The organism is Corallococcus terminator (assembly GCF_049194865.1).
Classification (GTDB): Bacteria; Myxococcota; Myxococcia; order Myxococcales; family Myxococcaceae; genus Myxococcus; species Myxococcus terminator_A.
The window spans coordinates 1-57,671 of record NZ_JBLZWL010000105.1; the positions used below are offsets into that span (position 1 = coordinate 1).

Annotated in this window: 42 protein-coding genes (1 of these 42 running past the window's edge); 27 read left to right on the forward strand and 15 right to left on the reverse strand. The window is 68.8% G+C overall.

Annotation, left to right across the window (positions count from 1 at the left end; genetic code table 11):
• The first annotated feature begins 220 nt into the window (after positions 1–220).
• On the forward strand, positions 221–1,321 hold the full coding sequence (locus tag ACN469_RS32145) for a helix-turn-helix transcriptional regulator (protein ID WP_498774150.1): 1,101 nt from the start codon (positions 221–223) through the stop codon (positions 1,319–1,321).
• Positions 1,322–1,350: 29 nt separating this feature from the next.
• Here the strand turns inward: ACN469_RS32145 and ACN469_RS32150 are convergent, their stop codons facing one another.
• Entirely contained in the window at positions 1,351–2,850 is a 1,500-nt protein-coding gene (locus tag ACN469_RS32150; protein ID WP_498774152.1) for a sigma-54-dependent transcriptional regulator, read from the reverse strand.
• Between the two features lie 220 nt (positions 2,851–3,070).
• Between ACN469_RS32150 and ACN469_RS32155 the strand changes: the two genes are divergently transcribed.
• The 13 genes from ACN469_RS32155 (at position 3,071) to ACN469_RS32215 (ending at position 17,142) form a co-directional block, all read left to right on the forward strand.
• Positions 3,071–3,823, forward strand: a complete 753-nt coding sequence (locus ACN469_RS32155; protein WP_498774227.1) for an OmpA family protein — start codon at positions 3,071–3,073, stop codon at positions 3,821–3,823.
• Between the two features lie 27 nt (positions 3,824–3,850).
• The gene (locus ACN469_RS32160; RefSeq protein WP_498774154.1) at positions 3,851–4,285 is read left to right on the forward strand and encodes a chemotaxis protein CheW; all 435 of its coding nucleotides are present in this window, start codon (positions 3,851–3,853) and stop codon (positions 4,283–4,285) included.
• A 2-nt stretch (positions 4,286–4,287) separates the two neighbouring features.
• Positions 4,288–4,662 (forward strand): protein CrdC, encoded by a 375-nt coding sequence (locus ACN469_RS32165; RefSeq protein ID WP_498774156.1) that lies wholly within the window; start codon positions 4,288–4,290, stop codon positions 4,660–4,662.
• Positions 4,659–6,449 (forward strand): methyl-accepting chemotaxis protein, encoded by a 1,791-nt coding sequence (locus ACN469_RS32170; RefSeq protein ID WP_498774158.1) that lies wholly within the window; start codon positions 4,659–4,661, stop codon positions 6,447–6,449. Before ACN469_RS32165 ends, ACN469_RS32170 begins: the two co-directional genes overlap by 4 nt.
• Positions 6,446–8,263 carry a methyl-accepting chemotaxis protein gene (locus tag ACN469_RS32175; RefSeq protein ID WP_498774160.1) on the forward strand — a complete coding sequence of 606 codons (1,818 nt, stop codon included), beginning with the start codon at positions 6,446–6,448 and terminating at the stop codon, positions 8,261–8,263. The genes ACN469_RS32170 and ACN469_RS32175 overlap by 4 nt, the downstream gene beginning before the upstream one ends.
• On the forward strand, positions 8,260–10,875 hold the full coding sequence (locus tag ACN469_RS32180; RefSeq protein ID WP_498774162.1) for a hybrid sensor histidine kinase/response regulator: 2,616 nt from the start codon (positions 8,260–8,262) through the stop codon (positions 10,873–10,875). Before ACN469_RS32175 ends, ACN469_RS32180 begins: the two co-directional genes overlap by 4 nt.
• Before the next feature lie 81 nt (positions 10,876–10,956).
• Complete coding sequence (gene cheB, locus ACN469_RS32185; protein WP_498774164.1) at positions 10,957–12,015, forward strand: chemotaxis-specific protein-glutamate methyltransferase CheB; 1,059 nt, start codon at positions 10,957–10,959, stop codon at positions 12,013–12,015.
• Positions 12,016–12,082: 67 nt separating this feature from the next.
• Positions 12,083–13,588 carry a CheR family methyltransferase gene (locus ACN469_RS32190; protein WP_498774229.1) on the forward strand — a complete coding sequence of 502 codons (1,506 nt, stop codon included), beginning with the start codon at positions 12,083–12,085 and terminating at the stop codon, positions 13,586–13,588.
• Between the two features lie 82 nt (positions 13,589–13,670).
• Positions 13,671–14,519: a tetratricopeptide repeat protein gene (locus ACN469_RS32195; RefSeq protein WP_498774166.1), complete on the forward strand. Its 849-nt coding sequence runs from the start codon at positions 13,671–13,673 to the stop codon at positions 14,517–14,519.
• Entirely contained in the window at positions 14,516–14,647 is a 132-nt protein-coding gene (locus tag ACN469_RS32200) for a hypothetical protein (protein ID WP_255203447.1), read from the forward strand. Before ACN469_RS32195 ends, ACN469_RS32200 begins: the two co-directional genes overlap by 4 nt.
• A gap of 78 nt (positions 14,648–14,725) precedes the next feature.
• On the forward strand, positions 14,726–15,661 hold the full coding sequence (locus ACN469_RS32205; RefSeq protein ID WP_498774168.1) for a metallophosphoesterase family protein: 936 nt from the start codon (positions 14,726–14,728) through the stop codon (positions 15,659–15,661).
• 109 nt (positions 15,662–15,770) lie between these two features.
• Entirely contained in the window at positions 15,771–16,049 is a 279-nt protein-coding gene (gene rpmE / locus ACN469_RS32210; RefSeq protein WP_174453441.1) for a 50S ribosomal protein L31, read from the forward strand.
• Between the two features lie 211 nt (positions 16,050–16,260).
• On the forward strand, positions 16,261–17,142 hold the full coding sequence (locus tag ACN469_RS32215; RefSeq protein ID WP_253999451.1) for a DNA-methyltransferase: 882 nt from the start codon (positions 16,261–16,263) through the stop codon (positions 17,140–17,142).
• Between the two features lie 31 nt (positions 17,143–17,173).
• Here ACN469_RS32215 and ACN469_RS32220 read toward each other — a convergent pair whose 3' ends face one another.
• Entirely contained in the window at positions 17,174–18,928 is a 1,755-nt protein-coding gene (locus ACN469_RS32220; RefSeq protein ID WP_498774171.1) for a M1 family metallopeptidase, read from the reverse strand.
• 125 nt (positions 18,929–19,053) lie between these two features.
• Between ACN469_RS32220 and ACN469_RS32225 the strand changes: the two genes are divergently transcribed.
• On the forward strand, positions 19,054–21,444 hold the full coding sequence (locus tag ACN469_RS32225; RefSeq protein ID WP_498774173.1) for a 3-hydroxyacyl-CoA dehydrogenase/enoyl-CoA hydratase family protein: 2,391 nt from the start codon (positions 19,054–19,056) through the stop codon (positions 21,442–21,444).
• Between the two features lie 77 nt (positions 21,445–21,521).
• Positions 21,522–22,694 (forward strand): thiolase family protein, encoded by a 1,173-nt coding sequence (locus ACN469_RS32230; protein WP_498774175.1) that lies wholly within the window; start codon positions 21,522–21,524, stop codon positions 22,692–22,694.
• A 107-nt stretch (positions 22,695–22,801) separates the two neighbouring features.
• Here the strand turns inward: ACN469_RS32230 and ACN469_RS32235 are convergent, their stop codons facing one another.
• The 3 genes from ACN469_RS32235 to dgcN form a co-directional block, all read right to left on the reverse strand.
• Entirely contained in the window at positions 22,802–24,643 is a 1,842-nt protein-coding gene (locus ACN469_RS32235) for a MutS-related protein (protein ID WP_498774177.1), read from the reverse strand.
• A 173-nt stretch (positions 24,644–24,816) separates the two neighbouring features.
• Positions 24,817–25,803, reverse strand: a complete 987-nt coding sequence (dgcA, locus tag ACN469_RS32240; protein WP_498774179.1) for an N-acetyl-D-Glu racemase DgcA — start codon at positions 25,801–25,803, stop codon at positions 24,817–24,819.
• Positions 25,804–25,810: 7 nt separating this feature from the next.
• On the reverse strand, positions 25,811–26,827 hold the full coding sequence (gene dgcN / locus ACN469_RS32245; protein WP_498774181.1) for an N-acetyltransferase DgcN: 1,017 nt from the start codon (positions 26,825–26,827) through the stop codon (positions 25,811–25,813).
• Positions 26,828–27,035: 208 nt separating this feature from the next.
• On the opposite strand from dgcN, the gene ACN469_RS32250 reads away from it, so the two are divergent.
• From ACN469_RS32250 to ACN469_RS32260, 3 genes are all read left to right on the forward strand, one after another.
• On the forward strand, positions 27,036–28,130 hold the full coding sequence (locus ACN469_RS32250; RefSeq protein WP_498774183.1) for a vWA domain-containing protein: 1,095 nt from the start codon (positions 27,036–27,038) through the stop codon (positions 28,128–28,130).
• A gap of 132 nt (positions 28,131–28,262) precedes the next feature.
• On the forward strand, positions 28,263–29,036 hold the full coding sequence (locus ACN469_RS32255) for a metallophosphoesterase family protein (RefSeq protein ID WP_498774185.1): 774 nt from the start codon (positions 28,263–28,265) through the stop codon (positions 29,034–29,036).
• Positions 29,036–29,632 (forward strand): hypothetical protein, encoded by a 597-nt coding sequence (locus tag ACN469_RS32260; protein ID WP_498774186.1) that lies wholly within the window; start codon positions 29,036–29,038, stop codon positions 29,630–29,632. The genes ACN469_RS32255 and ACN469_RS32260 overlap by 1 nt, the downstream gene beginning before the upstream one ends.
• 19 nt (positions 29,633–29,651) lie before the next feature.
• Here ACN469_RS32260 and ACN469_RS32265 read toward each other — a convergent pair whose 3' ends face one another.
• Positions 29,652–31,568 (reverse strand): sulfatase-like hydrolase/transferase, encoded by a 1,917-nt coding sequence (locus ACN469_RS32265; protein WP_498774188.1) that lies wholly within the window; start codon positions 31,566–31,568, stop codon positions 29,652–29,654.
• 167 nt (positions 31,569–31,735) lie between these two features.
• On the opposite strand from ACN469_RS32265, the gene ACN469_RS32270 reads away from it, so the two are divergent.
• A complete protein-coding gene (locus ACN469_RS32270) occupies positions 31,736–32,644 on the forward strand; it encodes a LysR family transcriptional regulator (RefSeq protein ID WP_498774190.1) in 909 nt (302 codons plus the stop codon).
• 106 nt (positions 32,645–32,750) lie between these two features.
• Positions 32,751–34,322, forward strand: coding sequence for an aromatic amino acid hydroxylase (locus ACN469_RS32275; RefSeq protein ID WP_498774192.1), 1,572 nt, complete (start codon positions 32,751–32,753; stop codon positions 34,320–34,322).
• 91 nt (positions 34,323–34,413) lie between these two features.
• Here ACN469_RS32275 and mrpC read toward each other — a convergent pair whose 3' ends face one another.
• The 3 genes from mrpC to ACN469_RS32290 form a co-directional block, all read right to left on the reverse strand.
• Positions 34,414–35,160 (reverse strand): Crp/Fnr family transcriptional regulator MrpC, encoded by a 747-nt coding sequence (mrpC, locus tag ACN469_RS32280; protein WP_163861913.1) that lies wholly within the window; start codon positions 35,158–35,160, stop codon positions 34,414–34,416.
• 264 nt (positions 35,161–35,424) lie between these two features.
• Positions 35,425–36,876 carry a sigma-54-dependent transcriptional regulator gene (locus tag ACN469_RS32285; RefSeq protein WP_498774231.1) on the reverse strand — a complete coding sequence of 484 codons (1,452 nt, stop codon included), beginning with the start codon at positions 36,874–36,876 and terminating at the stop codon, positions 35,425–35,427.
• A gap of 13 nt (positions 36,877–36,889) precedes the next feature.
• Positions 36,890–37,864: a sensor histidine kinase gene (locus ACN469_RS32290; RefSeq protein ID WP_498774194.1), complete on the reverse strand. Its 975-nt coding sequence runs from the start codon at positions 37,862–37,864 to the stop codon at positions 36,890–36,892.
• Positions 37,865–37,942: 78 nt separating this feature from the next.
• Here ACN469_RS32290 and ACN469_RS32295 point away from each other — a divergent pair, with 78 nt between their 5' ends.
• The 4 genes from ACN469_RS32295 to ACN469_RS32310 all read left to right on the forward strand — a co-directional run bounded on the left by ACN469_RS32295 (position 37,943) and on the right by ACN469_RS32310 (position 43,118).
• The gene (locus ACN469_RS32295) at positions 37,943–40,780 is read left to right on the forward strand and encodes a fused MFS/spermidine synthase (RefSeq protein WP_498774196.1); all 2,838 of its coding nucleotides are present in this window, start codon (positions 37,943–37,945) and stop codon (positions 40,778–40,780) included.
• A gap of 165 nt (positions 40,781–40,945) precedes the next feature.
• Positions 40,946–41,203, forward strand: coding sequence for a hypothetical protein (locus ACN469_RS32300; protein WP_498774198.1), 258 nt, complete (start codon positions 40,946–40,948; stop codon positions 41,201–41,203).
• A gap of 156 nt (positions 41,204–41,359) precedes the next feature.
• On the forward strand, positions 41,360–42,253 hold the full coding sequence (locus ACN469_RS32305; protein ID WP_498774200.1) for a hypothetical protein: 894 nt from the start codon (positions 41,360–41,362) through the stop codon (positions 42,251–42,253).
• Positions 42,254–42,350: 97 nt separating this feature from the next.
• Positions 42,351–43,118: a MerR family transcriptional regulator gene (locus ACN469_RS32310; protein WP_498774202.1), complete on the forward strand. Its 768-nt coding sequence runs from the start codon at positions 42,351–42,353 to the stop codon at positions 43,116–43,118.
• A gap of 6 nt (positions 43,119–43,124) precedes the next feature.
• On the opposite strand, the gene ACN469_RS32315 is transcribed toward ACN469_RS32310, so the two are convergent.
• The 6 genes from ACN469_RS32315 to ACN469_RS32340 all read right to left on the reverse strand — a co-directional run bounded on the left by ACN469_RS32315 (position 43,125) and on the right by ACN469_RS32340 (position 55,017).
• Positions 43,125–45,623 carry a YfhO family protein gene (locus ACN469_RS32315; RefSeq protein ID WP_498774204.1) on the reverse strand — a complete coding sequence of 833 codons (2,499 nt, stop codon included), beginning with the start codon at positions 45,621–45,623 and terminating at the stop codon, positions 43,125–43,127.
• Positions 45,620–47,128: a hypothetical protein gene (locus tag ACN469_RS32320; RefSeq protein WP_498774206.1), complete on the reverse strand. Its 1,509-nt coding sequence runs from the start codon at positions 47,126–47,128 to the stop codon at positions 45,620–45,622. The genes ACN469_RS32315 and ACN469_RS32320 overlap by 4 nt, the downstream gene beginning before the upstream one ends.
• Positions 47,129–47,221: 93 nt before the next feature.
• Positions 47,222–47,632, reverse strand: coding sequence for a methylglyoxal synthase (locus ACN469_RS32325; RefSeq protein ID WP_498774208.1), 411 nt, complete (start codon positions 47,630–47,632; stop codon positions 47,222–47,224).
• A gap of 532 nt (positions 47,633–48,164) precedes the next feature.
• Positions 48,165–48,383, reverse strand: a complete 219-nt coding sequence (locus ACN469_RS32330) for a hypothetical protein (protein ID WP_498774210.1) — start codon at positions 48,381–48,383, stop codon at positions 48,165–48,167.
• A gap of 206 nt (positions 48,384–48,589) precedes the next feature.
• Entirely contained in the window at positions 48,590–53,899 is a 5,310-nt protein-coding gene (locus ACN469_RS32335; RefSeq protein ID WP_498774212.1) for an RHS repeat-associated core domain-containing protein, read from the reverse strand.
• 236 nt (positions 53,900–54,135) lie between these two features.
• A complete protein-coding gene (locus ACN469_RS32340; protein WP_498774214.1) occupies positions 54,136–55,017 on the reverse strand; it encodes a TolB family protein in 882 nt (293 codons plus the stop codon).
• A gap of 928 nt (positions 55,018–55,945) precedes the next feature.
• Between ACN469_RS32340 and ACN469_RS32345 the strand changes: the two genes are divergently transcribed.
• Complete coding sequence (locus ACN469_RS32345; RefSeq protein WP_498774216.1) at positions 55,946–57,271, forward strand: amidohydrolase family protein; 1,326 nt, start codon at positions 55,946–55,948, stop codon at positions 57,269–57,271.
• 14 nt (positions 57,272–57,285) lie between these two features.
• Positions 57,286–57,671 carry the start of a class I SAM-dependent rRNA methyltransferase gene (locus ACN469_RS32350; protein ID WP_498774218.1) on the forward strand. Its footprint extends 589 nt past the window's final position, so the window shows 386 of its 975 coding nt (coding positions 1–386); it begins with the start codon at positions 57,286–57,288; its stop codon lies beyond the right edge, outside the window.

The window sequence follows — 57,671 nt, forward strand, 5'->3', positions numbered from 1 at the left end:
GGCTCCCTCCTCGAAGTGGGCGCCGTTGCATGCGCTCATCAGGAGTCCAGACATGCAAGCCATGGCGCGGTGCTTCCAGGTTCGAGTCTCCAAGCTTCCTCCCCACGGTCCTGGGCGGTGCCGAACGCGGACAGGGTGGTGGGCGGGAGCCGGGCAGGTCCATCCCAGGAAAATGGGATTCTCAGGATTGAAGGCCAGCCAGAATGGGTAGACTCCCGGCATGGTGACCCGTTCTCGGATGGAGCGTGAGTTGCTGGGGGTGCTGCGCAGTCTGGCGGAGGCCGAGCTGCCGTTGGACAAGCTGTTCACCCAGCTCAATGTGTTGCTGAAGGAGCCATTGGGGGTCGATGCGAGTTGTTGGCATGGGACGGACCCCGCGTCTGGGATGGTGACGTCCACGGTGATGGAGAACCTGGACCCGAGAGGCTTTGCGCGCGCGGCCTATCTGGAGTTGTGGGCGCCGGAGCCGCTGACGTTCGCCGGGCTGCGGGCGTTGGGGAAGCGGGTGGACTCGCTGAGTCACGCGGCGAAGGGGAAGCTCGATGAGAGCGCGCGCTACCGGGAGCTGATGGCGCCGTTTGGCTTTGGCGACGAGCTGCGCGTCAACTTCGACTTGCCGTCGGGGTGCTGGGGCGCGGCGACGTTCATGCGCGCCAAGGACCGGGGCCCCTATACGGAGCGCGAGGTCGGGATGATGGACCGGTTCTCCTCGCACATCGGCCAGATGTTGTGGCGCTCCTATCGAGGCACCGTGCCCCAGGGGGAAGGGCAGCCGCTCCCGGGCATCGCGGTGTTGGGGCCGCGAGGTCAGTTGATGTCCGCGGACCTGCGCGCCGAGGCCGTCCTGGCCGCGCTCGCCGAGTCGTCACCTTCATCGACAGGTGTTCCCTCGGGAATGATTACACTCGCCGAGCATGCGCGGGGCCTGGGCGCAGCGGGACGCAAGGATGTGCCGTCGCGCTCCCGGGTGCGCACGAGCACGGGGCAGTGGCTCACGTTGCATGCGTCGTTGCTCGAAGGTCGCCCGGACGGTCAGGTGGCCATCGTGGTGACGCCCGCCACTCCGGCGGAGGTGCTGCCCATGGCGCTCATGAGCCTGGGGCTCACGGCCCGGGAGCAGGATGTCGCCCTCCTCGTCGCCCGGGGGCACAACACCAGCACCATCGCGCGGACCCTGTTCATCACCCCGGCGACCGTGCAGGACCACTTGAAGTCCATCTTCACCAAGGCCGGAGTCCGCAGCCGGCGGGAGTTCATCGCCCGGCTCGTGGGGACCTCGGCGGCGCTGGCCCCCGGCGCCATCACGGCGCGAGGGGCCTGAGGTGAATCAATCCCATATCAGGCGGGCGGCTACGTCTCGGATTGGCCGCGCCGCAAGCCCAATGCCTTCATCTTCTTGTAAAAATGTCCACGCTCCAGGTCCAGCAGTCGCGCCGCCTCCGTCACGTTGTCGTGGGTGTGGGCCAGCACATAAAGAATGATCTCCCGCTCGGCGTCCTCTACCTGCTCGCGAAAGGTCTTGTCGGCCCGGGGCTGGAAGCCCGCTTGAGCTGGCGCTGACACGGGGGGAAGGGGCGCCACCAGGGCCGGAGCCGGCGTGCTGGCCGCCACGACCACCGCGGAGTCCACGGTGGGCGGAGGAGGCATCAGCGAGACAGGCGCCTCCGTCGGCGGGGGAACACCCCCGCGCCCTCGGGGCAGCAGCTCCAGCGCGTCCGTCCGGGTGACGATGGGGCCCTCGCAGAGAATGGCCAGTCGCTCGACCAGGTTGCGCAGCTCGCGCACGTTGCCGGGATAGTCATACGCGCTCATCACCGACACCGCGTCCGGAGACAGCGTCAGCGGACGGCGCCCGTTCTTCGCGCACGCCTCGCGAAGGAAGGTGCCGATGAGGTCCGGCAGGTCCTCGCGCCGCTCACGCAGGGGCGGCGAGTGAATCTGGACGACGTTGATGCGGTAATACAAATCCTCGCGGAAGCGCCCCGCGGAGATCTCCTTCTCCAGATTCTTGTTCGTGGCCGCGATGACCCGCACGTCCACCTTGAGGGTCTCCGCGCCGCCCACCCGCTCCAGCTCGCCTTCCTGCAACACGCGCAGGAGCTTGGACTGCATCGCCGGAGGCATGTCCCCAATCTCGTCGAGGAACAACGTGCCCTCGTGGGCCAGCTCGAACTTGCCCCGCCGCACGCTCACCGCGCCGGTGAAGGCGCCCTTCTCGTGGCCGAACAGTTCGCTTTCAATCAAATCGTGCGGCACCGCCGCGCAGTTGAGCTTCACGAACGGGTTGGCCTTGCGCCGCGAGTGCTGGTGCAGCGCCCGGGCGATGAGCTCCTTGCCCGTGCCGTTCTCACCTGTAATCAGCACCCGTCCTTCCGAGGGCGCCGTGCGCTGGATGAGCGAGAAGATGCGCTGCATGGCCGGGCCGCTGCCCACCATGTCGTAGCGCCCGAGCTGCTCGCGCAGCTCCCTCAACTCCTCTATCGCCGCCTGGTGCTTGAGCACGTTGCGCAGCGCCACCAGCATCCGCTCCCGGGCGATGGGCTTCTCCAGGAAGTCCCGCGCGCCCAGCTGGGTCGCCTTCACCGCAGTGTCGATGGTGCCGTGCCCCGACATCATGATGACGGGCAGCTCCGGCTTGAGCTCCGTGAGCCGGGCCAGCGCCGTCAGCCCATCCATGTCCGGCATCTTCACGTCCATCAACACCGCGTCCACCGGACGCGCGCTCACCACATCGAGCGCCACCTGTCCGCTGGCGGCCAGGTGTGTCTGATACCCCGCCAGCTGCAACGACTGGCTCAGTGTCAGCAGAATGTTCTTCTCGTCATCGACGATGAGGACGGATGCGGGCATGTGGGGCGCTCCCGGCCGAGGGCCACGTCACGCGGCCACTTCACGGGCAACGGTGACAATCTCACGGAAAATATTTGGACATTCAAGGGTTTCGGGGCGCGGAGGGGTGTCTCGAAAGGGACAAAAGCTTTGACTCACCCTGGCGACTACGACTACACGCGACCCGAATACCCGCCCCCTGCGGGTGCTTCTTTCGTTTTCAAGATTTTCGGGAGGAATGATGCGTCGGATCTCTCTTTGGGCGGGTCTCGGCCTCGCCATGGCCGTGCTGACCGGCTGCCCCCCCAGCTACCCCAACTGTAACGACGACTCGACCTGCTCCGAGAAGGGCGAGGTCTGCGTCCAGGGCCAGTGCCAGGAGTGCGCCACCGAGGCGAACTGCAAGGAAGGCTTCACGTGCCAGAACAACAAGTGCGCGCCCAAGCCCCCTGAGTGCACGGTGGACAACCAGTGCGGTGATGGCCGCATCTGCGAGGCCGGCAAGTGCGCCGAGGCCCAGTGCAAGGACGACTCCTCCTGCCCCTCCGGCGGCAAGTGCCAGGCGGGCCGCTGCCAGGTCCCCTCGGACACCTGCGCGTCCAACTCCGACTGCGGTGAGGGTCAGGAGTGCAGCTCCGGCCGCTGCGTGACGGCCTCCGCCGACAAGTGCGACTGGAGCCCGGTGCGCTTCGGCTTCAACGAGTCCTCCCTGGACTCCGCGGCCCAGCAGCGCCTGTCCGACCTGGCCACGTGCCTGAAGACCGGCCAGCAGGGCAAGCTGACCCTCGCGGGCCACGCCGACGAGCGCGGCACGGAGGAGTACAACCTCCAGCTGTCCAACCGCCGCGCGCAGTCCGTCAAGCGCTACCTGACGGACCTGGGCGTGAAGTCCAACTCGGTGACGACGGTGGGTTACGGTGAGACCCGGCCGGCGAGCAACGCCTCGTCCGAGGACGCCTGGTCCGAGAACCGCCGCGTCGAGTTCCAGCGCTAGTTGAGGCTGGGGTAGGCTGTGCGCCACATGGCCGTCCACGAGCCGGAAGCGCGGCAGTCCTATCTTGTTTTCGCCTGCGGTAGCAGTTGGTACGCGGTACCCGCGGAGTGCGCGGCGGAGGTGGTTACCTTCCCCGAGCTGACGCGGGTACCGGGCTCCCCTGCCCACCTGCTGGGCGTGTTCGCCCACCGAGGAGAGGTCATCCCGGTGGTGGACATGGGCCTGCTGGTGGCGGGGGCCAGCCAATCCTCGCGGCGGGCCGTGCTGGTGCGGCTGTCGCGTGGCACCCTGGGCCTCACGGCGTCCACGGTGGCCGGTGTGTCCCCGGTGACGGGCGCGCTGGAGCCCCTGGGTTCCGCCGGCGTCCAGGTCCACCTGCGGGGCCCCGCCAAGAGCGGTCCCCGGGATGTGGCCGTCATCGACCCCGAAGGGCTCTTCGACCATCTCAGCCAGGGGGCTTGACCATGGCCCCAGCCAGTCCCGTCCGGGGCATGCTGTTCTGCCATGCGGGCCCGCATCGGCTCGCCTTCGCCGCGCACGAGGTGCTCGCCATCTCTTCTCCCGGTGAGGAGGCGGATGCGGCCTCCGCCCGGCTGGCGTTCCAGGCACCCGCGGGCGCCATGCGGGTGCTGGTGGCGGCCTCGGGAGGCGCGGTGGGGGTGGACACGCTCGAAATCGACGCGGAGTCGCATCCGGTGCTGCCCGCTCCCTGTGTGACGGTGCACGCCTCGGGCGGCAGTCTGCGGGGCTTCGTGCTGGCGCGCGGGGTGCTCTGGCCGCTGCTGGGCCTGGCGGACTTCGAGCGCTTCCTACGGGGCCTGTCCCGGGGGGCGGCATGACGGCGCCCCAGGATGTGCGGGGCCTGGCCCGGTGGCTGGCGCGTCCGGTGGCGCCGGCCAGCACGGTGGGCATCTCCCTGGCGCTGTTGCATGGCCTGCTGACGGAGGCGCTCCCCGTCGAGTCGTGGATGCGCTTCCTGGTCCTCGTCGTCGTCGTCACGGCGCTGTCGCTGTGGCTCATCCAACTGCATGCGAGGCGCTCGCTGCGGGTGCTGCATGCGGTGGGGGCCGGGCGGCTGACGGCCTCGGCGGAGAACCTCAAGGCGGCGCTGCTGGAGGCCCGAGGCTTTCCCGAGCGGTGCTTCTCCTTCGCGCTCCAGAGCTGGCTGGTGGGCGCGCTGGTGGTGGCCTTCATCTTCATCCCCTGGGCGGACGCGCCGCTGTCGCTGGGGCCGCGCATCCTCCTGGTCAGCGCGTCGCTGGGCTCGCTGACGGCGCTGCTCATCTACCTGCTGGTGGTGCGTCGCTGCCGCGAAGCGGTGGAACTCATCGCGGCCCGAGGCCTGTCTCCGATGGAGGTGGTGGCCACGGCGCCTCCCCAGCGGCTGCACATCCGCCGTCGCATGGTGCTCTTCACCGCCATCGCGGTGCTCACGCCATCGCTGTTCATCCTCGACGCCACCGTCTCCCGCACCCTTCGCGCCATGGATGACGTGGTGCTGGCCCGCTCGCCGTTGGAGCAGGACGAGGCGCTGCGGCGGGCGGATGACGGGCGGGGACTGGCGGTGGCGGGGCTCGTCGCCATCCTCGTGCTGCTGACGGCGCACCTGGGCGGCACCGTCATCGCGGCGCCGCTGCGCGCCATCACCGAGGATGCCACCCGAATCGCCCAGGGCGACCTGCGCCCTCCGCGCGTCATCGCCGCCGAGGACGAGGTGTGGGCCACGTCCGCCGCGTTCGCGCAGATGCAGGCGCAGCTCGGCCAGGCGCTCACCCAGCTGCGGCGCGCGGGTCTGCAGATCTCCACCACGACGGAGCAGCTGGTGGCCACGTCCGGGGAGCAGGAGTCGGGCGCGGACGAGCAGGCCAGCTCGCTCAACGTGACGAGCGCGACGACGGAGGAGCTGGCGCGCTCGGCGCAGCAAATCGCGGGCAACGCGGAGTCGGTGTCCACCATCGCCGAGTCGACGTTCGCCGCCGCGCAGACGGGCCAGCGGGGCGCCGCGGCCTTCCTGGGCGCCATGCAGCGCATGAAGCAGGACAACCAGGCCATCGCGGACGCGGTGGTGCGGTTGAACAAGCGCGTGCAGCAGATTGGCAAGGTGGTGGAGTTCATCAACGAGATCGCCGACAAGTCGGACCTGCTGGCGCTCAACGCGGAGCTGGAGGGCACCAAGGCGGGCGAGGTGGGGCGGGGCTTCTCGCTGGTGGCCGCGGAGATGCGGCGGCTGGCGGAGAACGTCATCCGGTCCACGAAGGCGATTGAGCAGCTCATCGCGGAGATTCGCGACGCCACGCACGCGGCGGTGATGGCCACGGAGGCGGGGTTGAAGGCGATGGACGCGGGCACGGTGCTGGCGGCCGAGGTGGACGAGAGCCTGAGCCTCATCCTGGAGCTGGCGCGGCAGACGTCGCACGCGGTGCGCAGCATCTCGCTGGCCACGCAGCAGCAGCAGACGGGCACGGACCAGCTCGCCGCCGCCATGGGGGACATCCTGCGCGTCACCGAGCAGAACTCGGCGGCCACCAAGCAGATGGCGGTGGCCAACGCGGACCTGTCCACCCTGTCGAGGGACCTCAAGCGCGTGGTGGAGCGCTTCCACGTCGTGGCCAGGGAGGACGCATGAGCGAGCGCGGTGGCCCTCGGCGGGCCTCGTTCAGCCGGCACCTGATGCTTCCGGTTCCCCTGGCCAACCTGATGGGCGCGGCGCTGGGGCTGCACTACGCCCGGCTCACGCTCTCCGACGCGCTGGCCGTGGACGGGCGACTGTCGCTGCTGCTCCGGCTGGGAGCGCTGCTGTGCGGCGTGGCGATGGTGGTGGGCGCGGCGGCGGCGCTCGGGCGGCTGCGCACGCTGCGCGGACTGGAGCGGGGCGATATCTCTCCGACGCCGGAGTCCCTGAAGGCGGCGGTGATGGAGGCGACGCGCGCGCCGGATGAGTCCTTCCTGGGCTCGCTGGGGCTGTGGCTGCTCACCACCGTGGCGCTGGGGGCCTCGCTGTGGGGGTTTGGCGGCGCGGACATCGACATGTCCCGTCGCATCGCCGGGCTGGGGCTGTTGTTCGGCCCGCTCACGGCGCTGCTCGTGCACTGCCTGGTCATCTTGCGCTCGCGCAAGGTGGTGCTGTGGCTGGCCGAGCTGGGCATGACGCACTCGCAGCTCATCGCGGCCATGCCCCGGCGGGCGGAGATTCGCGCGCGGCTGGTGGCCTTCGCCTTCATCTCCGTGGTGACGCCCGCGGTGTTGTCGGTGCAGCTCTCGTCGGCGCTGGGAGAGCGGGCCCTGGCCCAGCTGGTGGAGTACGGCACCCCGAGCGCGGAGCTGGCCTCGGCGCTGCGCCTGGAGGCGCTGGCGTCGGGAGGGCCGCTGGTGTTGCTCGTCTTCGGGCTGGCGCTCACCACGGCGTACCTGGGAGGCACGTTGCTGGGGCGTCCGCTGCGGGAGCTGTCGAGCGAGGCGCGGCGCATCGCCGAGGGCGACCTGGCCAGTCCGCGCGTGGTGCCGGCGGAGGATGAAATCTGGGATGTGTCCGCCGCCTTCACCACGATGCGCGCGCACCTGGCGGATGTGATGTCGCAGCTGCAGCGCGCCGGGGCGCAGATTTCGGCCACCACGGAGGAGATTCTCACCACCTCCGGGCGCTACGAGATGGGGGCCTCGGAGCAGGCCAGCTCGCTGGACCAGACGAGCGCGACGACGGAGGAGCTGGCGCGGTCGGCGCGGCAGATCGCCGAGAACGCGGGCTCGGTGGCGCAGATTGCCCAGCGCACGCTGGGGGCGGCGCAGCAGGGGCAGCGCAGCGCGGAGTCGTTCCTGGGCTCCATGGAGCGCATGAAGCAGGACAACGCCGCCATTGCCTCGGCGGTGGTGCGGCTCAACAAGCGCGTCCAGCAGATTGGAAAGATTGTCGAGTTCATCAACGGCGTGGCCGACAAGTCGGACCTGCTGGCGCTGAACGCGGAGCTGGAGGGGACGAAGGCGGCGGAGGTGGGCCGGGGCTTCTCGCTGGTGGCCGCGGAGATGCGGCGCCTGGCGGAGAACGTGCTGGAGTCGACCAAGGAAATCGAGGGGCTCATCGAGGAGGTCCGCGAGGCCTCGGCCGCGGCGGTGTCCGCCACGGAGGGCGGCGTGCGCGCGGTGGAGACGGGGACGACGCTGGCACAGCAGGTGTCGGAGTCGCTGCGGCAGATTACGAAGCTGGCGGGCAAGACTTCGGACGCGGTGCGCAGCATCTCCCTGGCCACGCAGCAGCAGCAGACGGGCACGGACCAGCTCGCGGAGACGATGGCGGACATCCTCCGAATCACCCAGCAGAGCCTCAACGCCACCAAGCAGGTGAGCACGGCGAACACGGATCTGCTCGTGCTGGCGCGTGACTTGCGGGAAGTGGTGGAGCGGTTCCAGATTGGCCAGGAGACGCTGCGGGAGGAGGGCGGGTGAACCCGAGCGAGCGCCTCCTCAGGCAGTTCCGGGACCTGGTGACGGTGCGCTTGGAGCGCATCAACCGGGCGCTCATGGAGCTGGAGGCGGGGGCGAGCGCGGAGGCCGGAAGGGGTGCGCTGCGCGAGCTGCACGGGCTCAAGGGCGAGGCCCGGATGATGGGCTTCGACGACATCAACGTGCTCGTGCACGAGATGGAGGAGCTGGTCCGCTGCACGGAGCCTCGGCGGTATGCGCTGTCGGCGGACTCCACGGACGCCCTGCTCAGCGCCGCCGACGTGGTGCTGCTGCTGTCGGGAGCCCAGCCGTCGACGGAGGTTTCGCCCGAGGTGGGGCGGCTCGTGGTCTGGCTCCAGTCGTGTACTCGGGCGGAGGCGGGGGGGCCGCCGACCGGGGCAGGCACGCCGGGGGCCGTGGGGCAGGAATCAGCGGTGCCCCGCAAGGCCGACGTGGGCGAGTCGCTGGCCGCGCTCGCTCGAGCCGCCGCCGTGGCATCCGAGTTGGCCACCGCGAGCACCGCGACGTCGAGGGGTGGCGGCGCTCCTTTCGAGGAGCCGGCCCGGAGTGAGCCGGGCTCCGGGATGGGACGCGTCGGAGACAGTGCTTCCTCCGAGGGGGCGCCTCGCCGCGGCTCGGGCACGGGGATGTGGCGGGTCAGCAGCGGCACTCCCGTGGAGAGTCCTCCTCGGAGCCCGGTGGGGAGTCCTCTGGCGACAGGCGGCACGCCCGCTTCGTCGCGGGCCCGCAATTGGCCCTCCGCGCCTCGCCCGGAAGGGACTCCGGCCGCGAGCACCCCTCGGGCCGGTACTGGTGCTTCCAGCGCGGGGACCTCTCCGGCGACTTCAGCCAGCACGGCGCCTCGCGCTCAAGGGCCGGGTGGGGTGCGGCAAGCAGGAGCCACAGCGGCGCCCCGTCAGGCCGAGCTGCGCATGGACGCGGTGCGCATCGACGTGGCCAGCCTGGACCTGTTGACGAGCGCGGTGACCAACCTGGCCCAGGTGGCTCGGCGGCGAGAGCGCGCCAACGCGCGGCGGCTGGCCCTGGCCCGGGAGCTCGGTCAACTGGCCCGCGAGGCGGAGGACCTGGGGCCCGCCGCGGCGGCCCTGGTGGCCCGCTTGGGAACAGCCAAGGAGCTGGCCGCCGACCTTCATCGCGAGTCCAAGCTCCTGTCCAACGAGGAGCTCCGAGACCTCGGCCTCGTGGTGGAGGAGGTGCAGGGCCTGCGGATGCTGCCCTTGTCCGTCCTCTTCGAGCCCTACCCGCGAATGGTCCGCGATTTGTCGCGCTCCCTCGGCAAGGAAGTGGAGCTGGTCGTCGACGGAGAGGACACCCGCGCGGACCGGGCCGTGGTGGAGGCGCTGCGCGAACCGCTGATGCACCTGGTGCGCAACGCCCTGGACCACGGCCTGGAGACACGGGTGGACCGGGTGACGTCGGGCAAGCACCCTCGGGGCTGCCTCACGCTGCGCGCCGCACGAGAGGGCAGTCGCATCATCCTCCGCGTCGAGGACGACGGCCTGGGCCTGGACCCCGCCGAGCTGCGCCGGGTCGCCGTGCGCCGAGGCACCCTGGACGAGAACGCGGCCAACGCCCTCTCTGACGCCGCGGCCCGAGAGCTCATCTTCCTGTCCGGCTTCACCTCGCGCGAGGTCGCCACCGACTTGTCGGGGCGGGGCGTGGGGCTCGACGCCGTGCGCGCCTCCATCCAGGGCCTGGGCGGCGACGTTGGGGTGGAGTCCGCGCCCGGCTGGGGCACCATCTTCGAGCTGCGCGTCCCCGTCTCCCTCACCGTGGCGCCGTTGCTCTTCGTCCAGGTGGGCCAGGAGACGCTCGCCTTGAGCGCCACCCACGTCTCGCGGGCGCTCAAGGTGGAGCCCTTGCACCTGTGCGAGGTGGCCGGCCGTCCCTCGCTGCTCGTGGAAGGGCGGGTGCTGCCGCTGGCGTCGCTGGGAGCGCTCCTGGGCCTGGCTCAGGAGCGGGAGGTTCGCGAGGGAGAGCTCGTCCTGGTGGTGCGCAGCCAGAGCGGCGCCGCCGCCGTCGTGGTGGACAGGGTCCTGGAGGAGCGGGTCCAGGCCATCCTCCCCCTGCGAGGGGTGATGGCCCGCTTCGGCCACCTCGCCGGGGCCACCTCCCTGGCCGACGGCCGGCTGGCGATGGTCCTCTCCGCCGCCTGGCTCACCGCCAGCGCCCACGGGACGTCCCCGCTGAGGCTCCCCCGCTCGGCCTCCCCCGGAGCCGAGTCTCGCCGCCGCCGCATCCTCGTCGTGGACGACTCGCCGCTGACCCGGGAGCTCATCTCCAACCTCCTGGAAGCCGTGGGGTACGACACCGTCATGGCCGCCGACGGGGCCGACGCGCTGGACGCCCTGGAGGGTGCGCCGGTGGACCTGGTCGTGACGGACCTGGAGATGCCCGGGATGGACGGCCTGGAGCTGACCCGGCGCCTGAAGGGGCATCCCACCCAGGCCCGGATGCCCGTCGTCATCCTCACCACCCGTGGTGGCGAGGAGGACCGGCGGCGTGGGTTGGCGGCCGGGGCGAACGGCTACATCACCAAGGGAGATCTGGTGCGCCAGGACCTGGTGGATGTGGTGGGCCGTCTCCTGTCCTGAAGGGCCCCCCGCTCAACCTGCTGAGGACACGGCGGAGCATTGGCTATACTCGCGACCTCGCGTACGGGGTATGGACAGGGCATGGGCAAGAAAGTGTCGGTGCTGGTGGTCGATGACTCACTCATCTGCCGACAGCTCATCTGCGAGGCGCTGAGCAAGGACCCCGACATCGAGGTCGTGGGTTCCTGCGCGGACGGCAAGCAGGCCGTGGAGATGACCAAGGAGCTGCGTCCCCACGTCATCACCATGGACGTGGACATGCCCGTCATGGACGGGCTGACGGCCACCGAGCACATCATGGCCGAGTGCCCCACGCCCATCCTGGTGCTGACGGCGGACCCGCGCTCGCAGGCCCCGGAGCTGACGTATCGCGCGCTGGAGCTGGGCGCGCTCGCGCTTCAAATCAAGCCCTCCATCGACGCCGGTCCCGAGGCGTGGAACCTGGTGCGGGAGATCAGGCTGCTCTCCTCGGTGCGCGTCATCCGCCACCTGCGCCGCTCCCAGAAGGGCACCATCACCCCTCCCCGGGTGACGACGTCGGTGCTGCCCGCGGTGTCCATGGGCGTGGTGGTGGTGGCCGCCAGCACGGGCGGGCCGCAGGTGCTGAACCGGATGCTCTCCGAGCTGCCGCCCGACTTCCCGGCGCCCATCGTCATCGTCCAGCACATCAACGCGGCCTTCGCGGAGTCGCTGGCGGGGTGGCTGGGAAACACGAGCCGGCTGAAGGTGCGGCTGGCGCAGGACGGCGAGCCGCTGATGCCGGGGCACGTGCTCATCGCTCCGCCGGGGATGCACACCGTGATTCCCTTCCGGGGGCGGGTGGCGCTCAAGGCGGGAGTGGAGCGGGACGGGCATATGCCGTCCGGGACGACGTTGCTGGAGAGCGCGGCCAGGACGTACGGCCGCCGGGCGGTGGGGCTGGTGCTGACGGGCATGGGCGCGGACGGCGCGGAGGGGTTGCTGGCCATCCGTCAGGCGGGTGGGCTGACGCTCGCGCAGAACGAGGAGTCCTGCGTGGTGTTCGGCATGCCCGGCACGGCGGTGGAGCGCAAGGCGGTGGACCACCTCATCCACGGAGACGAGGTCGCCGCCACGCTGGCGCGACTGGCCCGGGGTGAGTCGCTCGCAGTGGGGCGCTGAGCCGCCGGTGCGCGCTCCGGGTGCGCCATGGGCTTCCGTGCGCGCCTTCCTCACGGCGCGCACGGGCATGGCCTTGAGCGGGCCCCAGATTCGCCGCCTGGATGATCGGCTGGCGGAGCGGTGTCGTGGGCTGACACCGCACCAGTACCTGGCCTTCCTCAAGTCGCCGTCGGGCGCGGCGGAGCTGGAGGGCCTCATCTCCGCGGTGGTGGTGAACAAGACGGACCTCTTCCGCGACGAGGTGCAGCTCACCGACTTCCGGGAGCGGGTGTTGTCGCCGCTGGTGGCGCGGGCGGGGGGACGGCCGCTCCGAATCTGGAGCGCGGGCTGCTCCACGGGCGAGGAGGTGGCCACGCTGCTCATCCTCCTGGCCGAGTCGGGCGCGAGCCCTGGCAGCACGGTGCTGGGCACGGACATCTCCGAGGCGGCGCTGCGGCGGGCGTCGGCGCTCTCCTTCACGACGGATCAACTGCGCCGGGTGCCCGTGGGGCCGCGTGAGCGCTACTTCGTGCCCAGGGGTTCGCGGCTGACGCTGGTGTCGGCGCTGCGTGAGCGCGCGCGCTTCCAGGTCCACAACCTGATGGACGTGCCCTATCCCCGGTCCGTGGGAGAGGGGCACTTCGACGTCATCTTCTGCCGCAACGTCCTCATCTACTTCACGGTGGAGTCCTTCCACCGGACGGTGGCGACGCTGGCCGACAGCCTGGTGGCCGGAGGCACGCTGGTGCTGTCCGCCTCGGAACCGCTGCTCCAGGTGCCACCGACACTCCGGGTGGCGCGCACGGAGGCGGCCTTCTTTCACGTCCGTGTCGACGTGTCCGAGGCAGGGCAGGGGACGCCGCGCCTCGGCAAGGAAGGTCCAGCGAGCATCGTCGGAACAGGCATCGCGTCGAGTGCTCCAGTCCGGTCCACCGAGGCGAGGTCCACCTCGCGGGAGTCCAGCGCGGGAGCGAGCCGCGAGCCACCGATTCCTATCGGCGCGAGGCGGTCCGCGGCGCTGGGAGCGAACCGTGAGCCATTGGCGCCCATCGGAGTGGACCGGACGTTGTCGGTTGGCGTGAACCGCGAGCCTCCGACACCCATCAGCGCGGGCCGGGCGTCCATGCCAGGAGCGAACAGGGAGCCGCCGACGCCCCTCGGAGCGGCCCGCGAGCAGTCGAGTCCCCTCGATGCAGGCCGGGCGTCCGCGTCGGGAACGGGCCGCGCGCCGCCAGGTCCCATCGACACGGATCGGGGCTCGGCGCTGCCCTCACCGTCCTCCGCCGAAGCGGACCTGCTCTTCGCCTGCGTCCTCGACGGCGCCGCCTCGGGAGCCTCCGACGCGGTGGCGGAGCGTGACCTCCGCCGCTGCCTCTCTCTCGACCCGGACCATGCGGCCGCGCGCTACCTCCTCGGGCTGTTGCTGGAGCAGTGCCGTCGTCCCCTCGAAGCCGCCGCCGAGTACCGCCGGGCCCTGGTGTCCCTGGAGGAGGGGAGGGCCCGCCCGGTCCCCTTCTTCCTCAACCCCGGCCGGCTCCGTGTCGCCTGCGCACACGCCGCTGGACGCCTGTCCCCCTCGAGCAGCAGCCGCTGAAGGAGCAGGCGGGCGGGCCTGGGACAGGGGACCTGCGAGAAGTCCGGACGGCCTGTCGATTTGGCCGTAAGATGCCCGCCCCATGCGAAGGCTCGTCCTGTTCGCGCTGCTGGTGGCGCTCCCTGGTTGCTTCTATCCCGCTGACCGTGGCCGCGCCCTCGAGGCGAAGGTCGACCGGCTCGGTGCCGACTCCGCGCAGATGCAGACGGAGTTGAAGGAGGCGCGCGACCAGCTCGCCGCCACCCTGCCGAAAATCGACGAGAAGGTCGCCGAGGTCACCAAGGCCCTGGATGGCCTGGACAGCGCCGCGCGCCGCAAGGACGCGGACATCGGCATCCAGCTCCAGAAGACGATGGAGGACCTGTCCCAGCTGCGCGGCCAGGTGGAGACCTACCTCCACAAAATCACCGAGCTGGAGACCGCGCTCGGTGCCCAGGACCAGAAGCTGCTCGCGATGCAGGGCACGGCCGCCGTGAAGGAGGCCGAGGCCAAGAAGAAGGCCGAGGAGCTCCAGCGTCCCACCAACCCCAAGGACTTCCTCGCGCTCGCCCAGGAGCGGGCGAAGGCCGGCGAGGTGCTCGTGGCCCGTCAGCTCTTCACCGAGCTGATGAAGAAGTGGGCCAAGGATCCGCTGGTGGGCGAGGCCCACTACGGCCTGGGTGAGACGTACTTCACCGAGTCCAAGTGCCGCGAGGCCCTCTTCGAGTACGGCAAGGTGGTGCAGGACCACCCGAAGACGCCCTCCGCGCCGGACGCCTACCTGCGCTCCTCCGAGTGCTTCGCCCAGCTCAAGATGAAGGACGAGTCGCGGATGGCGCTCGAGGAGCTCGTGAAGAGCTACCCCAAGGCCTCCGCCGCGAAGACGGCCAAGGAGCGCATCGCCGAGCTGGACAAGGCGAAGGCCCCCGCCAAGAAGGGCGGCAAGAAGTGAGCTTCCGTCCGCTGCGGCTCGCCGCGCTGGCGCTCCTGCTCCTGCCCCTGGTCGCGGGCGCGGCGCCCAAGCAGTTGGTGCTGCTCTTCACCGGAGACAACGGGGGCGAAATCGCCCCCTGTGGTTGACGACACAACCCGTCTGGCGGTCTGGCCAGAAGAAAAATCGCGATAGAGCAGGAGCGCGCCAAGGGCGTACCGGTCCTCGTGTTGGACGCGGGCAACGCGCTCTTCAGGAGCCGGGACAGCGGTGGCGCTCCGGATGCGCGCGCACGCGCGGAGCTGTTGCTCGCGCAGATGGACGCGCAGGGCACCACCGCCATGGCCGTGGGCACGCGAGACCTCAACCTGGGCGTGGACTTCCTGCGCAAGCAGACGCGCAAGTCGAAGCTGAAGCTGCTGTCGGCGAACCTCGTGGACGCGAAGGGCAAGCTGCTGTTCCCCGCCTCCACGGTGGTGGACGTCGGCGGGCTCAAGGTCGGCGTGGTGGGCGCCTCCCCGGCGACGACCCAGCCCGAGCCCATGGAGCCGTTGGCCCAGGGCAAGGCGGCCGGGGTGATGCGGCAGGGCCTGCCGGTGGCTCCCGCCGTGGCCGCCGAGGCCAGGCGGCTGCGCAAGCAGGAGCAAGTGGACCTGGTCGTGCTGCTCGCCGCCGTGCCCTACGACGAGGTGCTCAAGCTGGCCAACGAGGTGGAGGGTGTGGACTTCGTGATGCCGTCCCACGAAGGCCGGGGCTCCGGCATCCCCCAGCGCATGGCGATGACCACCATCGTCCCGCCGGGAGACCGGGGGCGCCAGCTGGCGAAGCTGGAGCTGTCCATCAACGGCCCCGGCCGGTTCGTGGACAACTCCGAGGTGGCGCGCACCCGCGACGGGCTGCGAATCGTGGAGACCAACCTGGCCAAGGCCCGGGAGCGGCTCGCCAAATCCACCGATGAGACGCAGAAGCGCTCGCTCGAGGCAGCGGTCGCCAGCCTGGACGCCCGGCGCGTTGCCCTGGAGAAGACGGCGGCGGGGGGCGCAACGCCTGCGGCCCGGACGCATCTATTGTCGTACATCCAGCTTGGGAGCGACGTGCCGGCGGACCCGGCCGTTCAGAAAGCGGTGGAACGCATCGAGCCTCCCGGCTCGGCATCCCACTAGCCCGGGCGGATCTTGTGCCCCGGTCGGCGCGCCGTTATAAGCGCCGGCCATTACAGTGTCGGACCTCCCAGCCGTTGGCGGTTGGGGGCAAGGCACCTTGGAGAGCGTCATGAAGCCGGAACTGCACCCTGTCTATCCGCCGTCCCGCATCACCTGTGCCTGCGGCAACATCGTCGAGACCCACTCCACCCGCGGCTCGTTCTCGGTGGAAATCTGCTCGAACTGCCACCCCTTCTTCACGGGCAAGTACAAGCTCATCGACACGGCCGGCCGCATCGACCGCTTCAAGAAGAAGTACGCCGCGAACCCCACGAAGGGCGCCGACGCTGCTCCTGTCGAGGGCAACATCGCGGTCCCCGTCGCCAAGGCCAAGAAGGCCAAGGCCTGAGTCGGGCCGTCGCGCTTCGTAGCCACTGAAGCAGCACCACGAGCAGGGTGTCGGAGGGCCTCACGCGAGAGGCGCTCCCGCCCTGCTCGCGGTGTTTCTACGGCTTGAGCACCTCGTCAAGTTTCAGGGTGCTACAGGTCAGAAAATTGCTGTAGCAGCCTGTTGAGGCACATTCCGTCGCGTCCCAGACGAAGAGTCCGACGGAGGCGTGATGTTCGCGGAAGCTGCTGCCCCAAACCTGAAGGTTGTCCGGCGCTCCCTCAACGAGAGCGTGCACGCGAAGGGCGACGCCTGGACGCTCCTGCGAGGGGACAGCCTGGAGCTCCTGCAGCAGTTCGAGCCCCAGACGTTCGACATGATTTTCGCGGACCCGCCGTACTTCCTCTCCAACGGCGGCACCACCTGCAAGGGTGGCAAGCGCGTGTCGGTGGCGAAGGGCGGCTGGGATGTGTCACGCGGGGTGGAAGAGGACCACGCCTTCACCACCGCGTGGCTCGCGGCCTGCCAGCGGCTGCTCAAGCCCACCGGCACCCTCTGGGTGAGCGGCACGCAGCACGTCATCTTCAACGCCGGCTTCGCCATGCAGAAGCTCGGCTACAAGCTGCTCAACACCGTCACCTGGTTCAAGCCCAACGCCAGCCCCAACCTGGCGTGCCGCTACTTCACCCACTCGACGGAGCTGCTCATCTGGGCCTCGCCGAAGTCGGGCGGCAAGCTCCAGCACGTCTTCAACTACTCGAAGATGAAGGCGGACAACGGCGGCAAGCAGATGCGTGACGCCTGGGCTCTTCCTCCCTCTGGCGACGCGGAAGTCACGGCCGACGGCGAGGGCCGCCTGTGGACGCTCACCGTCCCGCGCGGCGGCGAGGAGAAGGCCTTCGGCAGCCACCCCACGCAGAAGCCCGTGGCCCTGCTGGAGCGCATCATCGAGGCGAGCACCCCCGAGGACGCGCTGATTCTGGACCCCTTCAACGGCAGCGGCACCACGGGCGTGGCGGCCCTCAAGCTGGGCCGCCGCTACGTGGGCATCGACATGGACGAGAAGTACCTGGACCTCGCCGAGAAGCGCCTCGTGGCGCAGTCGGCGAAGTAGTCCCCGCGCCCCCAGGTCCCCGCGCCGCTTCTCAGGCGCGGGACAGGATGAGCTCCACGCCCTGTCGGGCGATGGGGTGGTAGCGCTCCCCGTACTGCTTGAAGAGCGAGCGCGCCAGGGCGCGGTGCTCCCGGGACGCGGCGAGCACGCCGTACAGGGGCTTGAGGTACTTCATGCGCCCCACCTCGCCCAGGAACGCCTCGGTGCGACCCACCGCCGGCTCCCAGCCCGCGCGCAGCGCCGCCACCAGCCACGCCACCAGCACCTCCGAGTTGCGGCTGCGCGTGAAGGCGAAGCGCTCGTCGAGCTGACGGAACAAGTCCCTGGGCGCGTCCGCGGGCATCCACTCCAGGAAGAGCTGCCACTCCGCGGGCGTCCAGTCCTTGGTCGCCTCCACTGACGGCACCGTGCCTCGGGCGCGCTGCAAGGCCTCCAGCCGGCTGGAGCGCGGTGAAGGCGCGCTCGCGGGCACGCCGGGGCGTTGCAGGTATGCCTCCGCGTCGACCTTCGCCAGCACCCCGGGCAGCTCCCGCTCGGTGAAGGCGATGAACTCCTCGGTGGTGAGGGCGCGGAAGCGGTACGTGGCCAGGTAGCGGCGCAGGAACCCGTCGAAGGCCTCGCGCCCCACGGCGTCCTCCATGGCCCGGAGGAACAGGTAGCCCTTCTCGTACGGAATCTGGGAGAAGGCCTCGTCCGGGTCCACGCCCGTCAGGTGCGTGCGCAGCGCCGTCAGGTGCGGGTGCTCGCGGAAGTGGTGCAGCGCCTCGTCCAGCGCCCGCCGCCCCAGGGCCGCGTTCAGCGCGGCGACCTCCGGCCCGGCCAGTGCCTCCAGGATGCGGCGCTCGGCGAAGACGGTGAAGCCCTCGTTGAGCCAGAAGTGCTCCGCGGACGCATTCGTCACGAGATTTCCCGTCCACGAGTGCGCCAGCTCATGCGCCACCACGTTGACGAGGCTCTTGTCCCCGGCAATCAGCGTGGGCGTGAGGAACGTCAGCCTCGGGTTCTCCATGCCGCCGTACGGGAAGGACGGAGGCATGGTGAGCAAATCGAACCGCTCCCAATCATACGGCCCGAAGAGGGACTCGGCGGCGCGCAGCATGTCGTCCACGCCGGAGAACTCCTCGGCCGCGTCCTCCAGCAGCTCCGGCTCCGCCCACACGCGCGAGCGGGGGCCCAGCTCCTTGGGCGCCAGGCTGCCCACCGCGAAGGCCAGGAGGTACGGAGGCACCGGCTGCGGCATCTCGTAGTGCTCCTCCGCCTCCACGCCGTGCTCCTCGCGGCGCACGAAGCTGGCCGCCATGACGGCCTTGAGCGCCTTGGGCACTCGCAGCGACGCGCGGTAGCGGATGCGGATGCGCGGCGTGTCCTGCAGCGGCACCACGCTGCGCGCGTGGATGGCCTGGCATTGGCTGTACAGGAACGGGTGCTGCCCGCCCGCCGTCTGCGAGGGCGTCAGCCACTGCAGCGCGCTCGCCGTGGGCGAGGTGCGGTAGTGCACCGTGAGCTGTCGCACCCCCGAGGGCAGCTCCACCCTCAGCCGGCTGCCCAGAATCGGCTCCGGTGGGGCGAGCATGTAGGGCAAGGGGCGACCATTGCCGTCTACGACTCTGAGAATCTCCAAGTCCCTCGTGTCCAGGTCCAGCGGGCCGGCGGACGCCTCCTTCAGCGTCAGGGTTGCCTCCGCGTGCAGGCGGCGGGTCCGGAAGTCGACGCGCGCCTTCCAGTCCAGGGTTTCCGTCTCAGGCTGCGTGCTGTCGTTGTAGGAGTGCGGGTCGGGGCGAGCCATGGAGGTCCGGTTTGTAGTCCTTGGGACGACCCATGGCGAGTGCTCCCACCTTCCGAACAGATTGACTTTCGGGTCAATCGCCTACATTTGTGCAGTCCCTTCTTCCCTCAAGGGAGCCTCTTCCAATGACGACGCGGATCCGCAAGGTAGCTGTGCTGGGCGCCGGAGTGATGGGCAGCGGCATCGCCGCCCATCTGGCCAACTCGGGCGTGCGCGCGCTCCTCCTGGACATCGTTCCGCCGAAGGCCGCACCGGGCGAAGACACTTCGACCAAGGCCTTCCGCAACAAGTTCGCCCTCGGGGCGCTGGCCAACATGCGCAAGCAGAAGCCCAGCCCCATCATGTCCGAGCAGGTGTTCACCGCCATCGAGGTGGGCAACTTCGACGACGACATGGCGAAGATCGCCGACTGCGATTGGGTCATCGAAGTGGTGAAGGAGGACCTGAGCGTCAAGCAGGCCCTCTTCGAGAAGGTGGAGAAGCACGCCCGCAAGGACGCCATCATCTCCTCCAACACCTCCGGCATGTCGATTGTCGGGATGACGCAGGGCCGTGGCGCGGCGTTCAAGAAGAACTTCCTCGTCACGCACTTCTTCAACCCCGTCCGCTACATGAAGCTGCTGGAGCTGGTCGCCGGCACGGAGACGGACCCGGCGGTGATGAAGACCCTCCACCGCTTTGGCGAAGAGGTGCTCGGCAAGGGCATCGTCTACGGCAAGGACACCACCAACTTCATCGCGAACCGCATCGGCGTGTACGGGATGATGCGGACCATCGCCGCCATGGGCCCCGCGGAGCTGTCCATCGAAGAGGTGGACAAGATCTTTGGCCCGGCCATGGGCCGCCCCAAGTCGGCCGTGTTCCGCACCGCGGACATCGTCGGTCTGGACACCTTCGTCCACGTGTCGAAGAACTGTTACGACACGCTGACGCAGGACGAGGAGCGAGAGGTCTTCGCCATCCCCGGCTTCCTCCAGAAGATGGTGGAGAAGGGCATGCTCGGCGACAAGAGCGGCGGCGGCTTCTACAAGAAGGACAAGAGCAGCGGCGGGAAGGAAATCCTCGCGCTCGACCTGAAGACGCTGGAGTACCGCGCGCAGGGCAAGGTGCGCTTCGAGTCGCTGGGCGCCGCCCGCGAGGTGGAGAACGTCAAGGAGCGCGTCGCCGTCGTGATGAACGGCACGGACAAGGCCGCGAAGTTCGCCGAGCAGGTGACGCTGGACGTGCTGGCGTACACCAGCCGCCGTATCCCGGAGATCGCCGACGACGTGGTCAACGTGGACCGCGGCGTGCGCTGGGGCTTCGGGTGGGATTTGGGTCCCTTCGAGGTCTGGGACGCGTACGGTGTGAAGAAGGGCCTGGCGCGGATGAAGGAGCTGGGCCTCAAGCCGGCGAAGTGGGTGGAGGACATGGTGGCCACGGGCCGCGAGTCCTTCTACGGCGTGGAGGGCGGCAAGGACACGTACTGGGACATCCCCACGAAGTCCGTGAAGGTGGTGCCGGAGAACGTCCGCACGCAGCGCGTGGAGTACCTCAAGCGCGGCAACAAGAAGGTGGCCGGCAACGACTCCGCCACCCTGTGGGACCTGGGCGACGGCGCCACGCTGCTGGAGTTCCACACGAAGATGAACTCCATCGATGACCAGATCATCGAGATGATGAACACCGCGCTGGACGAGACGGAGAAGAACTTCAAGGGCCTGGTCATCGGCAATGACGGCTCCAACTTCTCCGCAGGCGCCAACATCGTCGCGCTGGTGTGGGCGGCGAAGAGCGGCGAGTACGAGTCCATCCGCAAGCTCGTCACCGGCTTCCAGGCGGTGAACCAGCGCATGCGCTACAGCCCGGTGCCGGTGGTGACGGCGCCCTTCAACCTCACCCTGGGCGGCGGCTCCGAGGTGACGATGGGCGGCAACGCGGTGCAGGCGAGCGCGGAGCTGTACATGGGCCTCGTCGAGGTCGGCGTGGGCCTCATCCCCGGCGGCGGCGGCAACATGCAGCTGCTGCGCAACGTCTACGGCGCGTACTCCACGGACAAGGACTTCGATCCGCTGCCCTTCCTCAAGAAGGTGTTCCTGGCCATCGGCACGGCGAAGGTCGCCACCAGCGCCGAGGAGGCGCGGGAGCTGGGCTTCCTGTCCCTGACGGACGGCATCAGCGCCAACCGGGACTTCCTGCTGTCGGACGCGAAGGCTCGGGTGCTGGGCATGGCGGACGCGGGCTTCCGCGCGCCGCGTCCCACGCGCTTCCGCCTGGGCGGCCCCAGCGGCTACGCCACCATCGACATGATGCTGTACGACATGGAGATGAACGGGCAGGTCAGCGCGCACGACCGCAAGATTGGTCAGAAGCTCGCGCGCGTGCTCACCGGCGGCGACACCAGCACCTCGGCGCTCGTCACCGAGGAGAAGCTGCTGGAGCTGGAGGCCGAGGCCTTCCTGAGCCTGTGCGGCGAGGAGAAGACCCAGGACCGTCTGACTCACATGATCGAGAAGGGCAAGCCGCTGCGGAATTGACGGCCGGCCGGTATCCATTGGCTACGACATAAATTTCGCTGCATGCCCGGGTACTCCCCGGGCAAGGAGACATCAAGATGCCTGGTCGAGTCGTGATTGCCAGCGCGGTCCGCACGCCGTTCACCCGCGCGCACAAGGGAGAGTTCAAGGACACCCGGCCGGATACGTTGGCCGCCATCGCCATCAAGGAAGCCGTTGCCCAGGTCCCCGGCCTCAAGCCGTCGGACGTGGAAGACGTCGTCCTGGGCTGTGCCATGCCGGAGGCCGAGCAGGGGATGAACGTGGCCCGTCAGGCCACGCTCCTGGCGGGGCTGCCGGTGGAAGTACCGGCGATGACCATCAACCGCTTCTGTTCCTCCGGGACGCAGGCGATTGCCCAGATTGCCGCGGCCATCCAGGCGGGGCACATCCAGGTCGGCATCGGCGGTGGTACCGAGTCGATGACGATGGTGCCCATGGGCGGCAACAAGGTCAGCGCCAACCCGGACATCATGGCGAACCATCCGGAGATCTACTCGTCCATGGGTGTGACGGCGGAGAACATCGCCTCCCGTCACAACGTGTCGCGTGAGGACTCCGACAAGTTCGCCGCGGAGAGCCAGCGCCGCGCTGCTTCCGCGCGGGAGACGGGCAAGTTCAGCGAGGAGATCGTCCCCGTCACCACCACCGTCTACGACGAGGATGGCAAGGCGCAGACGGTGACGGTGTCCGTGGACACCATCCTGCGTCCGGAGACGACGGCCGAGGGCCTGGGCAAGCTGCGCCCGGCGTTCAACGCCAAGGGCGTGGTGACGGCCGGCAACGCGTCGCCGCTGACGGACGGCGCGGCGGCGGCGGTGGTGATGAGCGAGGAGAAGGCGAAGGAGCTGGGCGTCAAGCCGCTGGGCTACTTCGTGGACTTCGCCGTCGCGGGTGTGGCGCCGGAAGTCATGGGCATCGGCCCGGTCCCGGCGGTCCGCAAGCTGCTGGCGAAGAACAAGCTCGAGGTGAAGGACATCGACGTCTTCGAGCTGAACGAGGCCTTCGCTCCGCAGGCGCTGTACTGCATCCGTGAGCTGGGCATCCCCATGGACAAGGTGAACCCGAACGGCGGCGCCATCGCCCTGGGCCACCCGCTGGGCGTGTCCGGTGCGCGTCTGGTCGCGACGATTCTGCGCGAGCTGAAGCGCCGCAATGGCCGCTACGGCGTCGTCACCATGTGCATCGGTGGCGGCATGGGCGCCGCGGCGCTCATCGAGCTGGCGAAGTAGTCAGCCGCCCGCTTCACCGACTGAAAGTTCGCGGGCCCCGGGGATGTGCTTCCCGGGGCCCGTGTCGTTGCGGGGGGCGACGCCGCGCCGGCCCTCCAGGCCCGACGTCAGGAGACCGGGGCCTCGGGGTCGTCCACGGGGACACCGGCGAGGCGCAGGACTCGCAGCGCGTTGGTGGTGTCCACCACGCCCTCGCGCAGCTTGTAGTCGAACACCATCTCCCCTGCCTCCAGGTGGTCCCTGAAGTGGACGTTGCGGACGTGCGCGTCACGCGTCTCTTCCGCCAGCGACGTCAGCGACAAGTCATGCGTCGTCACCGCGCCGGAGGCTCCGGTGGACAGCAGCAGACGGAGCACCTCGCGCGAGGCGAGCTGCCGCTCTCGCGTATTCGTGCCCAGGAGGATTTCGTCGAGCAGGAACAGTGCCTGCCCGTTCGCCGCGCGCGCCGCGTCCAGCACGGCCTTGATGCGCTGCACCTCCGCGTAGAAGTACGACACGCCGCGCTCCAGCGAGTCCTTCACGCGCATGCTGGTGAGCACATGCAGCGGTGACAGTCGGAACGACGCGGCGGACACCGGTGCACCGGCGAGTGCCAACACCGCGTTGGTGCCCAGGGCCCGCATCAGCGTCGTCTTGCCGCTCATGTTGGAGCCGGTGATGAGCAGGGCTTGCCGGGGACCCGGCAGGGACACGTCATTGGGCACGGGGGCGTCCAGCAGCGGATGGCCCATGACCTTCGCCTCGACGAGCGGCCCCGTGGCCTCCAGCGTGGGCCAGGCGAAGGCGGGCCGGTCATGCGCGAGCCCCGCCACGCAGGAGAGCGCCTCCAGCTCCGCGAGCGCCTCGAACCAGTGCCGCACCCGCGTGCCGTGCTTCGCGCGCCAGCCCTCCAGGGCGAACAGCGCGTGGATGTCCCAGAGCGTGAGCCAGTGCACGAGGGGGTGGAACTGGTGCCGCTTGAACTCGATGAGCGAGAACAGCCGGCTGAAGCGCTGGAAGTGCTTGGAGACGGGTGGCTCTCCCTGCTGCTGGAGTCCGGACTGGAGCTGGCGCAGGAGGGGATGCTCGAAGCGCTGACCTTCGATGCGCTCGAAGATGGGGGCGTAGCGGACGAAGCCCTGCTCGCCCTTCTCGACGCCCTCGTCCATCTTCCGCAGCGTGCGACGGGTGGCCATGGCCACCGCGAGCTGCGCGGCGAGTCCCGCCCACACAGAGGCGCCGGGCAGCACGCCCACTTCGCCCAGGATGAAGAGCGTCAGCGTCACCGGCGGCAGGAGGATGGCGAGCGGGCGGGACCAGCGGATGGAGTCCAGCGAGGGCCCGGCCTCGGACCACTGGATGAAGAGGCTCGGGTCGGCCTTCTCCTTCGCCACCGTGCGAGCCTCCACGCAGAGGTCCTGTCGGAAGTCCACGAGTGGTGCCAGCTCCCGCGCCGCGCCCTGCCGCGCCTGCACCACGTCGACGGGGGCGGGGGCCGACAGCCAGGCGGCGAGGCGCTCTTCGCCCGCGCGCGTGGCCGTCTCGTTCAGGAGCTGGAAGAGGCTGCCCTGCCCGAAGACATCCAGGTCCGGCGTGTAGAGGTGGGCGGGGGAGGCGAAGCGCTCGCCGCGCTCGGTGAACTCGTGCCAGCCGTGGCCCAGGCGCGCGAGGCCCCGCTCGTTGAGCGTGACGTACAGCCGCTGACGCGCCTCGCGGCGGAAGATTTGATGGTGGAGGACCGCGAGGAGTCCGTAGACGACGACGGCGGCCACCGTGCCCCACCACCACGTCTTGGGCAGTCGCCCGGTGACGATGAGTCCCGAGACGACGGCCGCGACGAGGAAGGCCAGGGTGCGCAGGTTCGCGTAGCGGGCGCTGACGCGGTCCAGTGCGGCCAGCTCCGCCTCCGCGGCGGCACGGCGCTGGGTGTACGTGTGGTGGGGGTTCGGACTCGGGGCGTTCGCGGACACTGTGGCCGCGCATGCTGTGCTTCCGGCCCGCGCAGGGCAAGGGCCGGCTGTCCCCAGATGGTGTCGGGACGACGGAGGCGTGCCCGGACTCGTTGCCCGAGGGGAAGGTGGCGCCCCGGACATCGGTGAACGGGGCGGATTCCTCGGCGGGCGGAGGCCGATGCGCTACCGGCTCAGCCCCACAGCGCCCGGGGCGGCCAGAACAGGGTGTTGCCCTCGAAGCGGATGCCCGGCTCGCGGTCCTTCGCGAGCAGCAGCGGGCCGTCCAGGTCCACCACCTCGGCGCCTTGCGCCACCAGGACGGCGGGAGCCATGGACAGCGAGGTCGCCACCATGCAGCCCACCATGAGCTGGAGTCCGTGTCCGCGCGCCTCGCTCGCCAGGGCCAGGGCCTCGGTGAGCCCTCCCGTCTTGTCGAGCTTGATGTTCACGGCGTCGTACTTGCCGACGAGGGTGGCGAGCCCGTGCCGGTCATGCGCGGACTCGTCGGCGCAGACGGGCACGGGACGTCGCAGTCCCCGCAGGCCCTCGTCGTCGGACGCGGGCAGCGGCTGCTCCACCATCACCACGCCCAGCTCGGCGCAGGCGGCGAGCAACGTCGGAAGCTCCTCCGGCGTCCACCCTTCGTTGGCGTCCACGATGAGACGACTTTCGGGCGCTCCGAGGCGGATGGCGCGCAGGCGCTCGATGTCGCCGTCACCTCCGCGTCCCAGCTTCACCTTCAGCAGGGGCCGGTGCGCGGACTTCTCGGCGGCGCGGCCCATGGCCTCGGCGGTGTCCAGGCTCAGCGTGTACGCGGTGACGAGCGGCTGGGGCTCCGACATGCCGAGCAGCTCCCAGATGGGCTTGCCGCTCTTCTTCGCCTCCAGGTCCCACAGCGCGCAGTCCAGCGCGTTGCGCGCGGCCCGGGGCTCCAGCACCTCGGGGACACCGTCGCGGCCCACGCCGCCCTCGATGCTCGGCCGGGCGATTTCCAGCGCGCGAAGCACGCCGTCCACCGTCTCCCCATAGCGCCCATAGGGGACGCACTCGCCACGGCCCACGGCGCCGTCTTCTTCCAGCGTGACGACCACCACCTCGGCCGTCGTCTTCGAGCCCCGGGAGATGGTGAAGCTGCCCGCGATGGGCCAGCTCTCGTGCCTGATGGTGAGCTTGCGCATGCTCGGGTCAGCCCTTCGCGGGGTAGCGACGCGCCAGCTCGTCGACCAGCGGGCCGACTCCGGTGCGGATGGGGTCGACACAGGGCAGGCCGTACTCGCGCCCGGTCCGCTCCAGCAGCGCCAGGGCGTCCTGCTCCTGCATGTGCTCGGTGTTGATGGCGAGCCCGGTGCACTGGATGGCGGGGTTGGTGAGCTGTCCTTCCAGCACCGTGCGGTCGATGACGGCCTGGATGGAGGGCAGGGCGTGCTGGACGCCGCGCATCTTCGTGCGCGTGGGCTCGTGGCAGACGATGAAGGCGTCGGGCTGCGCGCCGTGCAGCAAGCCGAGCGTCACGCCCGCGAACGAGGGATGGAACAGCGAGCCCTGGCCTTCCACCAGGTCCCAATGGTCCGCGTCATGGGCGGGTGACAGCCACTCCGCCGCGCCCGCGACGAAGTCGGACACCACCGCGTCGATGGCCACGCCCCGGCCGGAGATGAAGATGCCCGTCTGGCCCGTGGCGCGGAAGTCCGCCTTGAGGCCCCGGGCGCGCATCTCCTTCTCCAGCGCGAGCACCGTGTACTTCTTTCCCACCGAGCAGTCCGTGCCCACCGTCAAGAGCCGCAGGCCCTGCCGCTTCGTGCCCTTGCCCGTGGCGAAGTCCATGTCGGGGATGCGCACGTCGTGCAGCTGGCGGCCATTGCGAGCGGCGGCCTCGGCGATGGCGGGGAAGGAGGCCAGCCGCTTGTGCAGGCCCGTGGCCACGTCCATCCCCGCGTCCAGGGCCTCCACCAGCTTGCTCACCCAGTGCTCCGGGAGCACGCCTCCCGCGTTGGCCACGCCGACGATGAGCGTCCGGGCCCCCTTCGCCTTCGCCTGGGCGATGTCCAGGTCCGCCAGGCCACAGTCCGCCTGACAGCCGGGGAGCCGGAGCTGGCCCACGCACCAGTCGGGGCGCCAGTCGACGATGCCGTGCGCCGTCTTCGCCGCGAGCTGGTCGGGTACATCCCCCAGGAACAACAGGTAGGGCTTCTGGATCTCCACCAAGGTCCTCCCCGCGCCCCGGTCTGGGGCTGTGGCGAGGCTATTCAGCACGCCCCCGGCAGGCCCGCAAGGTCATCCCGGCCCCCTGTCGGGAGGGGCTCTCTTCGCCCCCCGAAACCACCCCACGCGTAGGCCCGTCCGGAGGCCCGGAAATGTCAGACCCTCCACGTATTCTTCATCCCATCGCAGCACACGAGGGGAGCGAGAAATGTCCGCGTCAGTCATTGATAATCGCGTTGAGATTGTCTTCAGCTTCGACACCACCGGCAGCATGTATCCGTGTCTCGCGCAGGTGCGAAAGAAGCTGCACGTCACCGTGTCCCGGTTGATGAAGGAGATTCCCGGCATCCGCATCGGCGTCATCGCGCACGGCGACTACTGCGACGCGGGCTCGACGTACGTCACCAAGATCCTGGACCTCACGGACGATGCGAAGGCCGTGGTGCGGTTCGTGGACAAGGTGGGGCAGACGGGGGGCGGTGACGCGCCGGAGTGTTACGAGCTGGTGCTGCGCGAAGCGCAATCCCTGTCGTGGACCACGGGCTACAAGCGGGCGTTCGTGCTGATTGGCGATGACGTGCCCCATGCGCCGTCGGACAACCCGAAGCGCCTGGACTGGCGCAAGGAAGTGGACGCGCTGGGTAGGATGGGCGTCCCGGTGTACGGCGTGCAGGCGCTGGCGCGGCGTCACGCGACGCCGTTCTACAAGGAGCTGGCGGAGAAGTCGGGGGGCTTCCACCTGAGCCTGGACCAGTTCGCGCACGTCACCGACATGCTGCTGGCCGTCTGTTACAAGCAGTCGTCCGACGAGCGGCTCCAGGCCTACGAGACGGAGGTGGCGAAGGAGGGGCGGATGAGCCGCGGGCTGAACGCCATGTTCAGCACCATGCTCCAGCGCAAGACGGAGTCGCTCTACGGAGAGACGGACCTGCGCGCCGTGTCGCCCGGTCGGTTCCAGTCGCTGGAAGTGGACGACGACATGCCCATCAAGGCCTTCGTCCAGGAGAACGGGCTGAGCTTCAAGACGGGGCGAGGCTTCTACGAGTTCACCAAGACGGAGACCATCCAGGGCCACAAGGAAGTGGTGCTGATGGACCGCAAGACGGGCGACTTCTACAGCGGAGACCGTGCGCGGGAGATGCTCGGGCTGCCGCCGGGAGAGACGGTGCGCATCCGGCCCGCCAGCCTGGAGAAGTACGTCGTGTTCGTGCAGAGCACCTCCGCCAACCGCAAGCTCGTGAAGGGCTCGAAGTTCCTCTACGAAGTGGAGGACTGGGACGGCGCGAAGGCCCTCGCGGCCTGAGTGAGTCCATGCGCCCGCGAGCGGGGTGACTGTCGGGCACGTGATGATCTCCATGAGTGGATGTTTCATCCACCGTGGCGACCTTGCCCTCAGGGTTGAAGAGGTGGCGGCCCGTCGTTACCTGGGACGACGGTGAGGTCTTGGGTCCCATGGCTGCTGGTGCTCTGCTCCAGCTGCGACGTCTTCGAGCTGCACCCCTATGAAGTCCGAGGGGGCGTCCGCGACACGAATGCGCGGGCGCTCGAGCGGCTCGAGCGCAACGTCAGTGGCGGGGCGTTCCGCTTCGCGGTGCTCGGGGACATCGGCGTCTACCAGGACGACTCTGTCGACGCGGTGAAGGCCATCTCGCGGCGGGGCGTCGACTTCGTCGTGCAGATGGGGGACCTGACGGAGTTCAGCTCGGCGCAGGAGTACGACTGGGTGGCGGGCCTGCTCGAGGACGCGGCGGTGCCCGCGCTGGCCGTCATCGGCAACCATGACCTGCTCGGAACGGGGCGGGCGCTCTACCACCGCCACTTCGGCCCGACGTTCCTGAGCTTCGAGTACGCAGGGAGCCGGTTCGTCCTCTTCGACTCCAACTCCCGTGAGTACGGGTTCCCGGGCGACGTGCCGGACCTGGAGCAGCTGCGCTCGGCGCTCGGGGAGGTGCCCGCGGGCGGGCATCTGTTCACGTTCTCGCATGTGCCGCCCGGTCACCAGGACTTCGATGCGTCGCTGACGGAGCCGCTGGAGCAGCTCCAGGCGGAGCACGGGGTCTCCGTCTCCTTTCATGGCCACACCCACCGCTTCAGCACCGACGTGCGGCGGGGCGTCCGTTACTTCACCACCGACTCGCTCGAAATCCACAGCTACCTGGTGGTCACCGTCGAGGGCGACTCGGTGGACGTCGAGCAGGTCTTCTTCTGATGGCGCGCACCTGGCTCGTGGGAGGACTGCTGGCGTCGATGTTGCTCGCGGGGCGCTCCGTGCGAGCGGAGTCACCCCGGCAAGCGGGAGCGCCGTGGTACGTGCCGGACCACGCGGCGCTCCAGTTCGCTGGCTCGATTGGAATGCTGGCGGCGGGGCCGGGGTGGGCCTTCCTGGACGAGCAACTGGAGCTGGAGGTGCTCGTGGGCTGGGCGCCCAAGGCGGTGGCGGGCGCGGACTTCGTCACCCTCACGCTCAAGGGCCAGTGGCACCCGTTCCTCGTCACCCATCGCGAGTGGAGCTTCCGTCCGTTCACCGTGGGCGCGGCCTTCAGCTACACCTTTGGCGACGACTACTACCTGACGCTGCCGGACCGCTACGTCTCCGGCTACTACTGGTTCAAGACGGCGCTGAGGCCCGCGCTGCTGCTGGGCGGGAGCGCGGGCCGGTCCGTGCCGTCGCTGGGCCTGCGGCACCTGGAGGGCTACTACGAGCTGGTGGCCACCGACTACCGCATCGTCCAGTTCCTCCAGAACCCGAGCACCGTGAAGACGGGCCTGTTCACGCTCGCGCTCGGGGCGCGGGTCCGCTTCTGAGCGGCCCCAAGGACGGCGTTCAGCGCGGAGGCTCGGTCGCCGTCGCGGGGCTGGAGCGAGGCTCGGCCTCACCCTGCGCGCCACCGCCCCGGAGCCGACGGAGGATGCGAGGGGCCTCGGCCGCGAAGCGCTCCTGCGCGTCTGGCAGCGGGCGGTCCCACAAGTCGCTGAGCTCCGTGCCGGGAAGCCCCGCCCCGAAGCGCACCTTCAAGTCACGGCCGATGAGCGCGTAGCGCGGCTCCCAGCCGATGGTGGTGAGCAGGTAGCGCCGAGGGTCCGGACGGCTCATCGGAATCCCGTCACCCAGTTGCTCCGGTGAGTGGGTGTCACCCAGCAAGTCGAACAGGGTGGGCACCAGGTCGATGTGGCCGGTGACGGCGTCAACCTGACCGGGCGGGAGCTGCTCGTCGAACACGAGCATGGGGACGTGGAGCTGCAGCTCGGTGACGTCGCTGGCGTGGCCGACGCGGCCGTGCTCGCGGAACTCCTCGCCGTGGTCTCCGGTGAAGATGATCAGGGGGCGCGTGCCACGCACGGCCTCCCACTGGCTCAGGAGCTCCTCCACCTTGGTGTCCACCTCATAGGCGGAGTTCCAGGCGCGGGCCTTGAGGTGCTCGGCGGGGACGCGCGCGGTGGCCAGGCCCCCCTTGCCGTCCCAGGCAGGGGTGAACACCGCCGAGCGCGGCGGGTAGTCGTAGTCGAAGTGCGTGCCCGCGAAGAACACGAAGGTGAACAGCGGCGTGTCCTTGGGCGTGGTGCGCGCCGTATCCAGCGCGTCCTTCACCATGTCGGTGTCCCGCAGATGGCTGCGCCCCTCGTAGTCCGTGCGCAGGCCGCCCTGCACGTCGCGGAAGACAGTGTCCTTCAGGCCCATCCAGTCCACCGAGGACGCGGCGAAGAAGGACTGACGGTAGCCATTCTCCCGGAGCGCCGGGAAGAGCAGCGGCGCGCGCCCCGCGCCCACCACCGCGTCGCGGCGCTGCGCCTCCAGCCCGAAGAAGAGGCTGAAGAGGGAGTAGTCCGTGGAGCTGGCCGCGCTGTGGTGGTGCAGGAAGCGCGTGCCGTGCTCCGCCCTGCGCCAGAGGTGGGGCATGACGTCCGCGCGGAAGAAGTCGTCGCGCAGGCTCTCCACCAGGATGAGGACGATGTCGGGCCGGCGCGTGAAGCGCACCGACGCGGGGTCGATGGTCGACGCGGGGGCGCCGGCCTCGGGGCTCACGCCCAGCCGCAGCCCCGACGCGGGCGGGCGGCCCGTCAGCCGCGTGAGCAGCGTGTTCATCCGCACGGGCGGCTGCAGGGGCAGGGTGGTGGCCGCGTGCAGCACGGCGCCTCCATGCGCGAAGACGAGCCAGGCGCTCGTCAGTCGCTCCGCCGCGGTGACGACGACGAGGATGGCGATGAGCCGCCCCAGGTGGCGCGGACGCGGGATTCGCCGCAGGAAGTGGACGCCCGCCCAGGCATCCAGCGCGAGCACGCCCAGCGTCGCCGCGCCCAGGAGCGCCAGCTCATGTGTCGCGAGCCCCGTCTCCGCGAGCGCGCGCGGCTGCAGGGCCACCGCGAGCACCAGGCCGTTGATGTGGAAGCCCAGCGATGAAAGCACCAGCGAGTCCACACCGAGCATCGCCACGCCCAGCGCCACGACGATGGGCAGGGCCAGCACATAGCGCCGCCCGAGCAACACCAGGGGCAGGGTGGCCACGAAGGTGAGCAGTCCCAGGAACAGCGCCTGGATGACGCCGCCCACCAGCAGCACGGGCCGCAAGCTGCTGGCCAGCCGCCCCACGGAATCGAGCAAGGGGGCACCGAAGAAGAGCAGCGCGAGCAGCCCGTGCAGCGTGCACCAGAGCAGCGCGGGGCCCAGCAGCGGCAGGGCCCCAGCCAACCGCTGGCGGAGCCTCCCTGCGGGAGTGACGGTGGCGGGAGGCATCCGAGACATCGCGCCCCCTGCTAGCCCGCCGCACGCGGATGTTCAAGGAAGACAGGACCGCCCGGCCGCCTCCTCGCAGTGGAGGCACGCCGGTGCGACGCGGGTCACGCGAGTCATTGGGTGGGTCTTTTCACAGGTCTCGTGTCCGGCGGCTCGCCGGTGCCAGGATGGGGTGCATGCCGCCACGCAAGCTCGTGCGACACCTCGTCTGGCTGGAGTCCTTCACCGCGGCAGTGGAAGCGGGCAGCATCGAAGCCGCCGCGGAGCACCTGGGCGTGGCGCGCTCCGTGGTGAGCGAGCACATCCGCGCGCTGGAGATGGCGCTCGCCGAAGGCGCCACGCTGCTGGAGCGCGGCCCCGGCCGGCGCCTCCAGCTCACCGCCCGGGGAGAGCGCCTCTTCGCCGGCACGCAGACGCCCCTGCACCAGCTCGACATGAAGCGACTGAGAGACCTGGCCAGCGCGGAGCCCGTGGTACGCCTGGGCCTCAACCCCACCTTGTCCCTCTCCCTGCTGGGCAAGGTCGCGCGCGACGCGGCGGCCACCGGCCTCAAGCTGGTGCTCAGCTTCGGTGGACCGCATGAGCTGACGCGCCAGGTGCAGACGCGCCAGCTGGACCTGGCGTTGGACTTCACCCCGCTGCCGCCGCACGAGGGCGTGGAGTCGGAGTCCCTGCTGCGCATGTCCTTCGTCGTGCTCGCCGGCCCGGACTGCGCCCTGGCGAGCGCGGCCTCGTCCCGACGGGCGCTTCATGTGAAGGACCTGGACGGACAGCCCTTCGTGGACTGGCTGCGAGACGACCCCTACGGCGGCGCCAACAGCGCGCGCTTCACGGCGCATGGCGTCAAGGTGGCGGAGGTGGCCCGCGTGGAGAGCTTCCTGCTGCTCTACGAGTTGCTGCGCGCCTTCCGAGCCTGCGCGATTACGCCAGACCTGCGCCCCATGCACCCGTTTCCCCCCGACATCCACGCCTGGCCCTTGAAGGAGGACGAGCCCCAGGCCGTGGAAGTCGTGGCCCTCTGGCCCTCCGGCTCGCTCAGCCCGGGCGCCTCCACCGTCTTGGACGGACTGCGTCAACGCGTGTGAGTCCTCGTCGATAAATCGACGAAGACGTCGGATTCTGCCGGTTTTCCGTAGCTGAGTCCGTCTGTATCCTCTCCTGGTTAAAAGTTTTCACCAGGAGTGCCCGGATATGACGCCAACGGAACTGACGATATCGCGCCTGCCGCCGCATCTGCGTCGCTACGTGGTGAGCCAGGACTACGACGCGTATACGCCGAGAGACCACGCGGTCTGGCGCCACATCCTGGGCAAGCTTCGCGGGCATCTCTCGCAGCGCGCGCACTCCGTCTATCTGGAGGGGCTGGCGGCGACGGGCATCAACCTGGAGTCCATCCCCAGCCTGGACGAGATGAACGAGCGGCTGTCGCGGCTTGGCTGGGCGTGCGTGGGCGTGCGCGGCTTCATTCCGCCGGCCGTCTTCACGGAGCTCCAGTCCATGGGTGTGCTCGCCATCGCCTCGGACATCCGCACGCACGAGCACATCGAGTACACGCCCGCGCCGGACATCGTCCATGAGAGCGCGGGGCACGCGCCCATCATCGCCAACCGGCGGTACTCGGAGTACCTGAAGGCGTGCGGCCTGGTGGGCTTCAAGTCCATCGCGAGCGCGGAGGACCAGGCTGTCTTCGACGCCATCCGCAACCTGTCGGTGGTGAAGGAGGACCCGGACGCGAGCGCGGAGGAGGTCGCTCACTCGGAGGCGCGGCTGGAGGCGGCGAGCGCCAGTCGTCGGTACGTGAGTGAGAGCACGCGGGCGACGCGGCTGTACTGGTGGACGGCGGAGTACGGCCTCGTCGGGAGCATGGAGTCGCCGCGCATCTACGGCGCGGGGCTGCTGTCGAGCATCGGCGAGGCGGCACAATGTCTGACGCCGGCCGTGCGGAAGGTGCCGCTCGGCGTGGCGTGCGCGGACACGGACTTTGATATCACCCGGATGCAGCCGCAGCTCTTCGTGGCGCGGGACTTCGAGCACCTGTTCGAGGTGCTGTCCGAGTTCGAGTCCACGCTGGCGTGGAAGCGCGGCGGCGACTTCGGGCTGGAGGTGGCCCGTCAGGCGCGCACGGTGAATCACCTGGTGCTGGCGGATGGCCGTGAGGTGACAGGCCGGGTGCTGGACATGGTGGCGGCGCCCGCGGAAGTCGCCCCGGGGCTCGCCACGGCGCTGGTGCGGATGGAGGGTCCGGTCGTCACCTCGCGCGGTGGCAAGGGGGATGGAAGTCGTCCATGGAACGGTCCGGCGCTGGTGGCCTTCGGTGCGGGCAGCCTCCCTGAGCGCGGAACGTTCAAGTTGTCGCTGGCCAGCGGACTGGAGTTGGAGGGCTTCGCGGCGGGCGGAGGCGAGGTGCTCGCGCTGCGGGCTCGGCTCGCGGGCCGCGCGCTGGACGTTCCCGCGGTGACGAAGCTCTTCGTCACCACGCACCTGCCCTCGGTGGCGGGTGGACCGGCGGACCCGGCGACGTGGGACCGGTGGTTCGGTGAGCTGGAGGCCTTCGCGGAAGGCGACGGCGAGTCGAAGGCGCGGGAGCGCAAGGCGCTGGCTTTGCACCCGTCGCTCGGGGCGCTCTACCGGGAGGTCCGCGTGCTGCGCGACTCGGGGCAGGCGAAGCCGGAGCGACTGGCGCAGATCGCCGCCGCCGCGACGGACTTCCAGGACGACTGGCTGCTGCGCGCCGAGGTCGATGAGCTGAAGGCTCGGGCCTGAAAACGACGCGGGCCCGGCCACGAGGACTTCCCGTGGTCAGGCCCGTCGTTGACGTCAGGTCTCCCACGCCTCGCGCGGGGGACTGTCGTGCTCACTTCTCCTTGGAGGCAATCTTCCGCAGCGCCTTCTGATCTCTCACGCAGAGGATGCGGCCGACATTGCCGAGCACGCCCTCGCGCTTCATCTCGTTGATGAGCGTGGACACGAACGAGCGCGACGCGCCCACCAGGTCCGCCAGGTCCTGCTGCGTGATTCCGCGCAGGTCCGTCTCACCGCCGTGGGGGCAGCGCTCACCGTGCGCCTCCACCAGCGTCAGCAGGGTGTCCGCCAGCCGCGCGGGCACTTCCTTGAAGGTCAGCCCCAGCACGCGCTTGCGCAGGGCACGCACGCGCTCGGCGTAGGCGCGCACCACGTCCACCGCCAGCGCCGGCCGGGCCTCGAGCTGCGCGCGGAAGTCGCGGCCCTCGATGCTCCACACCTCGGCCTCGCCCGCGGCGATGGCCATCTCTTCAATCGGCGTCCCCTCGGGGCGGAACAGCTCGCCGAACAAGTCACCGGGGCGGAGGATGGACACCACCGAGCGGGTGCCGTTCTTCCCGATGCGCATCAGGCGCACGCGGCCGGACTTGAGCAGATAGACGCGGTCCGTGCTGTCGCCAGGGCGGTAGATGGTCGAGTTGTGCGGGAAGGACTCGACCTTGAAGTAGCCCTTGAAGTCGATCGCCTCCTGCCCCGGAACGAGCTTGTTCGCGGTGACCATCATCCCGGAGCTGGTTGCCTGGAGCGGCGCCACGACGTTGGAACCGATAGGGCCGAGGGGGCGATTGAAACCGTGCATGGCATTCACTCCGTGGAAAGCAATCGGGGGTAGGGCGGGCCGCCTGCTTCAGCGGCAACGGGACTTACCTTTTCCAAGGAACGTGCCACTCGGGAATGAAGTGCTCCGGAAGGAACACATCCAGGAATGCCGGGTACTTAGCGCTAGAGGCCCGTAGCACCCACCTGTCTGTGTCCAAAACCTGAAACAGAACGTTCAAACAGTCTGATCATGTTGAACGAAACGTTCAAAGGGGGGAGCCCTTTGTTACGGCCCGGACAATGTTCACGGGTCATCCTTCACGGTGAACCCGTGCCCTAAAGGGTTCTGTCCCTGTGAAAGATTGTACTTCTGCAGTTTGCGCTCGAGGGTGGGGCGACTGATTCCAAGAATCTGGCAGGTGCGACCCTTGTGCCCCTTTGTGACGGCCATGGCACGGGCGATCAGCAGCCGCTCGGCCTCGTCGAGCGTGGGGATGAGGCTGGCGTCATCCACCGCGGGGGCGGTGAACATGATGGTGTTGTTGGCGACGCGGCCCGACTCCGGGGAGGGCGGGATGTCCAGCGTGGGCAAGTCATCCCCGCGCAACACATCGCCCGGCGCGAGCACCACGGCGCGGGTGAGGACGTTCTCCAGTTCGCGCACGTTGCCCCGCCAGGGCAGGCGCGTCAGGCGCTCCATGATTTCGATGGGCACGCGGGTGACGCGCTTGTGCACCTTCTCGTTGATGCGCTCGAGCAGGTGCTTGACGAGCGGTGGGATGTCCTCGCGCCGCTCGCGCAGCGGGGGAATCAGGAGCGTAATCACCTTGAGGCGCTGGTAGAGGTCCTCGCGAAAGCGGACGTGCTCCACCTCCTCGGTGAGGTTGCGGTGGGTGGCGGCGATGACGCGGGCGCGCAGCTTGATGCGCTTGACGCCGCCCACGCGCTCGAACTCGCGCTCCTGGAGCACGCGCAGGAGCTTGGCCTGGAGCATCATCGACATGTCGCCAATCTCGTCGAGGAAGACGGTGCCGTCCTCGGCCAGCTCGAACTTGCCGGGCTTGCCCGCCGTCGCGCCGGTGAAGGCGCCCTTCTCGTGGCCGAACAGCTCGCTCTCCAGCAGCGTGTCGACGATGGCGGAGCAGTTGATGCCGATGAAGGGCCGGGGCTCGTCGTACGAGTAGTTGTGGATGACGCGGGCGATGAGCTCCTTGCCGGTGCCGCTCTCGCCCGTAATCAGCACGGTGGCGTGGCTGCCCGTCACCTTGCCAATCTCCTTCACCAGCTGCTGCATGGAGGGGCTGGTGCCGACGATGTCGCCCAGGCGCACCGCGGCGTTCTCGCGGTTCACCTCGTCCGCGCGGCGCGACAGCTGGCGGTACTCCAGGGCGCGCTCGACGACGAGGTCCAACGCGGCCGGGTCCGGGAAGGGCTTGTGGATGTAGTCGAAGGCCCCCGCCTTCATCGCCCGGATGGTGGTCTCCATGTCGTGGTAGGCGGTGACGAGGATGATGCGCGCGTCGCCGCACAGCCCCTTCATCTCCTCGATGATCTCCAGGCCCGTGCGGTCCGGCAGCATCATGTCGAGGATGACCACGCTGGGCATGGAGTCCTGCGCGGCGCGCAGTCCCGCGGCGGCGCTGGTGGCGGTGGCCACCTGGTAGCGCGGCTGGCCGTCGTGCTCGATTTCCTCGAAGTGCATCTTCAACGTCTCGAGGAGCGACACGTCGTCATCGACGATGAGAAGGGTCTCCATCATGGCTTCCTTCTCAGGTGGCGAATGTGAGCGTGAAGACCATGCCGGGCTCGGCGCTGCCTTCGGCGGCGACGTCCCCTCCTTGTCCCACCATCACCCGCCGCAGCGCCGCGAGTGAAAGGCCCGCGCCGCGTGCCAGCCTCGAGCCGAAGGGCTCGAAGAGGGTGCCGTTCTCCTCCGGAGGCAGAGCGGCGGCCGGGTCCTTGAGTACCATCAGCACGCGGCCCTGCGGGCCTCGGCGCAGGGTCACCTCCACCGGACTGTCCTCGGGCCGACCCATGGCCACGTTGAGCAGCACCTGGGCCAGCACGGGCCGCAGGCGGTTGGGGTCCACTCGCACGCGCGGCAGCTCCGCCTCCTCGTCCACGCGCACTTCGATGCGTCGCTCGGCCAGCTCCGGCGCCACCATGTCCGTGGCCTCCTGAATCACCGAGCGCAGCGCGTGCGCGTCCAGGTTGGGCGTGGTGTCGCGGCCGTACTCGGACAGGAGCCACAACATGCGCTCCATGGTGCGAATCTCGCGGTTGGCGATGGTCAGCCGCCGCCTGTCCCTGTCCGACAGGCCGGTGTTCCGGGCCAGCGTCTGCACCGCCATCTTCACGGAGGACAGGGGGTTGCGAATCTCGTGGCTGAGTGAGCTGGACAGCCGGGAGATCTGCACCGGCGGGGCTCCTTCCAAGAGGACGTTGAGGTCCTGGGCGCACGTGCTGGCCTCGCCCGCGTCCAGGCCGAGCGTCAGCCGCAGGGGCGTGGCGTCCTCGTTCCCCAGCGCCGAGGAGATGAACTCCACGGCCCGGCGGTCCTCGCGGGCCAGGGCATCCAGCTCACGGGCCCGCTCGGGGGAGACCCCGAGGACCAGGTGGAGAGGTCTGTCGAGGAGCTCCGCCGCGGGGCGGTGGAGCACGGCGGCGCAGTCTCCCTGCGCGCGGGTCACCCGCAGGCCTGGAGTCCAGGCGAGCAATGCGGCTTGCAGGAGATGGGCGTTCATTGGTGGGTCCCGAACATAACGAGTAAGGTTCCGCGCTGTCCCCTTATGTCCCTCATCGCGCGTTTCCCGAAGAACCTTGTGTCGGTCCTCCTCTTCCTTTCAGGAGGTACGGCGCTGGTCTACGAGTTGGTTTGGTCCAAGTATCTCGGGAACGTCCTGGGCAACAGTGGGCAGGCGCATGCGGTGGTGCTCGCCACCTTCATGGGCGGCCTGGCGCTCGGCGCATTTGTTTTCGGGCGGACAGCGGACCGGGTGAAGAGCCCGCTGGCCTTGTACGGCGTGCTGGAGCTGGGCGTGGCGCTGTACGCGCTGGCCTTCCCGTACGTGCTGGACGCCCTCGGGGCCCTGTGGCTGGTGGTGGCGCCTGGCGTGCCGGCGGGCTGGCGCGTGGGGCCCCGGCTGCTGGTGGCCGCGGTGTCGCTGGTGGTGCCCACGCTGCTGATGGGCGGCACGCTGCCGGCGCTGGTGCGGCACTTCGCGGACAGCCTGTCCGGGGTGCAGCGGGAGCTGGCGCGGCTGTACGCCGTCAACAGCCTGGGCGCGGCGCTGGGCGTCTTCATCGCGGGCACGAAGCTGGTGCCGGTGCTGGGCCTGTCCGCCTCGGCGAAGCTGGCGGCGGGGCTGAATCTATTGTTGGCCGTGGCGGCGCTGCTGCTCGCGCGCAGGCATCCCCCCGCGCTGGCGCCGGGAGAGGCCGCGCCGGTGTCGGAGGGCGCGGCGAATCTGGCCTATCCCCGCGTGGCGGTGCGCGCGGCGCTGGTGGGCGTGGCGCTGTCGGGCTTCACGTCCATGCTGTACCAGGTGACGTGGATTCGCCTCCTGTCCATCGTCCTGGGCGCGTCCACGTACGCCTTCACGCTCATCCTCACCGCGTTCATCCTGGGCATCGGTCTGGGCAGCTTCTGGCTGATGACGCGCGCCACGAAGACGGACTCGCTGAAGCTGTACGCGCAGATGCAGGTGGCGCTGGTGGCCAGCCTCTGCGTGGCCCTGCCGCTCTACGTGCGGCTGCCGCACCTGTTCCGCTCGGCGCAGTGGATGATGACGCGCTCGGTGGACACGTGGCCTTTGTTCCAGTTGTTGACGTTTGGCTTCTGCTGTCTCGTCCTGCTGGTGCCCACGTTCTTCATGGGCGCGGCCTTCCCGGCGGCGGCGCGCGTGGCCACGGCGAAGGTGTCCGAAGTCGGACGGGAGCTGGGCGGCGTCTACCTCTGGAACACGGTGGGCACGATTACCGGCTCCGCGCTGGGCGGGCTGGTGCTGATGCCGTGGTGGGGCATGGAGGGCAACTTCGTGGCGGGCGTGGTGGCGAACCTCGCCGCCGCCGCGCTGGCCTTCCACGCGCTGCCTGGTCGTCCCGCGAGTCTCGTGCGCACGCTGTGGCCGGTGGGCGCGGCGGCCCTGCTGGCCGCGGTGGTGCTGGGCGGGATGAGCGGCTGGTCCGTCCGGCTGTCGGGCATCGCCTCCATCCGCTCCCACCAGAAGCCCCCGGGGAGCTACGCGAAGCTGGTGGCGGAGACCGAGAAGAACATCCACCCCATCTTCTACCGGGACGACACCTTCGCCACGGTGATGGTGGCCGACTACCCGCAGGACCACCTGCGCTTCATGAAGCTCAACGGGAAGATTGACGCCTCCAACGGGAGCGACGTGGAGACGCAGGTGATGGCCGGCCACCTGGGCGTGCTGCTGCATCCGCGCGAGCCGAAGAACGTGCTCCTCGTGGGCGCGGGCGCAGCCATCACCGCGGGCAGCGTGCTGGCGCATCCGGTGGAGCGCCTGGACATGGTGGAGATCGCCCCCGCCGTCATCGACGCGGCGCGCCTGTTCAAGGATGACAACCGCAACGCGGTGGACGACCCCCGCACGCGCGTGCACATCGACGACGCCAAGACGTTCATGGCGCTGGCCGACCGCAAGTACGACCTGGTGGTGAGCGTGCCCTCCAACCCGTGGGTGGCGGGTGTGTCGGGCCTCTTCACGCGGGACTTCTTCCAGACGGTGGACCGGCACCTCGCCGACGACGGCGTGCTGGTGCAGTGGATCCACACCTACGAGAGCAACGACGAGCTCATCCGGCTGGTGGTGCGCACGCTGCGCGACACCTTCCCGCATGCGACGACGTGGCTGGGGCCGCAGGACCTGGTGCTGGTCGCCAGCCGCAAGCCGCTGGCCTTCGACGCGGAGCGCCTGGCCCAGCGGATGGCGGTGCCGGACGTGCGCGCGGACATGGAGCGCGTGGGCCTGACGGATGTCTTCGCGCTCCTGTCCAAGCAGGTGCACAGCGAGGCCGGGCAGCTCGCCTTCGCGGGCCCGGGTCCCATCAACACCGACGACCACAACCTGCTCGAGTACGCCTCACCCATCGCCTTCTTCGTGGCGAACCTCGACGTGCGGGTGAAGGACGAGCGGCGCTCCCCCGAAGGCAGCTCGCGCCTGTTCATCGAGGACTACCTGCGCCAGCACCCGCCCACGGCCGAGGAGGCCGCGCGGCTGTACCGCAACATGGAGCGCTACCACGCGGCGAATGATCCGCTGGTGCGCGGCGTGGCCACGCTGTGGCGCTCGGTGGACCCCGACAACCGCGAGGCGACGGTGGCGCTGGGCAAGGCCGCCCTGGCCCAGAACGACTTGACGCTGGCCGCGCAGCTCCTGGAGCCGGAGGTGGCCAAGGGGGGACGGGAGCCGGGACTCATCGCCGCGTACCTGAAGCTCGTCGCCGAGCGGACCTGGGCGACGCGGACCGTGTGGACCCCGGTGGACGCGGCCCCCGCGCTGGCCCTGGGCCGACAGGTGGCCGCCGAGTTCCCCGCCGACGCGGAGCTCGCACGGGCCGTGCGGAATCTGTGCGATGCTCTCTCCGCCTCGGCGTGCGCCCCCCCGAAAACCCCCATCGCGGCCCCGGTTGGCCCCTAAGCAGCCTTCCAATCTCCAAGAAAAAGGCCTATCCGCCGGGAATTACAGGGGATTGGCCCCATCCTCCCGATGACGGATGGAGGTGCAGGTGGGATCTCCCGTACTGTGCTTTTCAACCCCGAGTAACAGGGTGTCTTTCCCGTTCTGAACCCCCAGGAGACTTCCATGAAGGCTATCTCGAAGAAGAACCAGCTCCGCAAGGCTCGTGGTCAGGGCATGACCGAGTACATCATCATCGTTGCCCTCATCGCGATCGCCGCCATCGGCGTCGTGACGCTGTTCGGCGACAACATCCGCAAGCTGTTCGGCGCCTCCGCGGCGGCCCTGGCGGGTAACCCGGACGTGGAGAACGAGGGCATGTCGTCCAACACGGCCCTGAACAAGAAGACCATGAAGGACTTCGGCAAGAACAACGCCTACTGAGCCCTTCAGCTCTCGTGAGGAGTCGCCTCGCGGCGGTTCCTCCGAATCATGTGGCGGGTGTCCTCCTCACGGAGGGCCCCGCCATGTTTCTTTGTGCGCTCGGGCTCGGCGGCTGTGCAGGTGGCCGGGAGCGAGCCGAAGTCCAGGATGCCCCCCTTGAGCGAACCCACCTCCGCGGACTCCGCCACGCTGCGTCGCCGGGTGGTGCTGTACCGGACGCTGTCGCTGGTGCTGACGGTGTTCCTGCTGGCGGTGCTGTTCGCCGTGAAGCGCGCGATGACGGTGCCCGAGGACCCGGAGGTCGAGGTCTTCGACGTGCCCGCCGTCTTCGAGTCGCTGGCGAAGAAGAACCCCGACGCGGCGGATGTCTCCGACACCTTCTTCTTCTCGGACGGCGCCACGGTGCACCTGCACGTCATGGGGCGCGGGCAGGCGTGTCCGCTGCACATCCACCGCCGCACGCATGAGGCCACTGTCATCGTCGCGGGGCAGGCGGAGGTGCAGCAGATCTGGGGGCGGGGCGGAGTGCTGGCGGAGCGGCGGGGGACGCATCATCCCGGCGCGCTGATTGCCTCCGAGCCCTTCACCGGCCACGCGTGGTTCAACCGCGCGGAGGACCAGATGCTGGGCAACCTCGTGTTCGCGACGCCGCGCTTCGACGGCAACCTGTACGTCGAGCCGACGGATGCGCGACTGGCGCAGGGGCCGGAGCCGTTCACCTACGCGCCCACCCGCGCGCTGGTGCTGCTGGCCGAGCAGGCCGGTGGCGTGGCGGTGGAGACGTTGCCCGCGCTGGAGGGAAAGGTGTCGAGCGTGGTGCTCGTCAAGGGGGAGCATGCCCTGACGGCCACACGCGCCGAGCCCGTCATCGCCTATGTCGTGGAGGGCGCGGGGACGCTGGAGGCGGCGGAGGAGCGGCCGGTGAAGCCGGGCCAGCTCTGGGTGCTGCGGCGCGACGCGACGGTGCGCGTGACGGAGGGGGCGTCGCTGATGATGTACGTCTTCCGTCCTCCCGTGGACTCCGCGCCCGACGTGGCGCGCGGGCCCTGAGCGACCTCTGGGATGAGCCCGTGACGGGCCGCCCGCTGGGAGGGGTTGACCCTCACGCGACGTGAGGCCCTAGACCTCTCATCCGAGGTGAAGAGAGATGGCTCTGACGGTCAGCCAGGTGGCCCGATTGGCGAAGGTCAGCGTTCGGGCGCTGCATCACTACGACGAGCTCGGCCTGCTGTGTCCTTCGGGGCGCAGCGAGGCGGGGTATCGGCTGTACACGCAGGCGGACCTGGAGCGGTTGCAGCAGGTGCTCTTCTTCCGGGAGCTGGCGTTCCCGCTGGAGGAGATCCGCCGCATCCTGAGCGACGCTCGCTTCGACCTCCGCGCGGCCTTGCTCATGCAGCGACAGCTGCTGTCCGAGCGAGCCTCGCGACTGGACGCCCTCCGGCGCACGGTGGACCAGGCGCTGGAGGCACTCGAGCAGGGGAAGCCCATGGACAACGAGAAGATGTTCGAGGCGTTTGGCGACTTCGACCCGTCGAAGTACGAGGCCGAGGTGAAGGAGCGCTGGGGGGACACCGAGGCGTATCGGGAGTCGGCCCGGCGGACCTCGCGCTACAAGAAGGAGGAGTGGAGCGCCATCAAGGCGGAGCAGGACCGCATCCTGGGGGCGCTCGCGGAGCAGCTTGTCGCGGGGCGCCCGGCGACGGACCCGGAGGTGCTGGCGCTCGCGGAGGCGCATCGCCAGTTCATCACGAAGTGGTTCTACCCCTGCTCACACGTCATGCAGCGGAGCTTCGGGGAGATGTACGTGAGCGACTCGCGCTTCACGGAGAACCTGGACAGCGTGAGGCCCGGGCTCGCGCGATACATGCGGGACGCCTTCGTCGCCAACGCGGAGCGACACGGCGTGACGTCGTGAGGCCCGTCACGCGCGGTGTCTGGCCCTGAGCCACACGAAGCCGAGCCCCGCCCAGCCGAGCAGTGACAGGGCGAGGCCCAGGCGGAAGCTCGTCGGCACGTAGTCGAAGTGGACGCGGTGGGGGCCGGGAGTCAGGCGCACGGCGCGCAGGGCGTAGTTCGCGCGGTGGATGGGGGTGTCCTTCCCGTCCACCGTCGCGCGCCAGCCGGGATAGTGGCTGTCGGTGACGACGAGGTAGCTGTCGTCACAGGCGCTGACGTCCAGCTCCAGGTGCTGGCCCGTGCTCCGGAGGATTCGCACGGAGCCCTCGCAGTCGGGCCGCTCCAGGGGCTCTCCGGTGGCGAGGAAGGCAATCTCCCGGAAGGCCTGGTCCTCGTCGAGGACGGCCTCCAGGGCTTCGTCGTCCGTGACGACGCGGGCGCGCTGGACGAGGAAGGCGCGAGGCAGCGCGGTGCGCGAGCGGGACACCGTGGTGCCATCCTCGGCGCGGTGGAGCAGCTCCAGGTCCTCGAACGGGGGCGGCCCCTTCCGGATGTAGTGCGTGACGCCCGCGAGGTCGTAGACGCCGCGCTCTCCGGCGAGGTGGAAGACGTTCGAGCGCACCGGCTCGGGTGCGCCGTAACCCTCGAGGGCGGGCAGCCGCGCCTCGACGAAGCGGTTCGGCACGAGGCGGTCGAGGCTGCGCTCGATGGTGTTCGTCACCTTGGAGTTGGAGCGCGTCGGGTCCTCGGGGCCCTCGATGTCCGCGCTGATGCGGCCCTGGAAGGACTCGGGCAGGAAGGCAGGGAGGGAGAAGGGCTTTCGCAGGGCCTCCCAGGGCGTGTACTTGGGAATGCCCAGCAGCGAGTGCGCCGCCGCGAGCTCGAGCACGGCGAGCGCCGCGAGCCCATGTCGCACGCGGCGCGGGCGCGCGAAGGACCACGGCAGCACGAACAGGATGAAGAGCGCGAGCCCGAGCGCGAAGGGCACCCACGGGGCCCCAGTCTCCGCGGAGGCTCGCATGGGCAGCATGCGCACCACGGGTCCGCTGGCCGCGATGGCGAACCCCATGCCGACGAAGGCCAGCGCGGCCTTCACGCGAGACGGTGGCAGCTTCCGGGCGAGTCGGCCCAGTGCATCCAATCCGAAGGCGGAGAGCACCGCGACACAGAAGGCCGCGCCGACGAAGTACTTCACGGGATAGCGGAAGAGGGAGAAGGGCGGCACGGACTGGAGGACCCAGGCCGCGGGAGGAAAGTGTCTGCCCAGGCTCAACATCACCAGCGTGAGCGCGCCGACCACGAAGGGGCGTGCGCGACGCGGCCCATGGAGGCCACCGACGATGGCGAGCGCACAGGGCAGGGTGCCCAGGAAGAGGCTGAGGATGAACCACTGGTCCTTGCCCCAGTAGATGTCGCGAGGCAGGTCCGCGAGCGGCCACACCGCCGAGAGGACCTGGGGCCACGACATGGACCAGGCGAGCTGCTCCGACCAGCCCCCCTGGGAGCGCAGCGAGTTGCGCGCGAACTCGGCCGTGGGGAGCAGGACGACGGAGGCCAGTACGGCGGCCAGGATGAAGCCGCCCATGATTCGCGCCACGGCGAGGACCCGGGAGTGGAGTCCGAGCGGTCTGCTCCGTGCGGTGAGCGGCGAGGCGGGAAGGAGCTGAAGGGAGGGACCTGGCTCGGGGGTGTTTCGGGTGGTGACGTGGGCCTCGCCCTCGGATGCGGGCGCGACCTGCGATGCGGAGGCGGGCTGATGCCCCGCGAGCGAGAGCCGCGCGGGTGGAAGCTCCGCGACGCGGGCCGGGTCTTCGGGGGTCGCCGGGACTTGAGGCGGGCTCGACGGCGCGGCAGCCTCCGTCACCCGTCGTGATGCACGCGAGTCCTGCGTCGTGCCCCCGAGACCGGCCACGAGCACCGCGACGATTCCCTGCCACAGCGTGGTCTCTGGCGAGCCGGCGAACAGGGACAGGGTGGAGAAGAGGGCGAGGCGGGTCAGCGGACCTCGTCCGGGCTGGAGCGCGAGGTCATGGGCCGCGAGGAGGATGAAGCCGCTCCACGCCGCTGCGTCCACGACGTTCTGCTGGATGCCCAGGTACGTCATCATCGGCGACAGCCCGAACATGGCCCCCGCGACGAGCGACGCGGGCCACGAGGCGCGCAGTCGTCTGGCGAGCAGGAACACCCCCGCCGCCGCGAGCGCCGCGTGAGCGATGTGCATCACCGTCATCGAGATGATGGGCCCGGTGAGGAGCACGGCCGCCCAGCGTGGCGGGTAGAACACCTGCGAGTAGAGCGTCGCGGCGAACGGCTGCCCCAGGCGCAGGTAGGGCGTCCACAGGGGCAGCTCGCCGGCGCGCAGGGACTCGAGCAGGAAGGCGGAGTCAGGGAAGAAGATGCGGAAGACGTCGCGGCCCGCGAGCAGCTCGCCGCGCAGCACGGGGCTGTAGTTGAACGCGAGCATCGCCAAGAGCCCGAGGACGGCGAGCGCCGCCTTACGTGCCCCAGTCTTCCGCGCTGTCATGGGCGGCCCGTCGCGGTGGGGCGCTCGCGAATCCACAGCACGTAGTTGCCGTCCCGTGCCTCCTCGCGCCAGCCGCCGAGCACCTTCAGGTTGTCGAGCAGGATGTTGCCCGGGTTCTCGATGTCCCAGAGCAGGTAGTCCGGGTCATAGCGGGTCAGGGCGTCCTCCCAGCCGGGCTCGCCCCAGACGAGCTTGTCGTAGTCCTCGTGGATGGACATGGGGAACGGGTCGTTCCTGCTGTCGATGAACACCTTGTAGTCGGCGCCGGCGAAGAACGAGATGGGGCCGCCGATGACGAAGGGGTTGAGCACCTTGCCCGGCGGGTGCTTGCGCAGCGCCTCGAACACGGGAATGGGGATGACGGAGCGCTTCACGCCCTGCTCGAACGGCATCGGGTGCTGCGCATGAATCACGACGAGCCCCAACAGCGCCAGGGTGGGCCAGAGCCCGCCGCCGGCCTTGTCACTCCACTGCGCGGTCCAGGTGTCCACGCGGGTCCAGAACCGCTTCCAGGCGCCCACGGTGGTGTCGGTGGCCACGGCGGCGGCGCGAGTCAGCGCGGCATGCTCCAGCAGGGCGAGCGCCAGCAGCACGGCGGCGAAGGGCGCGTGGCGCTGCACCTTGATGGCGGCGAGCCCGAGCACGAAGGCGGGGAGGAGGATGGCCACCTTGCGGACGCGGGCCTGGCCCACGGCGAAGCAGGCCGCGCCGCCGAGCGCGAGGTACGCCCAGCTCGACGCGAGGTCCAGGTTGAGGGGGCGCCACTCGACGATGGTCTGCGTGGAGGCCAGGAGCGAGTGGTGGATGGGGTACAGGTAGATGTTGAGCCCGTCGGGGCCGAGGCCGGCCATGAGGAACGCGGCCACGCTGAACCCGATGGCGCGCAGCGCGCGGCGGCGTGACTCCGGGGTGCCTTCGTCGAGGGCCTGTCCGACAGCGGTGGCACCGAGCAGGGCCGGGCCCAGGAGCCAGCTGCCGTGGACGTTGGCCCAGAGGGCGCCGAGCAAGGGGAAGACCCAGAGGATGCGGTCATTGCCGGCGCGCCAGGACTGGATGGCGAGGACGGCGAGGGTGAAGAGCAGGTGGCCCAGATGGTAGGGGCGCTCCTGGGGCCACGTGGGGCCGTAGACGACGAGCAGGGCGGCGAGCGAGGCCACGGCGAGCAGGCCGCGCCTTCCCGCGGCGGCGCGCTCCAGGACCTTCCACAGCAGCATGAGGTTGAGGGCGACGAGCCCCGCGACGAGGAGGGCGGGGCCCGCGGCGCCGAGCCAGCGGACGAGCGCGACGCAGAGCACGCCGAAGCCCCACTCATGGGGGACCCATCCGGCGGTTCCAGTGACGCTGAAGGGGTCGACGCGGGTGAAGCCGTTCTTCAGGACGAACTGGCCCCCGGCGAGGTGGAAGAAGAGGTCAAAGTTCTTGAGCGGCGACATCCCGAGCCGCACGGTGAGCACCAGTGCCGCCAGGGCCGCTGGACCGGGAAGGAGGAGGGACCGCGTTCTCATGTGAGCCGCAGGCTACTTCGCTCCTGGGGCCCCTGCGAAGACATGCCCGCCGGGAAGTACAGGGGGCGAGTAGGGCCTGTCCTCCGGCGTGGTTCACGCGGACTCCCTTCCTCCGTTGCGCATTTGTGCCGCGCGTTGCTGGAGCTGAGACAACACCAGATGTGCGGATGCTACGTTGGTCGCGCACGGCGTATTGTGCACTTCGCAGGCGCGGAGCAGGGCGTGGATGTCCGGGTCGTGCGCCTGCGGCGTCATCGGGTCGCGCAGGAAGATCACGCAGTCGATCTCACCTTCCACCAGCAGCGAGCCGATCTGCAAGTCGCCGCCAAAGGGGCCGGAGTGCTTGCGGTCCACTTCCAGCCCCAGCTCGTCGCTCAGACGGCGGCCGGTGGTGCCGGTGGCGGTCAGCGTGCAGGTCGAGAGGAAGGCCCTGTATTCGTCGGCCAGGGCGAGCATGTCGTCTTTTTTCGAGTCGTGAGCAATCAACGCAATGCGGAATTTCATTCGGGTCCCCCCAACAATGTCCCGGGTATTTCCAGAGCTGAATCACCAACCACATCGGCTCAACCCGTAACATCGCCCTCCGAGAACGCGCGAGCCACCGCCCGCTCCTCCCGCATAAAACAGACATCGACACTGTCCCTCCGGACAATGAGCCTCGTTGTTCACCAATACAGTGTGTTGGCGGGATGGACGGCCGGTTGAAGGGAGGGAGGACACCGCGGGGCCGAGGAGGGCCGCCCGAGTGATGCTCCCGGCCGGCGTGAGCGGGCTGCCCCTGCGGGGCCGCATGTGCCCCCGGTGAGCCCCGCACGCGGGGATGAGAGCGGGGGAAGACGGTACGGGGCGGCGCAATGAACCGGCGTGAGCCCGAGGTGATAGTGGGTACCGCGCGTCCCGCCTGGCGTTTCCTATCGCCTTGGATGCGGGGTCGATTCCCTCTTCCTCCACCTGAAAGGGCTCGTCATCCGCGGGGCTTACGGGCCGGTTCACCCCACGGCCGTTGCCCCTGTACTTGGAGGAGCTGTCCCTCCTGTCAGGCGCCCAGCCCCCGCGTGCACGGCGGCTGTGTCCATCGCCCGGCGGACTTCTCCGCCGTGCGACTCGACCTGCGCGTGCGGCGCTTCCGCTGTAGAAACCCGGCGCCCGCGAAGAACGAGGCGGGCCCGCCGACGACGAAGGGGTTGAGCACTTTGCCCGGCGGGTGCTTGCGCAGCGCCTCGAAGGTGCTCCCCTGCGCGGGCCAGGTGTCCACGCAGGTCCAGAACCGCTTTCTTGAGCGGCGACATCCCGAGCCGCACTGCGAGGACCAGTGCCGCGAGGGCCGCCGGTCCTGGGAGGAGGAACCGCGTTCGCATGTGGGCCCCAGGTTGTTTTGCTCCTGGGGCCCCTGCGAAGGGACGCTTGCCTCGAAATGAGGCGAGTCGTCCGCCAGGTCGGTGGTGTTCGGACCGACGGTCTCTACATTTGCCAATCGTTATACTGGGGAGAAGAGTTTCCGTACGGCGTCCAGGATGGGGCATCGACCAAGGGCATGGGAGGTTCGCTGAAGGAGAGAGGTACATCCCATGAGTTGTCGTCCTTGTTTTCTGAAGTGAACGGGAACGGCTGGATGATTGCGCAGACCCCACGCCTGCAACCGTTTTCACCGTTGGGTGTAATCTCTACATCGCTCTGCAGGCATTCCCCCAGCTTTCCTTTCCAGGAGCCATCTTTGCCATAGAGCTTGAACGTTTGGTTGTTGTGAAACCAGCCGTCGACCTGTCCTGGGTATTCCTTTCCAGGGGGCAACAAGAACCACGGTCCATTCTCTGGTTTGACTGGGATGGCCATGTGCCAGTAGTTGCGCATCCACAGGCCGTCGCTGTCTATGAAGAACAAGGGGTTGTTCGCGGCATAGGCGTATGCCTGGGTGCCGTGTCCATACCTTGCCATGGACTTGGCATATTCCGGCCGCGTCAGCAGCGGCTCTGGATGAAGGTATCTGCCGATGCTCGGATCGTAGTAGCGGTTCCAGTTTTCGAAGAGGCCCGTCTCGGCGTCGTAATACTGGCCTGGAAAACGCAAGGGAGAGGCAAAGGGCTGTGCACCGGCTTGGAACCGACGGTAGTCGTAGGCCTCGATGATGGCGCCTGCGTGCGTCGGATTCGAATTCGACCCCGACACGAATGCGACGGCAATGCGACCTGCCGAAGGTTGTAGCCAGGCAGTAGTGCTGCGCCCCAGACGGCCTTGGAGGGAGGTCAGCGTTGTACCGGTATCTCCATCCTTGACGTTGACCGTGTCGTTCTCCGCGCCTCCGTGTGCGATGGACTCGGTGTCCACCATGTGGAAGATGACGCGAGCCTGGACCGTAAGGTTGGGCGAGCCGGTGACCTGGTTGAAGTCGGCGAGTGTCGTGGACAGCCCGTTCGGATAGGGGTGCGTGGTAGACGCATGCAAGGTGACGCGATTGGGGATTCCGAACGCGTCATGGTCCGCGACGTCCATGACCCGCAGTTGAGCATCCAGGGTCAGGACCGGCTTGGCGATGTGGTCCGTGACGAAATAGTGGAGGCCACACGCCGCGGGCTCTGCGTTTCGATGGCACGTTGAATGCGCGTCCGACTGCCTCGTCCAGGCTGTCGACATCCGGCCCCGAACCATTGCAACGGCGCGGTCATGGAGCCAGATGTAATCGTCCGTTACGAGATAGCTCGGAGAGGTGGTGCTGTCGTTGCCCTGGTCCACGAGGAGCCGCTTGGCCGTGTCGTAGAAGAACTCATCTTTGTTGCCGCTTGGGTAGACCTTGGTTCGACGACGGCCCTCGGCGTCGTAGTAATAATTGTAGGTTGCTCCGTTGACCTCGACGGCGCGGAAGACGGTGTCCGTTGCGACGGAGGTCGACTGGCCGTAGCTGAAAGCGAGCACGTCCGCATCCGTTCCCGACAACCACTTGCCCTGTGCTTTCCGGAGGGCTCGCCCGTCAGCGTCGTAGGTGTAGCGGGACTCGAGGGAGGCATCGGTCTGCGAACTGAGCGCCGAAAGCCAATCCGAGGGGCCGGAGGACGCCATCGTCCGCGTTGACGCAAATCCATCCTCAAGGTGGGAAGAACGGTTGCTGCGAGTGTCATATCCGTAGCTGGCACCCATGGATGCCGGGCCTGTGTGCGCACCAGTCAGCTGAGTGTCCGTGAGGCGAAGGAGCCTGTCGTAGGCAAAGGTCTCTGTTCTTGCCGTGCTTCCGAGGACACACGTGTCGGTGCGAGCGACTTGGTCAGCTGTCCATTGATAGTTGCGCTGGAAGAGGTCCCCGGCTCCTGTGGTGGCTGTCCCCGAAGTGACACGAAGCGAACGCAGCCGTGCCGTCAAGTCATAGCCCGTTCCAGAGGAGGGCGGGGTGGATGAGCAGCCCCCAGTGACGCCACTGGCATTGCCTCCCACTGCATAGTCGACGGAGGCGGTGGTCGTACCGTTGTCATGATGGATGCGGTAGCCCCGAAGTCCTCCATAGGGCTCCCAGCTCACCTCGCTCAAGATCTGGCGAGGGGAGCCCCAGCCTGTTCCATTGTGAAGGGTGACCTCGATGCCGCTGACACGCTGTGCGTTGGCTCCTGTGCCGAAGAGGTAGTGAACCTCGCGTCCATAGGGATAGGTGATGCGCTCGAGCGCTCCATCAGCGGTATAGCTATAGAGAGTGTGCGGATTGTTGTTGCCGCCAGCCCCGCAGGTGCCGCCGCGGGCGCGGACCTCTGCGGTGACGCGCCCTCCTTCATCGTATCGATACCAGGTGAAGCCGAAGGAGTCTTCCTTGTACCTCAAGCGTCCCAGCGTGCGGGCCGCTGTGGTGCTGAGGTCGAGCCCTGTTCCGCACCCCGAGGGAGGCGTCCCGTTGGCGTCATACCCCAGGCGGAACAGCACGACCCTTCCCGCGCTGGAGACCTTTTCCACCAACGTCAATCGCGAGAGGTTGTCGTAAGTGTATTCGACATGCTCGCTGAGGGCTCTCATGCTGGCGGTCTCGCGGGCTGTCCGATTGCTGCGGGCATCGTAGGCCTGTCGAATAGAGCCCTCGGCCTGTGCTGGAGTCACCTCCACAAGCCTTTCGAAGTCGTCATAGGTGTAGCTGGAAGCGGGCTGGGTGCATGTCTGGAAGGTGGTGGACGTCGCGCAACCCGTCTTGACGCCGATGACGTTTCCATGCGCATCGCGAGCGAAGTGTGTTCGAGTTGCTGGGGCGCTTCCTCCTGGGAATTGGACAAGACTCTCCAGTCTGTTGGCACGGTCGTAGCTCGGGTGACTGCAGAGGTCCGACAGAGGAGTTCCGGAGGCGACGTCTGAGACGCCCCCACACCAGGCGGGAGGTGTATTGAGAGGCTGGCCGATACCCGTGAGGTTGTCGGCGCCGTCATAAGCACTCACGGAAACGAAGCTGCCCGTGCCTTCGCCCCAGCGCTTGAGGACAGGCCGTTTGTGTGCGTCGGCTGCGTAGCTCAGCACTCGTCGCGTCTCAGCCACGCCACCACTCATGGTGAGTTGGCGTGCCTCCTTCATGGTGCCATCCGGCCAGTACGAATACTCGACTCGTTCCGTCCATCCCGAGCCGTCAGAACCCGAGGCGCGTGCCTTCCACTGGAGTCTCTCCGTGAGAGCACCCGTGCAACTCGTGCTGGAGACGCCCGTGCGGTAGCAATACACCTCATAGGAGTTCGCTGCGCGGTGCTTCACGTAGGAGAGGCGGTCGTCCAGGTAACCAAACTCGATGGCCGTCTGACTGCCGACCTGGGTGGAGATGAGTCGGTTCTCGACGTAGGTGTTGTTCGTGAGGGTGCCGTCGGGAGCCTCGATTTGAGTGGGGTTTCCCCAGGTGTCGTAGGTGTTGTATTTCTTTTCAAGCGGAGTGGTGCCCACGACTTGAGAGGGGTAGGTGACGACTTTCTGGAGGTGGCCCGCGGCGGGGGTGCCGGCGTTTTGAGGCCAGTAGAAGTAGCGGGTGATGGGGAAGTCGGTGCCAGTAGGGCAGTCGGTGGGAGTGCCAGAGGTGGCGTCGACGTAGCAGGGGCCATGCTCTTCAAGGATGCGGCCCAGGGGGTCTGGAGTCGTGTCGCCGATAGTGCGCGCGGTGAAGGTGAAGTACCCGATGGTCTTCTTGGGCGTTGTCCAGCCTGTCGAGGTCAGCTCCCGGGTCCATCCCGATAGGAGTGTGGCCTTGAGACGGTCCTGATTGGGAGGAAGGGTACCGGGGCTTTCGTAGACATACTCCGTCCTTGCGTAGGGGTCCGTGGCGCCGGAAGGGGCCAGGACGGAGGCTTGCTGCTCGTAGCGGGGAAGCTGTACGTCGTCGTGGCCGTAGGTATAGGTGTAGTCGGTGCGATCGAGGGCACCAGTGCCACTGGCGTCGGTGGCGCCGAGGAGGATGGCCGTCTTCTCGGTGAGGGCCTTGGGCTTCCCGGTGGGCGCGGGGGAGACAAGGTTGACAGTCCAGTTGCCGCGCTTGTCCTTGACGCCCTTCTCGTAGCCGGGGAAATTGCCGCCGGAGGTGGTGCACGCCCACTCGTACTGGACGCTGCCAGGGGAGCAGGACTCGGGGACCGTGCAGCTGTCGACGGTGCGGTAGAGGCGGGCCTCGTGGAAGGTGTTGCCGTTGGCCATCGGGAGGACTTCGTAGGCCCGGCTGAAACCAGGAGCGCTCGTCAGTCCATCACCTCTGCCAGCGGACTGGGTGAGGACGTCGCGGACATAGGGGGTGGTGCCGCAGCACTCGGAGCCGGGTTGGCAGCTGCCGCGAGCGCCCCAGGAGACGGAGAGGGACTCGCCGGGGCCCTGGGTGGAGAGGACCCTGGCGTAGTAGCTGTTCTCGTAGGTGTGCTGGGCAATAGTCTTGCCGTCACGGCTGACGCGGAACTGGGTGGCGGAGTAGTCGTAGGTCTCGACGCGCTGGGGCTGTCCCGCAGTTCTGCTGGGAGAGGAGGCAGAGCTGAGGAGGCCAGGACGCTCGACGCTGCCGCTCGTCGTATAGCCGTAGGAGACGAGACGCTGGGCGGAGGTGCCAGGCGCCTTGATGTCGATGAAGTCGAGGACGCACTCCGTCTCGCTGCTGGTGCGAGTGAGGGCCTTGTAGGTGAAGAGCAGCTGCGTGCCGCTGCCGGTGGTCGCGGCGCTGAGGTATGGGACGCCGGCGTGGCTTCCCGTCTCACCGGTGGGGCAGGAGAGGCCGGTGGGCTGCTGGTAGGCGAGGGTGAGGAGGGTGTTGCCGGCGTAATCCTCGATTCGGGAGAGGAAATAGAAAGAGGTGCCTTCCTGGACGTGGTGCGCCTCGTAGATGTAGCGAAGGGTGTTGTCCTGGTGGAAGACGAAGCCGGTGGCGGTCCGCTCAAGGCGGCTGCGGAGGCTGGCGGTATAGGCGCCGTTGGGCGCGAAGCAGGACGTCCCTCCGGAGGGGATGGTGCAGGCGCCGAAGGAGTATTGCTGGCCGCCGGTGTCGAGGAAGTGCCACTCGGAGGAGTAGCGCATCCTGACCGCGGAGTAGAGGCTGTGCCACCAGCGCGCGGCGTGCTGATTCTGAGGGTCTGAGCCGTACGGCTTGGGCACGGCGCGAATCACCGAGTAGTACGTCCAGACGTCGAAATGAGAGACGTAGTAGCGGACGAAGTTGAGGCTGCGGTTGCCGGTGGGGAGGATGGCTTCGAGGAAGGCCTCATGAGACTGGCCATTGGCGATGCTGAAGGGGTCGCCGATGTTGATGCTGCCAGCGGAGCCCGTCAGGGGGGTGCCCTTGGGGGCGCCGCCCATGCTGCCGAAGCTCATCTTGGAGGGAGGTGGACTTCCCGGAGGTGGTGGTGGGCCGCCACTTCCCCCTCCGCCGCCGCCTCCTCCTCCTCCTCCGCCACCACCACCTCCTCCTCCACTGCAACACGACGTGTCTTTGCAGGGAACAGGCCCGAGGGGCTTGTGGGGGCAGAAGGAGTCCTGCGCGAAGGCGGCCCAGGACGTCAACAGCAGAAGACAGACGGAGAAATTCTTGAGGTTCATGGTGTCTCTCCTCGAAGCGTCGCGACCTGGCGGGCCTTCCCCTCTTTCAGCAGGAAGACGGCACCGTTGTTCTGATACAGGAACTCACCGGGGCGCCCCGCGAAGTGGGGGCGGTTCTTGGGTGTGTCGTAGTCAAACGTCGACAGCGACTGAGCCTTGCCGGTCTTGATGTGCAGTTCCTTCAGGGTTGCCTGGGTCAAGGTCCGGGTGGTGTAGAGCAGGCGCTGGCCATCCGGTGAAAGAGAGGGCTCGCTCGCGGAGCTCTCATCCTTGGGGCCGATTCCCCCCGTCTTTCCAGAGGTCCGGTCGACGAAAGACAGGAATCGGGTGCCATCGCAGGGCGTGTGGATGAAATAGACCTGATCTCCTCGCGGCGCGGTGGGGCCGAGATGGCAGCCCTGGCCCGCCGTCAGCGGCTTGAGCCCCGTCCCATCCAGGCCCACCTCGTAGAGCTGTGCGGTCGCCTTCGGACCATGTTGGCCAGGAGGGCCACCCGCCAATGGGTGGTGGGAGAAGAGGACGCGCGTACCCTCATGAGACACCACGGGGTCGGCGTGATAGCCCTGTGAGTCTCCAATGCGAACAGGTTCCGAGCGGGGCTCTCCATCCCATTTGAACAGAAGGGTGTTGCCGGCCTGTTCGTCGTAGGCCGTGAAGACGAGCCAGCGACCATCTGACGTGGTGGACACATTCTGGGGCGAGTTCGGCCCCGGGATGCGGATTCGCCGGAGGGAGAGGTCCCGGACATTCAGTACAACCCAATCCTTGCCTTCTCCAAACACGGCGAACCGAGGCTGTGTCCAGGCGTTCTCCTGGGCCTCTGCTGGGCCCAGGGCCAGGAGCAAGACGGCTCCCGCCAGCCATAAAGGAAATTTCATGGAGTGCGGTCTCAGGGTGAGGCGGGGTGAATCCCACGGGTAGGAACCCAGGATGCGGGCGGAACGCACCACCGGGATTCAGCGGATGCATGCGTGTTCCGACATTCCCATCCGGAGGGGCACTCCTGCGAATGGTCGCACTTCCGAGTGCAAGCCCAGCCTTTGTCCGGGTCGGGCTGGTAGTGGATGCACAGGCCGCTGCGGCAGGCGGGGCCGCCCTCCGTGGCACAATCGGCGCCGGCTTCGCGGTCCGCGTCACCTTGCAAGGTCTGCCGATGTTCGGAGAAGACCGCGGGGCCGGGGGCCGGTGATTCGGTGCAGCCAGATGCTCCGGCCAGGAGCAGCAACAGGAGAGGTGCGAACCATCGAAACGATGCGTCGGAGTAGGGCATCTCGGGGCCTGCTTCTGGTGACTGTTGTTTGGATGTCTTCGGAATTCTTATCCTGGCATATGCCATGTTTTTTCGCGGGCCGACAAGTGGCGTTTGTAGTTCCGTTACAGGTCGAAAGCTTTGGCTTTTGCTGTACGGATGGATGCTTGGTGAAAAGCGGCTTTGACAGGTCTTGCCAGTTCACTCTCCGAGGGAACGCCTTCACATCGCTCATTGCGCATCGGCGTCTGCTTCAACGCCAATCCTTGACGGAGGTCATCTCGTGGGGGGGCATGAGCAGGCCTCTGTTGGTTGAGAGGCGCTCATGGTGAAACGTCAAGTGTTTTACTCCGAGTATTGGTTGTCGATGCGGGTTTGGGCTCATCCCATCGCCCGTTCATTGCCCGGGGGGCCCGTGGCCAGCCCGGCGTTGCCTCGATATTCCGCAAGGCCCCGTGCCGCGGACGTGTCAATGGTCGATCCTCGCGGCAGCACCAGGATTCCTGGACTAACCCCGCTCCCACCCCCATGGACCCGTGGTATGACGGGGGCCGGACATGGAAGGTCGCCTGCTGCTGAAAAACTGCGCTGTGTTCCGGGCGGATGGCCGGGTCAGGCGCGGTATGGCCGTGGTCGTCGAGGGCGGGGTCATCCGCCGCGTCGCTCCGGATGCCCAGGTGCCTGTCCTTCCGGGTGACTGGGAGGTGGCCTGTCGCGGCCGTCTCGTCGCTCCCGGATTGGTGGACAGCCACTCGCACCTCGTCAATGGCCAGCTCCTCCCGCCCAATGGCCAGTTCCTCCTCCTGCCGCCTCGCGAGCGGCTGGAGCGCATGCGCCGCGTGGCCCGTCTCGTCTCCTCCGAGGACATCGAGGCCCTCACGCGCTTCGCCGCCGCCCGCTCGCTGCTCGATGGTGTCACCCTCGTCGTGGAGCACCTCGCCTGTTCCGATGTCGCCGGGGGGCTCGACGCCCAGGCCCGCGCCGCCGAGAGCGTGGGCCTCCGCCTGGTGACGAGCCACGCCACCCACAGCATGGACGGCGCCGCGCAGGCCGACGCGTGGCTCGACGCCAACGTGGATTTCGCCCGCCGCTACGCGAAGCACCACCTGGTGCGCGGCGCCCTCGGCTTCCACGCCTCGTACACCTGCGAAGACGCGCTCCTCACGCGCATCTCCCGTCTCAGCGCGGAGCTCGAGGTCCCCACCGTCTTCCACCTCGCGGAGAACGAGGACGACCTCAGCACCACCTACGCTCGCCACGGTCAGCGCGTGGTGCCCCGTCTCGACGCGCTGGGCCTGCTCGGTCCTCGCGCCATCGCCGGCTATGCGCGCGCGCTCGACAGCTCCGAGGCCGCGCGCCTGGAGCAGACGGAGACCTTCGTCTCGCTCGCGGCCCGAGGCGTGCGCACCCTGGAGCGCGGCACGGACCCGATGGAGGCCATCCTCCTGCGGCTGCACCTGCTCGGTCTGGGCACCGGTGGCCACGGCACCCTCCAGGACGAGCTGCTCGCGGCCCTCGTGGGCGTGCTGCGCATCTCCCGCGCCGGACACCTGCCCGACGTGGACAGCACCCTCGCGCACCTGCTCGTCAACGGCCCCGCGGAGCTGTGCACGCGCCTGTTCGGCCTGCCCTCGGGCACCGTGGAGGAGGGCAGCCTCGCGGACCTCGTCGTCTACGACTCCGTGCCCGCGGCCGACCCGGAGACGGGCTACTCGCCGTATCTCATCGGCCAGCTCGCCCGCTCGCCCGCGGCCTGGACCATCGTCGATGGGCGCGTCCGCGTGCGCGAAGGCCAGCTCCTGGGCACCGACTTCGTGGACCTCTCCCGCGCCGCCACCGAGGCGCTCGAGCGCGTCTGGTCTCGCGCCCGACTGGGAAGCTGATACAGGGAGGGCCCATGCCCACCCTCGTGGACACGCTTCGGACCGCGCAAGCCCGGCGCGGCCCCCTGTTGACCGACGCTCGCACCACCGCCTTCCGCGTCCTCCACGGCGAGGCCGACAACCTCCCCGACGTGACGGCGGACCGCTTCGGCGGCCTGTATGTCCTCAGCCTCTACCGCGACTTCACTCCCTCGGAGGAAGAGGCCCTGCTCGACGCCGCCATGACGGCCTGGGCGCCCACGAGCCTCTATCTCAAGCGCCGTCCCCGCGAGGCGCGCGTCCTCGCCAACGTGGCGAAGGAGTCGCTGGCCCCGGAGACCGCCGCCCGAGGCGAACCCGTGGAGTCCCTCACGGCCCTGGAGAATGGCCTGTCCTTCCTCATCCGCCCCGGTCAGGGCCT

What these genes read in the sequence shown, in the direction of transcription:
- ACN469_RS32340 (WP_498774214.1), bottom strand. Translation starts at nt 55,017, where the DNA reads ATGAAATTTCCTTTATGGCTGGCGGGAGCCGTCTTGCTCCTGGCCCTG.
- ACN469_RS32175 (WP_498774160.1), top strand. Translation starts at nt 6,446, where the DNA reads ATGAGCGAGCGCGGTGGCCCTCGGCGGGCCTCGTTCAGCCGGCACCTG.
- ACN469_RS32155 (WP_498774227.1), top strand. Translation starts at nt 3,071, where the DNA reads ATGCGTCGGATCTCTCTTTGGGCGGGTCTCGGCCTCGCCATGGCCGTG.
- rpmE (WP_174453441.1), top strand. Translation starts at nt 15,771, where the DNA reads ATGAAGCCGGAACTGCACCCTGTCTATCCGCCGTCCCGCATCACCTGT.
- ACN469_RS32170 (WP_498774158.1), top strand. Translation starts at nt 4,659, where the DNA reads ATGACGGCGCCCCAGGATGTGCGGGGCCTGGCCCGGTGGCTGGCGCGT.
- ACN469_RS32315 (WP_498774204.1), bottom strand. Translation starts at nt 45,623, where the DNA reads ATGACAGCGCGGAAGACTGGGGCACGTAAGGCGGCGCTCGCCGTCCTC.
- ACN469_RS32145 (WP_498774150.1), top strand. Translation starts at nt 221, where the DNA reads ATGGTGACCCGTTCTCGGATGGAGCGTGAGTTGCTGGGGGTGCTGCGC.
- ACN469_RS32275 (WP_498774192.1), top strand. Translation starts at nt 32,751, where the DNA reads ATGACGCCAACGGAACTGACGATATCGCGCCTGCCGCCGCATCTGCGT.
- dgcA (WP_498774179.1), bottom strand. Translation starts at nt 25,803, where the DNA reads ATGCGCAAGCTCACCATCAGGCACGAGAGCTGGCCCATCGCGGGCAGC.
- ACN469_RS32225 (WP_498774173.1), top strand. Translation starts at nt 19,054, where the DNA reads ATGACGACGCGGATCCGCAAGGTAGCTGTGCTGGGCGCCGGAGTGATG.
- cheB (WP_498774164.1), top strand. Translation starts at nt 10,957, where the DNA reads ATGGGCAAGAAAGTGTCGGTGCTGGTGGTCGATGACTCACTCATCTGC.
- ACN469_RS32300 (WP_498774198.1), top strand. Translation starts at nt 40,946, where the DNA reads ATGAAGGCTATCTCGAAGAAGAACCAGCTCCGCAAGGCTCGTGGTCAG.
- ACN469_RS32320 (WP_498774206.1), bottom strand. Translation starts at nt 47,128, where the DNA reads ATGAGAACGCGGTCCCTCCTCCTTCCCGGTCCAGCGGCCCTGGCGGCA.
- ACN469_RS32165 (WP_498774156.1), top strand. Translation starts at nt 4,288, where the DNA reads ATGGCCCCAGCCAGTCCCGTCCGGGGCATGCTGTTCTGCCATGCGGGC.
- ACN469_RS32310 (WP_498774202.1), top strand. Translation starts at nt 42,351, where the DNA reads ATGGCTCTGACGGTCAGCCAGGTGGCCCGATTGGCGAAGGTCAGCGTT.
- ACN469_RS32215 (WP_253999451.1), top strand. Translation starts at nt 16,261, where the DNA reads ATGTTCGCGGAAGCTGCTGCCCCAAACCTGAAGGTTGTCCGGCGCTCC.
- ACN469_RS32250 (WP_498774183.1), top strand. Translation starts at nt 27,036, where the DNA reads ATGTCCGCGTCAGTCATTGATAATCGCGTTGAGATTGTCTTCAGCTTC.
- ACN469_RS32325 (WP_498774208.1), bottom strand. Translation starts at nt 47,632, where the DNA reads ATGAAATTCCGCATTGCGTTGATTGCTCACGACTCGAAAAAAGACGAC.
- mrpC (WP_163861913.1), bottom strand. Translation starts at nt 35,160, where the DNA reads ATGCACGGTTTCAATCGCCCCCTCGGCCCTATCGGTTCCAACGTCGTG.
- ACN469_RS32195 (WP_498774166.1), top strand. Translation starts at nt 13,671, where the DNA reads ATGCGAAGGCTCGTCCTGTTCGCGCTGCTGGTGGCGCTCCCTGGTTGC.
- ACN469_RS32345 (WP_498774216.1), top strand. Translation starts at nt 55,946, where the DNA reads ATGGAAGGTCGCCTGCTGCTGAAAAACTGCGCTGTGTTCCGGGCGGAT.
- ACN469_RS32150 (WP_498774152.1), bottom strand. Translation starts at nt 2,850, where the DNA reads ATGCCCGCATCCGTCCTCATCGTCGATGACGAGAAGAACATTCTGCTG.
- ACN469_RS32190 (WP_498774229.1), top strand. Translation starts at nt 12,083, where the DNA reads ATGGCCTTGAGCGGGCCCCAGATTCGCCGCCTGGATGATCGGCTGGCG.
- ACN469_RS32265 (WP_498774188.1), bottom strand. Translation starts at nt 31,568, where the DNA reads ATGTCTCGGATGCCTCCCGCCACCGTCACTCCCGCAGGGAGGCTCCGC.
- ACN469_RS32335 (WP_498774212.1), bottom strand. Translation starts at nt 53,899, where the DNA reads ATGGGCGGCGCCCCCAAGGGCACCCCCCTGACGGGCTCCGCTGGCAGC.
- ACN469_RS32285 (WP_498774231.1), bottom strand. Translation starts at nt 36,876, where the DNA reads ATGGAGACCCTTCTCATCGTCGATGACGACGTGTCGCTCCTCGAGACG.
- ACN469_RS32160 (WP_498774154.1), top strand. Translation starts at nt 3,851, where the DNA reads ATGGCCGTCCACGAGCCGGAAGCGCGGCAGTCCTATCTTGTTTTCGCC.
- ACN469_RS32290 (WP_498774194.1), bottom strand. Translation starts at nt 37,864, where the DNA reads ATGAACGCCCATCTCCTGCAAGCCGCATTGCTCGCCTGGACTCCAGGC.
- ACN469_RS32260 (WP_498774186.1), top strand. Translation starts at nt 29,036, where the DNA reads ATGGCGCGCACCTGGCTCGTGGGAGGACTGCTGGCGTCGATGTTGCTC.
- ACN469_RS32230 (WP_498774175.1), top strand. Translation starts at nt 21,522, where the DNA reads ATGCCTGGTCGAGTCGTGATTGCCAGCGCGGTCCGCACGCCGTTCACC.
- ACN469_RS32270 (WP_498774190.1), top strand. Translation starts at nt 31,736, where the DNA reads ATGCCGCCACGCAAGCTCGTGCGACACCTCGTCTGGCTGGAGTCCTTC.
- ACN469_RS32220 (WP_498774171.1), bottom strand. Translation starts at nt 18,928, where the DNA reads ATGGCTCGCCCCGACCCGCACTCCTACAACGACAGCACGCAGCCTGAG.